At 68.8% G+C, this 57,671-nt stretch carries 44 protein-coding genes and 5 pseudogenes; 22 read left to right on the top strand and 27 right to left on the bottom strand.

The window, feature by feature from the left end; genetic code table 11:
• Nucleotides 1-308 precede the first annotated feature (308 nt).
• Together ACFVV1_RS38185 and ACFVV1_RS38180 are read left to right on the top strand one after the other, a co-directional pair.
• Nucleotides 309-761, top strand: coding sequence for a DUF5707 domain-containing protein (locus tag ACFVV1_RS38185; protein WP_389999476.1), 453 nt, complete (start codon nt 309-311; stop codon nt 759-761).
• 355 nt (nt 762-1,116) lie between these two features.
• Complete coding sequence (locus tag ACFVV1_RS38180) at nt 1,117-1,350, top strand: hypothetical protein (RefSeq protein ID WP_389999474.1); 234 nt, start codon at nt 1,117-1,119, stop codon at nt 1,348-1,350.
• A 51-nt stretch (nt 1,351-1,401) separates the two neighbouring features.
• On the opposite strand, the gene ACFVV1_RS38175 is transcribed toward ACFVV1_RS38180, so the two are convergent.
• Entirely contained in the window at nt 1,402-1,719 is a 318-nt protein-coding gene (locus ACFVV1_RS38175; RefSeq protein ID WP_389999471.1) for a hypothetical protein, read from the bottom strand.
• Between the two features lie 396 nt (nt 1,720-2,115).
• Nucleotides 2,116-2,361, bottom strand: coding sequence for a zinc ribbon domain-containing protein (locus tag ACFVV1_RS38170; protein ID WP_389999468.1), 246 nt, complete (start codon nt 2,359-2,361; stop codon nt 2,116-2,118).
• Nucleotides 2,362-2,753: 392 nt separating this feature from the next.
• Between ACFVV1_RS38170 and ACFVV1_RS38165 the strand changes: the two genes are divergently transcribed.
• Nucleotides 2,754-3,035 carry a hypothetical protein gene (locus ACFVV1_RS38165; RefSeq protein WP_389999465.1) on the top strand — a complete coding sequence of 94 codons (282 nt, stop codon included), beginning with the start codon at nt 2,754-2,756 and terminating at the stop codon, nt 3,033-3,035.
• A gap of 361 nt (nt 3,036-3,396) precedes the next feature.
• Here ACFVV1_RS38165 and ACFVV1_RS38160 read toward each other — a convergent pair.
• Nucleotides 3,397-3,516, bottom strand: a pseudogene (locus ACFVV1_RS38160) (SAM-dependent methyltransferase); the annotation flags it as partial.
• A 128-nt stretch (nt 3,517-3,644) separates the two neighbouring features.
• On the opposite strand from ACFVV1_RS38160, the gene ACFVV1_RS38155 reads away from it, so the two are divergent.
• Nucleotides 3,645-4,079, top strand: a complete 435-nt coding sequence (locus ACFVV1_RS38155; protein WP_389999462.1) for a TauD/TfdA family dioxygenase — start codon at nt 3,645-3,647, stop codon at nt 4,077-4,079.
• A 167-nt stretch (nt 4,080-4,246) separates the two neighbouring features.
• Here ACFVV1_RS38155 and ACFVV1_RS38150 read toward each other — a convergent pair whose 3' ends face one another.
• From ACFVV1_RS38150 to ACFVV1_RS38135, 4 genes are all read right to left on the bottom strand, one after another.
• Nucleotides 4,247-6,814: an FtsX-like permease family protein gene (locus ACFVV1_RS38150; protein ID WP_389999460.1), complete on the bottom strand. Its 2,568-nt coding sequence runs from the start codon at nt 6,812-6,814 to the stop codon at nt 4,247-4,249.
• On the bottom strand, nt 6,814-7,599 hold the full coding sequence (locus ACFVV1_RS38145; protein WP_389999457.1) for an ABC transporter ATP-binding protein: 786 nt from the start codon (nt 7,597-7,599) through the stop codon (nt 6,814-6,816). Before ACFVV1_RS38145 ends, ACFVV1_RS38150 begins: the two co-directional genes overlap by 1 nt.
• Before the next feature lie 160 nt (nt 7,600-7,759).
• Nucleotides 7,760-8,269 (bottom strand): hypothetical protein, encoded by a 510-nt coding sequence (locus ACFVV1_RS38140; protein ID WP_389999454.1) that lies wholly within the window; start codon nt 8,267-8,269, stop codon nt 7,760-7,762.
• Between the two features lie 233 nt (nt 8,270-8,502).
• On the bottom strand, nt 8,503-8,652 hold the full coding sequence (locus ACFVV1_RS38135; protein ID WP_389999451.1) for a hypothetical protein: 150 nt from the start codon (nt 8,650-8,652) through the stop codon (nt 8,503-8,505).
• Between the two features lie 268 nt (nt 8,653-8,920).
• On the opposite strand from ACFVV1_RS38135, the gene ACFVV1_RS38130 reads away from it, so the two are divergent.
• Complete coding sequence (locus ACFVV1_RS38130) at nt 8,921-9,928, top strand: zinc-binding dehydrogenase (RefSeq protein ID WP_389999448.1); 1,008 nt, start codon at nt 8,921-8,923, stop codon at nt 9,926-9,928.
• Nucleotides 9,929-10,113: 185 nt separating this feature from the next.
• Nucleotides 10,114-10,992, top strand: a complete 879-nt coding sequence (locus tag ACFVV1_RS38125) for a GNAT family N-acetyltransferase (RefSeq protein WP_389999445.1) — start codon at nt 10,114-10,116, stop codon at nt 10,990-10,992.
• 366 nt (nt 10,993-11,358) lie between these two features.
• On the opposite strand, the gene ACFVV1_RS38120 is transcribed toward ACFVV1_RS38125, so the two are convergent.
• On the bottom strand, nt 11,359-12,126 hold the full coding sequence (locus tag ACFVV1_RS38120; protein ID WP_389999442.1) for a class I SAM-dependent methyltransferase: 768 nt from the start codon (nt 12,124-12,126) through the stop codon (nt 11,359-11,361).
• A 101-nt stretch (nt 12,127-12,227) separates the two neighbouring features.
• On the opposite strand from ACFVV1_RS38120, the gene ACFVV1_RS38115 reads away from it, so the two are divergent.
• Both ACFVV1_RS38115 and ACFVV1_RS38110 read left to right on the top strand, forming a co-directional pair.
• Nucleotides 12,228-13,427 carry a sensor histidine kinase gene (locus ACFVV1_RS38115; protein ID WP_389999439.1) on the top strand — a complete coding sequence of 400 codons (1,200 nt, stop codon included), beginning with the start codon at nt 12,228-12,230 and terminating at the stop codon, nt 13,425-13,427.
• Nucleotides 13,424-14,080 (top strand): response regulator, encoded by a 657-nt coding sequence (locus ACFVV1_RS38110; protein ID WP_389999436.1) that lies wholly within the window; start codon nt 13,424-13,426, stop codon nt 14,078-14,080. Before ACFVV1_RS38115 ends, ACFVV1_RS38110 begins: the two co-directional genes overlap by 4 nt.
• 228 nt (nt 14,081-14,308) lie before the next feature.
• Here the strand turns inward: ACFVV1_RS38110 and ACFVV1_RS38105 are convergent.
• The 3 genes and pseudogenes from ACFVV1_RS38105 to ACFVV1_RS38095 form a co-directional block, all read right to left on the bottom strand.
• Nucleotides 14,309-14,470: pseudogene (locus tag ACFVV1_RS38105) on the bottom strand (IS630 family transposase); the annotation flags it as partial.
• A gap of 230 nt (nt 14,471-14,700) precedes the next feature.
• Entirely contained in the window at nt 14,701-15,756 is a 1,056-nt protein-coding gene (locus tag ACFVV1_RS38100; protein ID WP_389999433.1) for an NAD(P)H-binding protein, read from the bottom strand.
• Between the two features lie 58 nt (nt 15,757-15,814).
• Nucleotides 15,815-16,129: a tetratricopeptide repeat protein gene (locus ACFVV1_RS38095; RefSeq protein WP_389999494.1), complete on the bottom strand. Its 315-nt coding sequence runs from the start codon at nt 16,127-16,129 to the stop codon at nt 15,815-15,817.
• A gap of 1,457 nt (nt 16,130-17,586) precedes the next feature.
• Here ACFVV1_RS38095 and ACFVV1_RS38090 point away from each other — a divergent pair.
• From ACFVV1_RS38090 to ACFVV1_RS38045, 10 genes are all read left to right on the top strand, one after another.
• Nucleotides 17,587-18,888, top strand: a complete 1,302-nt coding sequence (locus tag ACFVV1_RS38090; RefSeq protein WP_389999430.1) for a sensor histidine kinase — start codon at nt 17,587-17,589, stop codon at nt 18,886-18,888.
• Nucleotides 18,889-18,890: 2 nt separating this feature from the next.
• The gene (locus ACFVV1_RS38085; protein ID WP_389999428.1) at nt 18,891-19,322 is read left to right on the top strand and encodes a roadblock/LC7 domain-containing protein; all 432 of its coding nucleotides are present in this window, start codon (nt 18,891-18,893) and stop codon (nt 19,320-19,322) included.
• Nucleotides 19,319-19,702, top strand: coding sequence for a DUF742 domain-containing protein (locus ACFVV1_RS38080; protein WP_389999425.1), 384 nt, complete (start codon nt 19,319-19,321; stop codon nt 19,700-19,702). The genes ACFVV1_RS38085 and ACFVV1_RS38080 overlap by 4 nt, the downstream gene beginning before the upstream one ends.
• A complete protein-coding gene (locus tag ACFVV1_RS38075) occupies nt 19,674-20,294 on the top strand; it encodes an ATP/GTP-binding protein (RefSeq protein WP_389999423.1) in 621 nt (206 codons plus the stop codon). The genes ACFVV1_RS38080 and ACFVV1_RS38075 overlap by 29 nt, the downstream gene beginning before the upstream one ends.
• Nucleotides 20,291-21,583 carry a cytochrome P450 gene (locus ACFVV1_RS38070; RefSeq protein WP_389999420.1) on the top strand — a complete coding sequence of 431 codons (1,293 nt, stop codon included), beginning with the start codon at nt 20,291-20,293 and terminating at the stop codon, nt 21,581-21,583. Before ACFVV1_RS38075 ends, ACFVV1_RS38070 begins: the two co-directional genes overlap by 4 nt.
• Before the next feature lie 160 nt (nt 21,584-21,743).
• The gene (locus ACFVV1_RS38065) at nt 21,744-22,823 is read left to right on the top strand and encodes a polyprenyl synthetase family protein (protein ID WP_389999418.1); all 1,080 of its coding nucleotides are present in this window, start codon (nt 21,744-21,746) and stop codon (nt 22,821-22,823) included.
• A gap of 47 nt (nt 22,824-22,870) precedes the next feature.
• Nucleotides 22,871-24,424, top strand: a complete 1,554-nt coding sequence (locus tag ACFVV1_RS38060) for a prenyltransferase/squalene oxidase repeat-containing protein (RefSeq protein WP_389999416.1) — start codon at nt 22,871-22,873, stop codon at nt 24,422-24,424.
• Nucleotides 24,425-24,485: 61 nt separating this feature from the next.
• Complete coding sequence (locus tag ACFVV1_RS38055) at nt 24,486-25,850, top strand: cytochrome P450 (protein WP_389999413.1); 1,365 nt, start codon at nt 24,486-24,488, stop codon at nt 25,848-25,850.
• Nucleotides 25,847-26,824 carry a terpene synthase family protein gene (locus tag ACFVV1_RS38050; RefSeq protein WP_389999411.1) on the top strand — a complete coding sequence of 326 codons (978 nt, stop codon included), beginning with the start codon at nt 25,847-25,849 and terminating at the stop codon, nt 26,822-26,824. Before ACFVV1_RS38055 ends, ACFVV1_RS38050 begins: the two co-directional genes overlap by 4 nt.
• 277 nt (nt 26,825-27,101) lie before the next feature.
• Nucleotides 27,102-27,530 carry an RHS repeat-associated core domain-containing protein gene (locus ACFVV1_RS38045; RefSeq protein ID WP_389999408.1) on the top strand — a complete coding sequence of 143 codons (429 nt, stop codon included), beginning with the start codon at nt 27,102-27,104 and terminating at the stop codon, nt 27,528-27,530.
• A gap of 246 nt (nt 27,531-27,776) precedes the next feature.
• Here the strand turns inward: ACFVV1_RS38045 and ACFVV1_RS38040 are convergent, their stop codons facing one another.
• From ACFVV1_RS38040 to ACFVV1_RS38025, 4 genes are all read right to left on the bottom strand, one after another.
• Entirely contained in the window at nt 27,777-28,508 is a 732-nt protein-coding gene (locus ACFVV1_RS38040; RefSeq protein WP_389999406.1) for an SDR family oxidoreductase, read from the bottom strand.
• 92 nt (nt 28,509-28,600) lie between these two features.
• The gene (locus ACFVV1_RS38035) at nt 28,601-29,479 is read right to left on the bottom strand and encodes an ABC transporter substrate-binding protein (RefSeq protein ID WP_389999404.1); all 879 of its coding nucleotides are present in this window, start codon (nt 29,477-29,479) and stop codon (nt 28,601-28,603) included.
• 157 nt (nt 29,480-29,636) lie between these two features.
• Entirely contained in the window at nt 29,637-30,395 is a 759-nt protein-coding gene (locus tag ACFVV1_RS38030) for an SDR family NAD(P)-dependent oxidoreductase (protein ID WP_389999401.1), read from the bottom strand.
• Nucleotides 30,396-30,455: 60 nt separating this feature from the next.
• Nucleotides 30,456-30,671 carry a hypothetical protein gene (locus ACFVV1_RS38025; RefSeq protein ID WP_389999398.1) on the bottom strand — a complete coding sequence of 72 codons (216 nt, stop codon included), beginning with the start codon at nt 30,669-30,671 and terminating at the stop codon, nt 30,456-30,458.
• Nucleotides 30,672-30,785: 114 nt separating this feature from the next.
• Between ACFVV1_RS38025 and ACFVV1_RS38020 the strand changes: the two are divergent.
• Both ACFVV1_RS38020 and ACFVV1_RS38015 read left to right on the top strand, forming a co-directional pair.
• A pseudogene (locus ACFVV1_RS38020) lies at nt 30,786-30,917 on the top strand (IS5/IS1182 family transposase); the annotation flags it as partial.
• A 78-nt stretch (nt 30,918-30,995) separates the two neighbouring features.
• Nucleotides 30,996-32,096 (top strand): hypothetical protein, encoded by a 1,101-nt coding sequence (locus tag ACFVV1_RS38015; RefSeq protein ID WP_389999396.1) that lies wholly within the window; start codon nt 30,996-30,998, stop codon nt 32,094-32,096.
• A 223-nt stretch (nt 32,097-32,319) separates the two neighbouring features.
• Here the strand turns inward: ACFVV1_RS38015 and ACFVV1_RS38010 are convergent.
• The 6 genes and pseudogenes from ACFVV1_RS38010 to ACFVV1_RS37985 form a co-directional block, all read right to left on the bottom strand.
• Nucleotides 32,320-32,436: pseudogene (locus ACFVV1_RS38010) on the bottom strand (IS5/IS1182 family transposase); the annotation flags it as partial.
• A 225-nt stretch (nt 32,437-32,661) separates the two neighbouring features.
• Complete coding sequence (locus ACFVV1_RS38005) at nt 32,662-33,168, bottom strand: CS1 type fimbrial major subunit (protein ID WP_389999393.1); 507 nt, start codon at nt 33,166-33,168, stop codon at nt 32,662-32,664.
• Nucleotides 33,169-33,999: 831 nt separating this feature from the next.
• A complete protein-coding gene (locus tag ACFVV1_RS38000; protein WP_389999491.1) occupies nt 34,000-40,323 on the bottom strand; it encodes an SDR family NAD(P)-dependent oxidoreductase in 6,324 nt (2,107 codons plus the stop codon).
• A gap of 199 nt (nt 40,324-40,522) precedes the next feature.
• Nucleotides 40,523-41,806 carry a beta-ketoacyl synthase N-terminal-like domain-containing protein gene (locus ACFVV1_RS37995; RefSeq protein ID WP_389999488.1) on the bottom strand — a complete coding sequence of 428 codons (1,284 nt, stop codon included), beginning with the start codon at nt 41,804-41,806 and terminating at the stop codon, nt 40,523-40,525.
• Nucleotides 41,807-41,984: 178 nt separating this feature from the next.
• The gene (locus tag ACFVV1_RS37990; protein ID WP_389999390.1) at nt 41,985-42,194 is read right to left on the bottom strand and encodes a DUF5988 family protein; all 210 of its coding nucleotides are present in this window, start codon (nt 42,192-42,194) and stop codon (nt 41,985-41,987) included.
• 186 nt (nt 42,195-42,380) lie between these two features.
• Nucleotides 42,381-43,259 (bottom strand): hypothetical protein, encoded by an 879-nt coding sequence (locus ACFVV1_RS37985; protein ID WP_389999388.1) that lies wholly within the window; start codon nt 43,257-43,259, stop codon nt 42,381-42,383.
• A gap of 941 nt (nt 43,260-44,200) precedes the next feature.
• Between ACFVV1_RS37985 and ACFVV1_RS37980 the strand changes: the two genes are divergently transcribed.
• Entirely contained in the window at nt 44,201-44,785 is a 585-nt protein-coding gene (locus ACFVV1_RS37980; protein ID WP_389999385.1) for an IPT/TIG domain-containing protein, read from the top strand.
• A 1,329-nt stretch (nt 44,786-46,114) separates the two neighbouring features.
• Here ACFVV1_RS37980 and ACFVV1_RS37975 read toward each other — a convergent pair.
• Entirely contained in the window at nt 46,115-46,609 is a 495-nt protein-coding gene (locus ACFVV1_RS37975) for an ATP-binding protein (RefSeq protein WP_389999382.1), read from the bottom strand.
• A gap of 3,075 nt (nt 46,610-49,684) precedes the next feature.
• Between ACFVV1_RS37975 and ACFVV1_RS37970 the strand changes: the two genes are divergently transcribed.
• Nucleotides 49,685-51,205 (top strand): phage/plasmid primase, P4 family, encoded by a 1,521-nt coding sequence (locus ACFVV1_RS37970; protein ID WP_389999380.1) that lies wholly within the window; start codon nt 49,685-49,687, stop codon nt 51,203-51,205.
• Between the two features lie 62 nt (nt 51,206-51,267).
• Here ACFVV1_RS37970 and ACFVV1_RS37965 read toward each other — a convergent pair.
• The 5 genes and pseudogenes from ACFVV1_RS37965 to ACFVV1_RS37945 form a co-directional block, all read right to left on the bottom strand.
• A pseudogene (locus ACFVV1_RS37965) lies at nt 51,268-52,001 on the bottom strand (transposase family protein).
• Between the two features lie 206 nt (nt 52,002-52,207).
• Complete coding sequence (gene tpg, locus ACFVV1_RS37960; protein ID WP_389999377.1) at nt 52,208-52,765, bottom strand: telomere-protecting terminal protein Tpg; 558 nt, start codon at nt 52,763-52,765, stop codon at nt 52,208-52,210.
• Between the two features lie 3 nt (nt 52,766-52,768).
• Nucleotides 52,769-54,856, bottom strand: a complete 2,088-nt coding sequence (gene tap, locus ACFVV1_RS37955) for a telomere-associated protein Tap (RefSeq protein WP_389999374.1) — start codon at nt 54,854-54,856, stop codon at nt 52,769-52,771.
• A 348-nt stretch (nt 54,857-55,204) separates the two neighbouring features.
• Entirely contained in the window at nt 55,205-56,143 is a 939-nt protein-coding gene (locus ACFVV1_RS37950; protein WP_389999372.1) for a sigma-70 family RNA polymerase sigma factor, read from the bottom strand.
• A 10-nt stretch (nt 56,144-56,153) separates the two neighbouring features.
• The gene (locus tag ACFVV1_RS37945) at nt 56,154-57,344 is read right to left on the bottom strand and encodes an NAD(P)/FAD-dependent oxidoreductase (protein ID WP_389999369.1); all 1,191 of its coding nucleotides are present in this window, start codon (nt 57,342-57,344) and stop codon (nt 56,154-56,156) included.
• Nucleotides 57,345-57,671 lie beyond the last annotated feature (327 nt).

Here is a 57,671-nt window from a genome sequence, read left to right as displayed (position 1 = left end):
CCCGAACCGGTGAGCGAGACAATCGCACGCCGAAGCAGCCAAGTTGAACGACAGGGGCGCAAGCGAGTACAACTGGCGCAACAGGGTCTCCTGAACAGATCGGTCGGGCTCAACACCTCCGAACTACCAAGAGGCCCTGTCCTCATGCGCCGATCACCCCGAGACCATCCAATCCATACTCCGTTCGAACCCCACGCTCGAAGACCGGTATGAATACGGCTTCTGAGGTCTGAGCAGTCCTGAGAAGCGATTCCCCCCATGCCTAAAGACACGGGTCCCCTCGCTACCTATCCGATGGAGAACCTCTCATGCCCCGACGTATCGTTCTGTCCGTGGCCGCCGGTGTCGTCGTCCTCAAAGGTGCCGGGGCCTTCTCCCTCGCCTACGCCGGGGAGCAGCCTCCCTCTCTGAGGCACAGCACTGCCCGCTACGCTGCCCCCGACGGCGACCGCGATGGCTCGTTGACCTTCACCACTGACGTCACGGCGTCCTCTGGCGTCAAAGACGTGAAGGTCCTGGCCTGGCCGGCGAACTCGTCCTTCGCCGAGCAAGGGCTGACCACCAAGGACATGGCCGCCGCGGAATCGGCCGTCTGCAAGCCCTTCGGTGAGGACACCGTGCGCTGCACCTACGCGGTCACCGTCACCCGCGCCGAAGCCAAGGCGTCCCCACGCGGTGTCTGGCACGTCGCCGTCCTGGCCGGCGCCGAAGACGGCACCACGACGCTGGACACCAAGGCGGCCGACTTCACCGTTATGTGACCCAACCGCGCATGTGATCGTGGCACGTGTGCCTTGGCACTGAGCGCGCGCATCGCACGGGTCTGCCGCTCAGCCGCCTCCGTGATGGCCGGGGCCGGCCGACGGCCGCATGCGCTATAGTTGATCTTGGAAGTTCGCCGCAACTCACGGCGAATGACTCTGCGTTGGTGGTCCAAGGAAAGACGCCCCGCTTCCTGCGGGGAAATGCAGGTGCAAGGCCTGCCCAGCGCTCGCTCACGAAGCCCTTCCCCCACCGGGGAAGGGCTTCGTCACGTTCCCCGCGCGCCCTGGAGAACTTCCGCGCGGCCTTCACCCACGAAGACCCCACAACAGCGACCGCGAGGCGCGCAGCACCGTGATCTACCAGGTCCGGCGGGCCTGGGTTCACCTCGCCCTCGGCGACATCGCCGCCGCTCTCGATCTGGGTCACCAGGTCATCGACACGATCGGCGGTGTCAACTCCGCCCGCGCCACCAGCGCACGCCGACGATTCCGTCCGGTGCGGGCACCGGGGCAGGTGAGACCACCCCGGTGCCGGCAGCCCACCTCTGCCACGGTGGCGGCGCGTCTCAGCGGACCGTCACGTTGAAAACCGGCGAGGCCGTGGTGCCGCTGACGATGCGCAGGTCGTTCTTGCCCTTCAGCCCGAGCTTGAGCCGAGCGGGTAGGAGCCGTCCCGCGAGATGCTCGTGGACGCGGGCAGTTCGGCCGCTGGGAGGGCCGATCCGGTGGCCGAGGGGGCGAGCTCCGGGGCACTGGCAGGCGTCGGTAGTGAATCCGCGACGTTCGGCAGACCGGTGCCGAAGGGCGGCTTGTCCAGGACGGTGTGGAGCAGAGTGCGAGTCATTGCCGCCAGCGGACAGCTCGTGATCTCGGAGAATGGCTTGATCTCCCAGCCGAGGTCTCCTGCGGCACGCTGCGCGTGCGTCTCGAACTGGTTCACGGCGTGTGTGCTCATGTGGGCCCGCGGAGCCCGCGGGTTCTTCTGAGCGGCTTCTGCCGCCGCACGGGTGGAACGCCACGCAAGGTTGCAGATCTCACCGAGCGCACGGCAAGCCGCAGCCCTGCCGCCCGCATCCTCCAAGCGGTGACGATGGCTGTCTGTGACAGCCGGCAGGTTGATCTCCTCCAGCCGGTACAGGAATTGGCCTCCTCCCCCACATGAATGTGGGGGATTCTCTCCCTGGCGTCCGTGTGTGCGGTGCACCTTGAGGCGGGTTCCTGGTTCCTTCCCACCGATGGGTGGGGGTTGTGCGCGCTGCCGGGACGGGTCCTGGGCTTACGTGCGCTCCGCAGGCGTTTACCTCGTCCGCTGCCGGGCGAGGGCCCCCGGTCCGGGTGTGGGTGGTACAGCTTATTGTGCGGCGCGGATGCGCCGTCCTTCGTGTTTGATGTTCTGGCCCGCGTTGTGGTCCCGGTCGTGCCGTGTGTCGCACCCGCTGCAGGTCCAGGCCCGGATGTGCAGGGGTTTGGGCCCGTCGCGGCGTCCGCAGGCGGAACACGCCCGCGAGGACGGGAAGGCGCGGTCCACCCTGGTCAGAGTGCGCCCGTACCGGGTCGCCTTGTGGGCCACCGGAGGTTCCCGGGGTTCTCGAGTCATGAGGAGGTGCGGGGGTGAGGAGGCGCCGGAAACGCGGCCCCGCCGACTGGGCCACGGCCTGTGGCCAACGCTTCAGTGCCCTGTACCGCTTGAGGAGGGCCGTGATCCTGTCCCGGTCCGCGCTGCCGTTCAGTTCGGTGAGGAGATCACCGGGGCAGAGCTCGTACCGCCCTCGCGTCTCCTGGTACATGTGCCGTCGGTGCAGGGGTTGTGGCTGTGCCGCCCGTGTTCCCTCTGCCACCTCCTGCTGCCTCGGTGGGCGTTTCCCGGTGAGTTCTTGCCACCGCTCACGCTGCGCGTCCAGTTCGGCGAGAGCATTCTTCCGGCGGGGATCGCGCCTCTGATGGGCGCATACCTGGGCCAGGTTCTGGCGGGCTGCGTCCCGGGAGGCAGTGTTCTTCTGTGCGCCGGCGGCCGCCCGGCTTGCCGAGCGGCCCTTCATCCGCGAGAACCCGTACGCGCTGTGGTCGTACCACCTGCACGCCCTGATCCGCTCCACCCTGCACACCGCGGACGACGCCACCGACGACCGCTGGACCGACGCCGACTGGAGGGCCGCCGCCACCCGCGCCCTGGCCGCACCGAAGCCGAGCAGCACGGCAACGCCGGCGAGCAGGCCATCGCCCAGGCCCACCTCGCCCCGGCGGCATGCGGTCGATCAGCGCCGATCCTGACCGGCACAGGGCCGCTACGCCGGACGCGCTGGAGCGGTGGAAGCCGAGCTCCGGCGCCCAGCACCACGGACGGGCTGGAAGGGCGGGTGAAACCAGCCGTCGAGGCCGTCGTCGTAGCCCACGTACGGCTGGCAGCGGTGGCCTTCGGCGCGGGCGCGGGAACGGCGGCGTGAGTAGGCGCTGTGGTCATACCGGTTCAACGAGCGTCGCCCGGCAGCGCCGTACCCCCGAACGCGCGACCGGTGACGGTGCTCCCGGGCCCTGGGCAAGCCACCGCGCGGGAGAGCTTGCCCAGGGTCGCCTTCGGCTTGCCCGGTCAGGTCCGCCGCACGGTCGGCGGCCCGGTCGCCTGGCGGCAGCGTTACGGTCGGGGCTTGTTCGCGAACACCCACCGGTTGCCCGCCAGCGCGTCGTTCTGCTCGGGCAACGGGCCGCGTCCGTGATGGCGGGTGAAGTCGAAGGGGGTCTGGACCGATGTGGACCGCGCGGGGTCCGAACGGGTGTTGCCATGGCGTACCCGGTGCGCCGTGCACGCCGGTTCGAACCAGCTTTCGCCCGAACCGCAGGTTCCGAAGCCACGTCGTGCTGTCGGTCCCCGGGAGGTCGTGGATGCCGTCGGTGGTTGGGCTGTTGGAACAGCGTGAGCCGGGTGCTTACCAGGCGGTGCTCTTCGAGCCGCGGTTCCTGACCGAGCCGCCGCCGTCCTTCGGTGCCCTGGGCAGCGGGACGCCCGCCCACGTGGTGCTGAACGGCGACCCGGAGGACCCCAGTGTGCTGGTGGACGTCTCCGCCACGCGTCCGCTGGACGACGAGGCCCGGCACGCCATGGCGGAGCTGCGGGACGTGTTCGTGGAGACGATGTCGGCGCTGTCGCTGCGTGTCGGCGACCTGGCCGTCGTCGACAACCGCCTCGCGGTGCATGGCCGTATGTCGTTCACTGCGTCCTACGACGGTGCGGACCGCTGGCTGCACCGGGTGTACGCGTACCTGGACCATCGGCGCAGCCGGGTGGACCGGGCGGGCAACGGCGCGGTCCTCGGCTGAGCGGGGCCACGCACGCGACATCCGTGTCCGACAGGAGGCCGAGGGACCGGCCGCCGCACAGGGGGCCGGCCTCTCGGCCGTTCGCGTGCGCCGCGGCGTGCAGCACTCAGGGGCGCACGGGAGCTGAACTCCCGTGCATCCCCGAGGTGTTGATGTGGTGCGTCGGCCTACTGGCGGGCGCTGATGACGTCCGCCGGGCGTCCGCCGAGTGCGATGCGGCCGGGGACCAGCGTCGCCACCGCGGTGAGCACTGCGGCGAAGCCGAGGACCCCGAGGAACATCGGCAGGTCGACGGACGGCTGGGCGGCGCCCGTCATCCCGACGCTGAAGGCGGTGAGCACCGCGAGCGAGATGGCCGTGCCGAGCACCGCGGCGACCAGGACGATCAGGGCGGACTCGATCCTGAGCATCGACATCACCTGACGGCGGGTCGTGCCGACGAGCCGCAGCAGGGCGAACTCGCGGGTGCGGTCCGAGACCGACATGGCCAGGGTGTTGACCACGGCGATCGCGGTGAACGCAATGATCAGGCCCATCGCGAGGTAGTTGACCTCGGCGTTGGACTGCTGCACGTCGGCCTGGAGGTCGTCGGCCTGGGTACGGTCCAGGACGCCGATGCCCGGGAAGCGCTTGAGGGCGCCGGTCAGCTGCTCGCGGCCCGCCTTGCCGTCACCGGCCGTCTTGACGAGGACAAAGGAGGCGAGCGGGTTGTCGACGTGCCGGGCGACGAGGTCGTGCGACATGGTCAGGTCGCCGAATCCCAGACCCCGTTCGTAGACGGCGGCGACCTTCAGCTCGGCCACGGTGGCGTCGCCGAGCGTCACCTTGAGCGTGTCGCCGGGCTTCTTGCCGAGGTGGTCGGCACAGACGTCGCTCATCGCGATGCTCTTGTCCCCGAAGCCCTTGAGGCTGCCCCGGGAGACGTCCGGGTCCCAGTTCGTGGTGAGGCCCTGCGCGGTGATGCCCTGCGTCGGGTACTTGTCGAGGCCGACGCGGACCTGGGTCCGGACGATCTCGGTGACCTGGGTGACGCCCGGTACGGCGCGCAGCGCGTCCGTCGCCTCGGCGGGGACGCCCGGGCCGTTCGAGGCGACCACCCAGTCCGCCTTGTTGCCCGCCTTGGCCTGGGCCGAGGCGGCGTCGTCCATGGTGGTCTGCACGAACAGGACGGTGCAGGCCATGCCGATGAGCAGGACCAGTGGGGTGACCGCAGCGGCCATCCGCTTGGCGTTGGCCCGGGCGTTGGCGGTCGCAAGGTGACCGCCGACGCGCGAGAACTTCAGCGGGATCCCGAGGATCGCGACGGCGATGCGGGCGATGACCGGGCCGAGCAGCGAGACCGCGACGGTGAGGACCACGACGGACAGGAACGTGACGGGCTGCGAGGCCGGTTCGGTGCGCAGGAAGCCCAGCAGGACGACCACACCGATGCCGAGGGCCAGGGCGAGCATCCCCACGCCGAGCCGTCCCCACGCGAAGTGGCGCTGTTCCATGGACGCCTCGGACAGGGCCTCGGCCGGGCGGATGCGGGCGGTGCGGCGTGCGGAGATGCGGGCCGCGACCCACGCCCCGAGCAGGGACGCGCCGACGGCGGCGGTGAACGGCACGAAGCTGAAGGTGAGTTCGAGGGTGTCGGGGATGGCCTTGAAGTCGATGAACTTGCTGTGCAGCCAGTACGCGAGGGGCAGACCCACGACCGAGCCGAGTCCGCCCGCGAGGCCGCCGATGATCAGGGCCTCGCGGCCGATCAGCTGACGGACCTGCTTGGGGGTCGCGGCGATGGCGCGCAGCAGGGCGAGCTCGCGGTAGCGCTGCTGGATGGAGAGCGCGAACGTGCCGACGACGACGAGGATCGCGACGAGCAGCGACGTACCGCCCATGGCGCCGCCCATGGAGACGAGCTTGACCCGGGCCTTGCCCGCGTCGAGGAACTCGATGGGGCCGCGCTCGCCACCGGTGGCGACGGCGTACTTGCGGCCGTCGGCGGCGAGGGCCTTCTTGGCCTGGTCCGCGAGTTCGCTCGCCAGGACGCCGGGCTTGGGCAGCAGGCCGACGGCCGCGACCTGGCCGGCCCGTCCGGAGAGGTTGCGGGCGGTCTCGTCGGAGAAGAACAGCGAGGTCTGCTGGTGCAGGTCGCCGCCCTTGGCCGCCGCGATGCCGCTGACCTTGTACGTCGTCGGGGCGCCGGTCGACTGGACGACGAGGCTGCTGCCGGTCTTGAGGCCGGTGCGGGCGGCGAGTTCCCGGTCGAGGACGACCTCGTCGGCGCCCGCGGGTGCCTTGCCGTCGGTCAGCTCGAACGGGGTCAGTGCGGCGGAGGACCAGGCGTGGCCGTAGGACGGCTTGCCGTCGATGCCCGGCACGATCTGGCCCTGGGGGCCGACCGCGTACGCCGGGAAGTTCGTCTCGGGCACCGCCTTGCGTACACCGGGCAGGCCGGCGAGGGTCTCGGTGGTCCCCGCGGGCAGCCAGACCCGCTCGGCCAGCGGCTTCGCCTTGTGCTTCTCCTTGACGTCGCCTTTCTTCTTCTTGATGGTGGTCTGGTGGACGTTCTGGTCGGCGCCGACGATGACCGGGGCGGCGGCGTAGCGCTCGGTGGCGATGGTGCCGCGCAGGCCGGTCTCCAGGAGGATGCCGCAGGCGGTGACCAGGGCGGCGGCGCAGAACAGGGCGAGGAAGGCGCCGATGAAGCCGCCCTTCCTGGCCTTGAGCGTCTGCAGTGCGTAGCGCAGCATCAGGCCCACGCTCCCAGGTGTGTCATGCGCTCGGCGACGAGGTCGGCGGTCGGGGCGTCCACCTGTCCGGCGATCTTGCCGTCGGCCAGGAAGAGGACGGTGTCGGCGTACGAGGCGGCCACCGGGTCGTGGGTGACCATGACGACGGTCTGGCCGGTCTCGTTCACGCAGGCGCGCAGCAGGGAGAGGATCTCCTTGGCGGTCACGGTGTCGAGGGCGCCGGTCGGCTCGTCGCCGAAGATGACGTCGGGCCGGGTGATGAGGGCGCGGGCGATGGCGACGCGCTGCTGCTGGCCGCCGGAGAGTTCGGCGGGCCGGTGGCCGGCCCGGCCGCCCAGGCCGACGCGGCCGAGGATCTCGTCGAGCCAGTTCTTGTCGAGGCTCTCGCCCGCGAGGCGCAGTGGCAGCTCGACGTTCTGACGGACCGACAGGGACGGGATGAGGTTGAACGCCTGGAAGACGAAGCCGATGCGCCGGCGGCGCAGCTTCGTCAGCTGGGTCTCGTTCATGTCGTTGAGCTGGGTGTCCCCGATGTAGGACTGGCCCGTGGTCGGCTTGTCGAGGCCGGCCGCGCAGTGCAGGAACGTCGACTTGCCGGAGCCCGACGGGCCCATCACCGCGGTGAAGGAGCCGTGCTCGATCCCCACGGAGACCCCGTCCAGGGCGCGGACGGCGCGGCCGTTCTTGCCGTACACCTTGGTCACGTCGGCCAGACGAAGGGCGTGTCCCCGGTCGACCGTGTTGTAGTCGTTGTCGAGGGAAGGGCGGCTCGTCTCGGTCACCATGTTGCGACCTGTCCTCTCCATAGTGCGGTTCGGGGTCTCAGGGGGATGATTTTCGAGCGTATATGGCATCGAGTCGAGCGTGGTCCGTGGTTCTGTATTCGATCTGCTTCGGGGCCGTTTGGGGCAGTTGAGCTGGTGTTCACGGGTGGGCCGAGGCGCGTCAGGGGCGCTGCACCTGGGCCGCGGCGGCGGTGGCCAGGCGGGCCGTGTACGAGGCGGCCGCCCAGGGGGCCGGCGGCCGGCCCGCGGTGGGGCCGTGGACCACGGTGGCGGCCCAGCCGGCGTACGAGGCCGCGTGCAGGATACGGAACGGGCGGATCCGGCGGCGGGTCGCGAAGAGACCGCGCCAGACGCGGGTGACGGCGGCCGGCAGGAAGAGGTAGCAGGCCAGGGTGCCTGGCGCGAGCCGGAAGTCGGCGGCCGTGGTGGGCAGTTTGCGGGTGAGGAGGGCGTCGCCGGGGCCGATGCGGTGGCCCGCGATCTTCACGGTGATGTGCAGGACCAGGAAGCCGATGCCGAGGAGTCCGGCCGCGCGGTGCAGGTGTTGGGCGTACTGGCGGTGGTGGGGGGCGAGGAGGTTGCGGAAGGCGGTGGTGAGGCCGAGGAGCACGGAGCCGGAGAGGGAGACCAGGGCGACGACCCCGGCCATGGCGTCCAGCCACGCCCGCACGGGGCCTTTGGTGAGGGCCGCGGTGGTGCGGACGTGATCGGACTCGGGTGGACGACGCAGTCGGACAGCACCGCGAGCGGGCAGAGGCCGGTCGCGGCGGCCGTGTTGGGCAGTTTGCGGTGCATGGTGACCCGGGCCTTGCTGATGACCGCGGCGCGGATGTCCGGGTGTTCCAAGGTCGCGGGCGGACGCGCGGAGGTCCCCGAGATCCCGAAGCTCGATCCCCGCGCCCCCTACCGTTCGGACCGTGGCACCTTCCGCCCTGTTCCATGTCCGGCCACCTCGTCGGCTACCGGGCGTGCGCCGAAGGCCGCTCCGAGTTGGTCCAGCAATCCGGCCACGGCCGCCTTCGTGTCGGCGTCGTCGCCCGCGTAGAAGGCCACTTGCCGTCCTTCGGCAGGCCGGGGCTCCGCGGCGGATGAACCGCCCTTCACCCGTGGCGTCATCGGTATCCCAGGGGTTCGCGTCTCGTCCCGGCGGTCCAGCGCCGGGGACCGGGGACCAGTCGGGGCGGGGCGCCGCCCGCGGTCTGTGTGAGGGCGGGCGGCTGATGCAGCTGGACGGTGCGCCGGCGGAAAGCACCTGCTGCTGCAGGTTCCCGGATGACGCCCCGGCCAAGCTCCGCACACACCAACGCGCAGGAGGAGAATCATGAACCGTCGTGTCGTCTATACCCGTGGCGGGTTGCCTGCCGACGTCCTGACCGTGATCGAGGAGCCGGGGCCGGCAGCGCCCGAGCGCGGCCAGGTCCTCATCCGCACCACGGCCTTCACGGTGCACCCTGGTGATCTCCAGGCTGTCGAGGCCTATCCGGGGAAGGCTGCACAGCCGGTTCCGGCCGGCCTGGAGGCCACCGGCGTGGTGGAGGCCATCGGTCCGGGAACGCGTGTGGCGCCGGGTGTCAAGGCCGGCGGCCGCGTAACGGTCTTCCCCCAGCCGGGGGCGTGGTCCCAGTGGGTCGTGGCGGACGCCGAGGTGGTCGTCGCCGTACCGGACGAGCTGTCGGACGAGGTCGCCGCGCAGATGCTGGCGAATCCGCTCACCACGGTGATGCTGCGCCGTGAGGCGCAGGAGCACCTGGCCTTCGGTTACGACGGTTGTCTGGTGCAGACCGCCGCGGGCTCGTCGGTCGGGCGGCTGGTGACGGGCGTGTGCCAGTTTCACAACCTGGCGCTCGTCAACGTCGTCCGCAGTGACCGCGGTGCCGCCGAGCTGCGCCGGCGGTTCCCGGACGTGCCGGTCGTGTCGACAGAGCATCCGGGTTGGGCCGACGAGGTCCGCAAGGCAGCTGACGGTCGTCCGGTGAGTGTGGCCTTCGACCCGATCGGCGGGAAGCTGGCGGAGAACCTTCTGGGCCTGTTGACGCCGGGCGGGAAACTGGTCAGTTACGGGCAAATTGCCGAAGAGGCGATCCCGGTGCACGCGTCGGCGCTGCTGGACAAGTCGTTGACGCTGCGGGGCAAGAACATCGGCCGGTGGCTGGCCGAGGCCTCCGCCGAGAGACGGGCGTCCGACGTCGCGACCGCGAAGCAGATCGCGCTGGGGCTCAAGGACCAGTTCGAGGTGGCCGCTACGTACGGCCTCGGCGAGCTGGCCAACGCCTTGGAGCTCGCGGTACGGCCCGGAAAGGTCGGTCTCGTCCTCGTCCGCCCCTGGTAGCCGCAGCAACCTCCTTGAGGCGGCGGCGAGCTGCTGCAGGGTGCGCCTGCGGCCTCAGCCGAAAACTGGGCGACCCAAGCCGCAACTCACCACGCCGCTTACGCTGCTGAACCGACCCACCGCAAGAGCACCCGTTGGTGACGAAACAGCACGCCTACCGCATGAGGAATGAAGAATCATGAAGCATGCGCCCAAATGACTGGCACCTCACCGAAGACGTCGACGTCTTTCTCGCCCGAGCCGGAGACTTCCTGCGCTCGCGCCCCGCTCTGCACACCATGCCGCTGACGGTAACCGAAAGACTGCGAACACGCGGGACGAGCACGTACGGCGCCGAAGCCCCCGTCTTTGGCCGACTGGAGCGAGCGGGGGAGGTCCACGCTGCTTTTTACCGCAACCCGCCCGGCCTCCTGAGCCTCACCCCCGTCACCCGCGAGCAGGCCGACATGCTCGCCGCTCACCTGGCCAGCCTCGGCCACCCGCTCCCTGGTGTCAGCGGGGACCATGACACCGCCACCGCTTTCGCCGAGGCCTGGCAGCGGCACACAGGCACAACGCCGACGCTCCGCGGGCGGCTCCGTCTGTACCGTCTTGGCACGCTCACTCCACCGGAGTCGCTCCCAGAGGGCCGGGGTCGAGTCGTGGGCGAGCAGGACCGTGAGCAACTCATGCTCTGGTGCCGTGAGTTCGCCGCCGCCGTTGGAGAGGTCGCCTCCATAGACGCCGACTCCTGGGCCGACACACGTTTCGCGGACAAACGCTTCTCGTTCTGGGAGACCCCGGACGGCACTGCGGTCTCCATGGCGGGCGTGACTTCGATGGTTGCCGGCCAGATCCAGGTGGACCCCGTCTACACCCCGGCTCACCTCCGGGGTCGTGGCTACGCGGGCGCTGTGACGGTCGAGGTGAGCAGGGCCGCGCTGGCCGCAGGCGCGACGGAGGTCGTGCTCTTCGCGGACCCTGCCAACCCCACCAGCAACGGCCTCTACCAGCGAATCGGGTACGTCCCGGTTACCGACTTCGCCGTGTACGACTTCTCATGTGCCGTGCCGGAACTCAGCTAGGAACTCTGGAGGGACCGCGACGGGCACAGCGAACACCTCTGTGCCCGTCGTGGCGCACCACTCGCGATCTGCACGGTTTTCCTGCCGTGGGTCACCAAGAAGCGAACTGCCCGTCACTTTGGTGGAGTTCACCTCGCCAGCAAGGCCGCACCATCGCCCTCGCGGCCCGCCGGCCCGCCGTCTCGCCGTCTCGCCGTCTCGCCGTCTCGCCGCACTGTGCCCGACAGGAGCGCGGCCGGGCCGGCCCGAGAAGGTCCGCGAGCCCGTCCAGGAGCGGCGTGGCTACCGCGAGACCTCGCTCAAGGAGGTGTGTCCGTCCGACCCGTCCGTCGTGGCGGGCCCGCAATAGATCTACGTCCTCTGTCACTAACCCGGTGAGGCAACGGAGACCTTCAGGGAAACGGATGAGGCGTCTGCGTGGGGGGCGCGCAGGTGCCAGACGCGCGCCGGAGGGAGGTTGCCCCATACGGTGCGGCAGTCGGCGGCGTGGGTCTGTTGGAAGGTGTCGAGCACGTGGGTGACTCCGCTGTGCCGGGCCAGGCTCCGGGAGGTGCCCAGCAGTGCGCGGAGGCGGGCAGTGCCGCGGTAGCCGAAGTACGTCAGGTGGCCGCCGGGCTTGAGTGCGCTCAGGTAGCCGGCGAGTAGATCGGACACCTCGCGGGGGTGGAAGTTGGCGAACGGCAGCCCGGAGACGATCACGTCGTAGCGCGCCTGGGGGTCGAGCTCTGCCACCGGTCCTGCGATCAGTGCGATGCGTTCCCCGTAAACCGCCAGCCGGGGGTCGGCGCGCAGGTCCGCGGCGAGCAGGCGAGCGAAGCGGGGGTTGGCCTCGACGAGGTCCAGGGTGTCCTCGGGACCGAGCAGGTCCGCCAGCACCCGGGAGACCGCGCCGGTTCCGGCACCGACCTCCAGCACGGCGCGCGGCTGCCCGGTGCGGTGCGCCAGCGGCGCGGCGAGCGCCGCGGCGAGGTGACGGCCGCTCGGGGTCACCGCCCCGGTCGTACGGAAGGTCCGGAACGTCTCGGCGAAGAACAGCCGGCGGTCGGCAAGGCGTCGTGCCGGGGACCGCCGGGCGGGGAATGTGCGTGTCGGGGAGAAGACCATGGCATGGACGCTAGGCAGCTGCGGGCGCATCGGAATCTCCTGATGTGTGACGAAGACCCCCGACGAAAGTAGGGGGTCCCGATGGCCGTTCGCCGGGGTCCATAAGGCAGGAGCGTCCCTAGGATGACGAGGTGAAATCCGAGCCGGGGCGCAACGTACCGTTGTGGGTGGAGGTGCCGTCATCGGTGCTGCTCGCCCTGCTGTCCATGCTGGAGGGCTTTCGGTCGGCCGGTGACACCCTGGCCGATCCGGCACCGTGGGTGGCGGCGACCGCCTCGTTCGCGGTGCTCGCCCGCTATAGGATTCCGCAGGCGGTGGCGGGCCTGGCACTGGTCTCGGTCGGCCTGGGCTCCCTGTTCCCATTCCTGGTGACGCTCTATCACTTCGCCTCGCGCGGCCGGTTGCGAGCGGTGTGGGTATGCCTGGGTCTCGCTTTGGCCGCCGGGTTGCCGTGGCTGGCGGTTGCGTTGGCGCTGGGACGCCCCTTGTCCGGGGGTCGGCTGAACACCTGGACCGGCGCCGGTGTCGGCAATGCCGTGCTGGTGGCTCTGGCCTTGGCCCTCGGTATGTGGGCGGGCAGTCGGCGCAGACTGCTGGGTGCACTGACCGACCAGGTGGAACAGCTGCGGGTGGAGCGTGAACTCCGTGCCGAACAGGCACGGTTGGCGGAGCGGGCACGGATCGCCCGCGAGATGCACGATGTGCTCGCACACCGGCTGAGCCTGCTGATGCTGCACGCCGGGGTACTTCAGTTACGTGCTGAGGGAATGTCACCGGCCGTCCTGGAGCGGTTGACCCTGCTGCGCAGCACGGCCGGACAGGCGTTGGACGACCTGCGCGAGGTGCTGGGGGCGCTGCGCTGCGACCGGCCCGCTCGGGCCGATGGGGCGCCTGCTGTCACGGCGCCGGCCCTGCCGGAGCTGGCGGAGCTGCTCACCGAGGCACGGGCCGCCGGCCAGGTGATCGAGTCGGTGGTGTCCGGTGATGTGGAGAGCACGTCCACCAGCCATCGTCTGGCGGTACACCGGCTCGTACGGGAGGCCCTGACCAATGCCCGCAGGCACGCCCATGACGCGCCCGTGACGGTGAGTGTGCACTACGGACCGTCGGCCACCACGGTGGAAGTCGTCAACGGACCGGCCGGACGCGTCGGGGACTCCACGGTCTCCGGAGGTTCCGCGGTACCCGGTGGCTATGGCCTGATCGGTCTGGCGGAGCGAGTCGCGGCGCTGGACGGTCACCTGCACACCGGTACCTGCGGGGGCGGTTGGCGGCTCTCCGCCCGGCTGCCCACCTCCTCACCCGTCCGTCCGTCGGCGTCCGCCTCGTGATCAATATTCTGGTGGTCGACGACGACGCCCTGGTGCGGCTCGGTCTCGTCGACCTGCTGTCCACCGACCCGGAACTGACCGTCGTCGCCGAGGCGGCGGACGGCCTTGCCGCCGTCGAACAGGCGGGCCGGCACCGGGTCGACATTGCCCTGGTCGATGTGCGGATGCCGCGGATGGACGGCATCGCCGCGACCCGCCGGCTGCGCGCGCTCCCGAACCCGCCGCGAGTGATCACCCTGACCACCTTCGACCTGGACGAGTACGTCTACGATGCGCTCGCCGCCGGCGCGGACGGCTTCCTGCTCAAGGACACCGAACCGCGCGAGATCATCCGCGCAGTCCATGTGGTGGCGGACGGCCAGGGCATGCTGCATCCGGCTGCCGCCCGTCGTCTGATCGACCGCTTCCACCGGGCCGCCCGCCCCGAAGTGCTGGAAGCTCGCACCCGGTTCGAGGGTCTGACACCTCGTGAGAAGGACGTCCTGGCACGGCTCACGCTGGGCGATTCCAACGCGGAGATCGCGGCGGCGCTGGGCATGCGCGAAAGTACCGTCAAGGCACACGTCAGCCGGATCCTCGGTGCGCTCGGCGCCGGCAACCGCGTCCAGGCCGCCCTGCTGGCCCGCGACGCGGGGCTGGGCGGCCACGACTGACCGGTTCGCGGCGGGGAGACCGTCCGTCCCCCGTGGCCTGCCGCCGATCGCTCAGCCGCTCAGGCCGTGGTCGCGGGCAGTGGCCTGCCCAGCAGGAAGGCCCGCAGCAGCGCGGTACAGAGGCGCGGCCGGCCGCGGGAGACGGCGTGACCGGACTGGCTCACACGAGGCGTCTTCCTCGGCGCCCGCCCAGCCACCACCACTCGAACAGTCCGCCGGGCTTCTTCGTCCGCCGTGCCGCTCTTGACTCCGGATCAGGGCGTCGTCGCCGACGGAGCAGCAGCCGTGGAAGCAGGTCACGCCGCGGGTGCGGTGACAGGTCGCCGGCAGCCGGTTGGGCTTGCCCTGCTTCGCCCAGCAGGAGCCCTGGGTGGGCCGGATTCCGAGGGGCGCCGTGCCGTACATGTGCGTGAGGTGTCCCGAGCGTGTGGACGAGCTGGACGACTCCTCGGTCTCCTCATCGGCATCGCCGATGGCGAAGGGCGGGCATGGCAGAACCTGGACGGCGGACGCCTCTGCCCGGCCAAGGGCTTGCCGGGTGCCCTCCGCATCGGCATCCGCCTCCAACGGTCACGCCACGGCGCAGGACACGCTGGACAGCGCTCGCAGAGGGAGGGGCTTCAGGGGGTGAAGAGGCTGAGGTTGTCACGGACGTAATCGGCCACCCCTGAAGGAGGGCGCCCGGTGACCTGCTCGACCCCGTCCGCCTTGCGGTCGTATCGATTCTCCGCATGAAGGCGAGCCATGGTGGAGATGTGCTGGAAGACGTGGTCGGGCAGCCCCAGCCGCCTGAGATCGTCGTCGATCCATTCCTGCAGGGGGATGTCGGTGTAGCTGACCGGTCGGCCCAGAACTGTGGAGACCTCCGCCGCCATGGCGGCGATGTCCTCCGAGCGCGGGCCGGTCAGCTCATAGATCCTGCCGGTGTGCGGGGCCGGGTCGGCGAGGATCTCCTCCACGACCGCGGCGACGTCGCCGGCCGCCACAGGGGAGGATTTCGCCTGGCCGAAGGGCAGTCTGATGGTTCCGTACTTCGCGATCGAGGAGAAGCCGGCACGGAACAGCGGGTTTTCCATGAACACGGTGGGCCTGACCTGGACTACGGGCAGGCCCGACCAGTCGAGAACCTGCTCCACCAGCCACTGTTGCCGCTGCTGCACAGACTCGGAGGTGCTGGTGAGGTCCATCTCGGACACAGTCAGCTGCGACATGTTCACGAACGCTTCCAGGCACCCGTACGCACGCGCGACGGCCGCCACCGTCACGGCAGCCTCCAGATACTGCGCCGACACGCCCATGCCGAAGTACATGCGTGCGCAGCCGGCCAGGGCGTCGGCGACGTCGCCTGCGCGCGTCAGGTCTCCGACGACGACCTCGGCGCCGGTCGCGCGCAGCGCCTGCGCCCGCTCGTCGTCGCGACGCACCATGGCCCGGACGGGCAGGTCCCGTTGTCGAAGGCCTTCGACCACGGATCGTCCGACGGCACCGACGCTGCCCGCCGCGCCCGTCACCAGAATGGGCAGCACACTGGCTTCCGGGATGCGGTTCATAGGGGCAGCCTGCGGTGTGCACAGCCAGGGCGCAACTGGAGCCCGGCGAGCCTCGGCGCTGCGACAACGGCCGGCTCGTGTGACGGGATCGGCATACTCAACTGTGGTCGGGTAGCCGGAGACCATTGCTGGTCTCCGGCTACCCGACCACACCGGGACTCGCGGGCTGTTCGGGGCACCGCCTCTACAGGTGCGAACTTGTGGCATGGCGACTCATTACGAGTCTCTGTGCAACGAGCCACTCTTCTGCGCCCCTAGGGGACTCCCCCAACCTGCCGAAGCCACAGCCCATCGTCCTTTTGACCACCACACCGGCGGGCTCCCGGTCCCCCAAGGCGGCCAGCCGGTCCGCGAGCTGCGAACGGGCCCGCAGCGTCTGCGGATGGTCCTCGCCGAGGGTCCGTGCGTACCCCGTGACCGTCTCGTCGAGCAGCGGCACACCCTTGGCGGTCCGCCCGACCTGGCGCAGCACGTCCGCCGGCCCGTGCCGCGCGTGCAGCGTCTCCGTGCCGCGCGTGCAGCGTCTCCGGGGCGTCCGGTCCCAGCGCCCGCTCCGCGTCCGCCACCAGCGACCGGGAGCCCTTCAGTGCCTCTTTGGCCAGGTCCAGTCGGATCAGTGCGGTGATGTGGTTGCTGCACGGCCTGGATCGCCTTGGCCGACACCGGGCCCTCGGCCCGTACGAGTGCGTCCACCGCCCGGGCGCAGACCTCCTCGGTCTCGGCCAACCGCTCCAGGCCGTGCAGCACGCTGGACAACACCGTCAGCGCTGCCCCGGTGGCCGGAGCCCCCAGGGCGCTGGGGCCGCTCCAGCCGGGACACCACGTCCCGCAGCACCTCCTCGGCCTCCACCGGCCGGCCGGCCCTCGACAGCCGGCGTTGTCCGTCCCCGCTCATGGCAGCTGCCCCTTGGTTGTCGCCTGGCCGGGCTTATCGCCGGGGCAACGGGCGGCGTGCCCAGGGATCCCGCCCGCGACGCGGTGTCCGACGGCCCGTCAGGCGTCCGGCTCCGGCCCGGCGTCGGTGAGGCGGGGCACGGGCGGGGCCCCCTCGGCGACGCCCTTCTCGCCCTACGCCTCCCACCCACACCCCTGACCCGTCCCGCAGCCTGGACCGCACAGCTGGCTGCGGTCCGAAGGCGGCCGGGGTGCGGGTGCCTGCCTGCAGCTCGGGGGCTCGGTCGGCCCGGGCCGGCCCGGCCTCCAGGGTCAGCGGCGCAGGACGTAGTGGGTCAGGCGGGAGCGGGCGGCCTGGCGTGCTCAGCCGGCGCGGGGATTCGGCGAGCTGCCGGAGAGGGCCGTTGTCCACGCCGTGTGACCGGCGAGAACCCAGCAGGCAAAGATCGTCCGGTTCGCAACTGCGGGGGCCCACCCACGCTGCGTGTACAGATCAACTCCAGTAAAGTGACCATGCTTTAGGAAGTGGCAAGGCCGCGAGTCGACTGCGTGCGATGGCGGGAAGCACCAGATGTAGCCTGCGTTCGCCGTCCTCAACGGAGCTCTGATGTACTTGTTCATTTGTGTTCAGCGGGCTCCGCCCTGCGACCGTTTCCGGGGCCGGGAGTTGCGCGAGGGCCGGCCGGACGGCCGACGCTGCCGGTGAGGATCGCGCCGTTGGAGCCTTGGCCGGCTCGGGCCATTCACCGGGCCCCGTCTCGGCCTCGCGGTCGTTTGTCTGCGGTGCCACTTCTTCGCCCTGCACGAGCGTTCCACACCGTATTCACGAATTGCCACATTGTTACTCCTGTCCGCCAGTTCTCCGTAGGCCGCACTCACCTCCCTACGGGGGAGTGAACTGCTGCGCCGTCTTCGAAGGCTCGACTCCGACCCCTAGGACCACCCTCCGTGACCTTGTCCTCAAAAATCGCCCTTGCCCTCGGCGTCTTGTCCCTCCTCCTAGCGGTCTGGGCGCTGCTCCTGGCACGCTCGCGCCGCAAACACGTACGACGAGGCAGAGACTTGTCCGCGGAGGCGCAGGCTGCCGATTCCCGTGCGCAGGCTGCCGAGGGCCGCGCCCGAACCGAGGTGCAGAACAGGCAGACCGCAGAGTCCCGCACGAAGGAGGTCAATACCCGCGAGGCGGAGCTTCTCGACGAAGTGCGTCACCTCGTCTCCGAGCGGCTTCCCGCTCTCGCACTGCACCTGATCAGCTCTCATTACCCCGTCCCCGGACTGCTGCACAAGAATCTCGCGGGGTCTGAGGCTGCACAGCTCCTCGACGCCCTGACCGAAACTGTTTCTGACATCGTCCTCAAGGAGAGGCGCCGCATCGACGCCGCTGCCCGGGCTGCCCTGCGCGGCGCGACTCAGGAGTCCCAGGCCCTCTCCTACCGGTTGCAGACGAATATCGTTGGTCTGCAGCACGAGTTCAGCGCGCCGCCCAGTCTGACGCAGAGCCTGCTTGAGTCCGACCACCTCAATGAGCAGAACCTGCGCCTCACGCAGAGATCCGCCATCGTGTGCGGAGGCTGGCCGGGGCACGTCCGCAAGGACACCTACGTGAGCGAGGTCGTCAGTGGCGCCTCCTCCCGACTGCGCGGCTTCGACCGCATCAACATCGTTTCGCGGCTGGGCCTTTCCAACATCGGCGTGGTCGGGCGCGCGGCCGAGCCTGTTGCCGTGGTCTGCGCCGAGCTGATGGCCAACGCGCTGGAGCACTCCCGTGACGACCTCATGGTGGACGTCAGCTTGTTCCAGACCGGCAACGGCAGTGTGTGCATCACGATCGACGACGCCGGCAAGGGCATGACCTCAGAGGCGCTCGCCCGCGGCCGGGGTCTGATATCGGGTGAACAGCAGGAGGTGATGCTCCTCGAGCTCGGTGACCCGCCCTCCATGGGCTTCGCTGCTATCGGCCGCCTCGTCGCCGACTACGGCCTCCACGTCTCCATCGACACTTCCTCTCCCTATGGCGGGGTGCGCGCTGTGGTGTCAGTTCCCGAGAATTTGCTGACCTCGATCGACGAAAACGCCACACCTCCGTCGGTCATGGCTCCCCAACCCGCCGTGGCGCCCCAGGCCCACAAGCGGCCTGCCGCTGCCGGCTCGCCCGCGCACTCGCCCGCGCACTCGCCCGAGCCGACCGCCTCAGCAGAGCTGCCGCAGCGCCGTCGCCGTTTCTCAGCGACAGCCACCAATGATGACGCCGCCGCAGCAGCGCCCCGCCCCTTGGACCCGGAGAACACCGGTGCCATCTGGAGCGATTTCCAAAGTGGCCTCACCAGCGGCCGGTCCGTCACCGATTCGGAGGAAACACTGTGACCATGTCTGAAGCCCGCGAAGAGACCGGCCCGTCCGCGTGGGTCCTGAAGCCCATCACCGAAATCCGTGGTGTCCGGCACGCCCTGACCATGACTCTCGACGGGATGGTCCAGGTCACCTCCGAGAACCTCACCAAGGACGAGGCAGACGGCATCGGTGCGATGACTGCCGCGCTGCACTCCGCCTCTCGCGCCGCCACCAACGCCGTTTTGGGAGCCCCTCCAAGCACTCCGCTCACGACCGTCACCTCACACAACGATCGGGGTACCTACATGGTCATGCCGGTCGGCGAAGGAACCAACACCCTGATCGCGGCAGCGGGCGATGAGGACATGCCCATGGGGGTGGTCGCGGCCACCATGGCCCGCCAGGCAATGAAACTCGGGGAACAGATCATGTCCGTTCCCGCCCGTACCGGCGACGGAGCGTCATGAGCCGCGGCCAGGAACAGCGACGGCTGCTGCCGGCCTACCTTGCGACCGGAACCAGCCCCGGCGCCGGCCTCTCGGGCACCCTCGATTCGCTGGCCGCTCTGCGTGCCAGTGGTCTGCCCCTCGCCAGGTACCACACGGCGGTGCACCAGCGCGTGGTCGAGCTGCTCACCGGCGGATCTCTCAGCGTCGTCGAACTAGCCGGCTATCTCGGCCTCCCGGTCAGCGTGACGTTGGTGCTTGCCGAACAACTTGTCAATGACGGTCAGTTAAAAGCCAGCGTTCCGATTCCGGACGCTCTGCGCGCGTCGAACGATGGCCGACCGTCGAAAGAAGTCCTGGAAGAGGTTCTGAGTGGACTCCACGCTCTCCTTGCCGCCTAGCTCGCCTCCCGTCTACCTGCCCGAGGGAGAACACCGAAGGATCAAGATCCTCGTTGCCGGCCCGCTCGGTATCGGCAAGACGACCGTAGTCAAGTCGCTGTCGCAGATTCCGACACTGCACACCGACGAGGTCATGACGAACGCGGCGGTCGCTACCGATGACCTCAGCCACGATGTCCTGCGTGACAAATCCACCACCACGGTCGCCATCGACTTCGGCCGTCTGACCCTGCCGGGCGACAAGATCGTTCTGTACCTGTACGGAACTCCCGGGCAGCGCCGCTTCCTTCCTCTGTGGGAAGGCATCGCGTTCGGAGCACTCGGTGCCCTCGTCCTGGTCGACACCCGGCGGCTCAAAGACTCCTGGGAGGTGATGGAACTCATCGAGGAGCGCGGTTTGCCGTACGCCGTCGCTGTCAATGTCTTCCCCGACTCACCCGCATACGACTTGGAGCTCATCCGTTCGAAGCTCGACCTCGCCCCGGAGACCCCGCTGGTCACCTGTGACGCACGGGAGAAGAACAGCGGCCTCAACGCCCTCATCCAACTGACCGCCCATTCCATATCCGTTGCCGGAGTCGAAGCCTCGTGACGCTCACACCAGCCGAAGCACCCGTGTCCCTGCATGGGGCCGAACACGCCGCGAACCCGCAGCGCAGCTATGAACTGCTGCGCCGGCAGGGGCCGGTCGGCGTAGCCGAGGTGGCCCCCGGTGTCGTGGTCCACCTGGTCACCGACTACCGGGCCGCCCTCGACCTCCTCCAGGACACCGATACGTGGACCAAGGACACCCGGAGCTGGCTGCCGCAGGTACCGGAGGACAGCCCGATCCGGCCCCTGGTGGAGTGGCGGCCGAGTCTGTTCTACGCCGACGGCGAGGAACACGCGCACCTGCGACGGGTGATCACGGACAGCTTCGGTCTCCTGGATCCCCATGACGTACGCGTCCTGACATTCCGCTACGCCGACACGCTGCTCCAGGAATTCGCTGATACCGGGACGGTCGACCTCGTCCGCCAGTACGCGCAGCAGCTGCCCCTGATGCTCTTCAATGCGCTGTTCGGTATGCCGGACGAGGAGGGCCCGCGGCTTGTGTGGGCGCTCGGGGCGATGATGGACAGCGATCCGGAGACACAGGCAGCGGGCGGGCAGTCGTTCGGCGCCTACCTCGAAACCCTCTACGGGACCAAGGCGGCGAAGCGCGGCCACGATTTGACCTCCTGGTTCATCGATCATCCCAATGGGCTGAGCCAGGAAGAGGCCGTCCACCAGATCCTCATCACCCTCGGGGCCGGGAACGAGCCACTGTGCAACCTCATCGCCAACACGCTCGTCCGCATGCTCAGCGACGACCGCTATTTCGGCACCCTGACCACCGGGAGCCTGCCCATCCAGCACGCCATCGATGACGCGCTGTGGCACGACGCGCCGCTGGCCAACTACAGCGTCCACCTCCCCAAGAAGGACGTGACCTTCCACGGCGCTCACCTGCCCGCAGGCTCGCCCGTCATGGTGTCGTACGCCGCCGCCAACGCCTGCCCCCACTCGGGCGTGCCGACGGACGGCTATCGCTCCGGGAACAAGGCGCACCTGGCCTTCGCTGCGGGGCCCCATGCGTGCCCCGCCCGTGACGTCGCCACGCTGATCGCCACCGCCGCGATCGAGAGGCTCCTGACCTACCTGCCGGACATCGAACTGGACGTTCCCGCCGACGAGCTGACCTACCGCCCCGGGGCTGTCTACCGGACGCTCACCGCGCTCCCGGCCCGGTTCACCCCGCTGACCCCCGACGCCGACGGGGCCACCCCCTGGAGCCGGAGCCCCTCCGGCCCCGGGCGGGACGCGCCACTGTCCCCGGCGTCAGGCAGCACCAAGGCGTAGAAGCCGTATCACCTGCGCTCGATCGTCGCGTCGTGGTGGTGCCGCCCGGGAACCGGCCGGCCCCACGACAGCCCAGGGAGGAGAGGCGTGTCCGTGGCCCCGCCCTCTGCAACAACGGAACCGCGACAACGGTTCTCGAACGAAAGAGGATCAACCGCCGGTGACACAAACCCTTCCCACCGCACTGCCCGACCTCTCTTCCCTACGACAGAAGGTGGGCGCGGCTCTGACCGGATTCCTGGACACCAAGGAAAGTGCCGCGCCAGGAACCGAGCTGCTCTACCTGACCACCGCCCTGCGCGGACTCCTGACCGGCGGAAAACGACTGCGGTCCCTGCTGTGCCTGTACGGATGGCAAGCCGCCGGAGCAACAGGCGACATGACCGCTGCCGTTCGTGCCGCCGCCAGCCTCGAACTTTTCCAGGTGTTCGCCCTGGTACACGACGACGTGATGGATGACAGCGACATCCGCCGCGGCCGGCCGTCCGCCCACCGTGCACTGGCCACCGCGTATACCGACAGCGGCGGCCCGGGCAGCAGGGCCCAGGCGCACGGTCTGGGCGCGGCCGTCCTCCTCGGAGACCTGGCCCTGGTGTGGTCCGATGAACTCCTGCGCACAGCGGACCTCGGCCCGGGGCGGCTGGCACAGGTGCTGCCCCTGGTCGCCGACATGCGCAGCGAGGTCATGTACGGGCAGCTCCTGGACCTGCAGACCACCGGCCGCCTGGCCGGCGACGTGGATACGGCACTGCACGTCATTCGATACAAGACGGCTAAATACACCATAGAACGGCCCCTGCACATAGGGGCGGCAGTGGCCGGAGCGACCCCGCCCGTACTCGATGCCTGCACCGCCTTCGGCATACCGCTGGGAGAAGCGTTTCAGCTGCGGGACGACCTGCTCGGGGTTTTCGGTGATCCCGCCAAGACAGGCAAACCAGTACTGGACGACCTGCGCGAGGGCAAGGCCACCGTCCTGATGGCGCTCGCGGTCCAGCGAGCCTCCACGGCCGAACTGAAAACACTGCGCGAGCTCGTCGGCCGAAGCGACCTCAACGAGGAACACGCCGCCGCGGTCCGCACGATCCTGAACTCCACCGGTGCCCGACAGACCGTGGAGGAAATGATCACTGCACGACGGGCGGCCGCTCTCACCGCCCTGGACAACGCCCCCTTCCCGGGAAGTGCCACAGCCTCCCTGCGCCGGCTCGCCCTGGACGCAACGGCCAGGCAGACATAAGGCATCGCCGCACACCGCAATCACAACCCCGAGGAGGAAGTCACCCCGTGAGCATCAGCACCCCCATCGGCACGTCCTACACCGAACGAGCCACCAGCCTGGTGGCCAGGGCCGACCAGGACACATGGGGAAGCGTCGGCCCCTCCCTGTACGAGACGGCCCGTGTCCTGTCGGCAGCGCCGTGGCTGCCCGGGGAGCCACGGCGGATCACGTACCTGCTGGAACAGCAGGCCCCCGACGGCAGTTGGGGGGAGGGACCGCTGCCCTACCGGCTCCTGCCGACACTCAGCGCGGTGGAGGCCGCGCTGGCGGTCCTGCGAAGGGGCACCGCGCCGGCAGAAGTCACCGGCCGGCTCACGACCGCGGCGAACAGGGGCCTGGACGCACTGCGCGCACTGCCACCGGTATGCCCGTGGCCGGACACGGCTGCAGCGGAAATACTCGTACCCAGCCTGGTAGCCGGCATCAACGAGAATCTGGGCTCCCTGACCACCAGCGAGGACATGCCGGGTATCAGTGGCCCCCGGCTGCCGGTTCCGGGCGGCTTCCACGCCTCGGCACCTGCTTCCGTGGCCGGACGGTACGAGCCGGCCGGCAGCCTGCCCGTCAAGTTCCACCACACGTTCGAAGGCATAGCCGGCTACATACCGCCGTCTCTCGTCCCTGACACCGAAGGCCTGCTGGGCAGCTCGCCGGCCGCCACCGCGGCACGGGCAACGCGATCACCTTCCACCACCGCTCAGGCCATCACCGAACTCACCGCAGTGGCGCAGCGCTACGACGGTCTCTTCCCCGAGGCCGCACCCCTGCGCGTGGTCGAACGGCTATGGCTCGCCGCCGCACTGGCGCGCGCCCATCTGCCCACTGCCGCTCTTCCCACCATCCGCAGGTGGGCGAAGGAGATCTACGATCCTCAAGGCGTGCGCGGCGCGCCCGGCCTCATGACCGATGCCGACGACAGCGCCATGGCGGTGCTGGTCTCCTCGCTCACCGGCCTGCCCCACGACCCGGCACCGCTGGACCTGTTCCACAACGGCAGCCACTACGACTGCTACCTCGGCGAGGACACCGGATCGGTCACCGCGAACGCCCACGCCCTCCAGGCCCTCGTGAGCTACCTGCGGCACTGCCCGGCAGCACAGCACACATACGGCCCCCGAGCGGCGAAGCTGTGCGACTGGCTGATCGGCCAGCAGCAGCCCGAAGGCCACTGGACCGACAAATGGCATGCCTCCCCCTACTACGCCACCGGGCGGTGCGTCACCGCGCTCGCCCAGTACGGCAGCCACCACGCATCCAAGGCCCTCCAGAACGCCGCCGCGTGGACCACGGACACTCAGCGCGCCGACGGCTCCTGGGGCGTATGGGACAGCACCGTCGAAGAGACCGCATACGCCGTCAAAATCCTGCTGAGCGCCCCCACACTGCAGCCACAGCACACCCGGGCCCTGGACCTCGCCGAGACATACCTGCGCGCCGCCTCGCACCCCAGCCACCAGCACCCCGCCCTGTGGCACGACAAAACCCTGTACGCACCCACCGCAGTGATCGAAGCGGAGGTACTCGCTGCGCAGGAGATGCTGCGCACCCGCTACAGCTGAACAGAGCGCCATCACACCCAGGGACCGCACAAACCACACGCGAGAAAAAAGAGACGGGCACATGACTGCCGACCTACGTACTGCGCCGATCGCCCCCGGGCGGATACCGCTCATCGGACACGCCTTGCCTCTGCTCACAGACCGCCTGGCCTACGTCCAGCGCCTGCGCACCTACGGGCCCATCGTGCAACTCGTCATCGGCCCGAAAAAGACCATCACGGTGATCAACTCGTTCGAGCTGCTCCAGGAGATGCTCACCCGCAAATCCGACCACTTCAGCAAGGGACTGCTCTTCGACAAACTCAAAATCTTCGGCGGAGACCCCCTGCCGGTCGCAGAAGGCAAACCCCACCTGAAACGGCGCCGCCTGATGCAACCCGCCCTGCATCGAGAACACGTCAAGGGCTACATCGAGACCATGCGGGCCACAGCACAACCCTCCGTCTCGGCCTGGCGCGACCAGGAAATCCTCCACGTGTGCAACGAAATGCAGCTCATGGCCCAGGGAGTCGTCATGGCCGCACTCTTCTCCTCGAACCCGGAACGCGGGCCTGCACAGACCATCCTCGACAGCGTCGACACCGTCTTCAAAGCTGCCCTCACCCACGCCATGGTGCCCATCCCCGCACTGGAGCGACTGCCCACCCGCGGCAACCGCAGAGCCCGGACCGCCAACACCGTCCTGCACGAAACCATCGCCGGCATCATCGCCGACCACCGGGCCGGCCCCGACACGTACGACGACCTCGTCTCCCTCCTGATGACCGTCCAGGACGAAACGGGCGAAAACCTGAGCGACGAAGAGATCACCGCGGAGATCACCGCCCTGCTCGCCGCCGGCTCCGAAACCACCGCAGTCACCCTCGCATGGCTGTTCCACGAAATCGCCCGCAACCCGGAACTGGAACGCAGACTCCACGAAGAAGTCGACACCGTCCTCGCCGGAAACGAACTCACCGCCGAACACATTCCCCAGCTCACCTTCACCCGCAGACTCATCGACGAAACCCTGCGCCTGCACAACCCCGCCTGGATCCTGACCCGACGGACCACCGCACCCGTCCAGCTCGGCCAGTTCAACCTGCCCGCAGGGACAGACGTGATGTGGAGCCCGTACGCAATGCACAGAGACCCCCACCTCTACCCCGACCCGCTGCGATTCGACCCCGACCGCTGGCTGCCCGAACGCCCCCAACCACCCAGAGGAGCATTCATCCCATTCGGAGTCGGCAAACGAATGTGCATCGGCGACCAGTTCTCCCTCATGGAAACCACCGTCATCACCGCACTCATCGCATCACACTGGCGACTGAAACCAGTACCCGGCACAACCACCCGACCCGTACCAGAAATCACCGTGCACCCCTCAACCCTCGACATGATCGCCGAACCCAGAAAACGCACAGCCACGAAAGCCACCACATGAACAACACCCCCCACACCACATTCCCTTCACCCACAACCCCCCTCCCCACGCCAGACCTCCAAGGTTCCTTTCCCGGCCCCTTCGCAATCAGCCCCCATGCCGAAGCCATCGAGCAGCACACCGCCCTCTGGCTCCACAGCTTCCCCCTGGTCAGCTCACCGAACGAACTGAAGACCCTCTGCAACATCACCGCCCAGGGAGTAGCCCGCGTCCTGCCGGCGGCCGACCAGGACGGCGTCTTCCTCTGCGCTGATCTCTTCCTGTGGCTCACCGCGTTCGACGACACACACGGCGAGACCGAAGGAGCCCGTGACACCGCCCGCCTGGCCCGCCGCATCAGTCAATGCGTCCACGTCCTCGCCGGCCATGACCAGCCTGCAAGCGAAACCAACGCCTACACCGCCGCACTGCAAGACCTCCTCCACCGATTCCGGGAACAGGCCACACCCACGCAATACCTACGACTCACCGCGCACCTGCGGGACAACCTCTTCGGCATCCTCTGGGAAGCCCACCACCTCGACAGGCCCGACCAGGTCACCCTGAACGACTATCGCGCGATGCGCCCGCACACCGTCTTCGTCCGGACCGTTATGGCAACCGCGGAAGTCGTCCTCAAGTACGAACTCACCGAGAACCAGCGAGCCTCGACGGCAGTACGGGAACTGGAGAACGCCGTTGCCGACCTGGCCGGGTGGATCAACGACCTCGCCTCATACGCAAAAGAAGCAGAACGCGGTGGCCCGAACCCTCTGAGCCTGCCCACACTGCTCATCCAACACCACGCATGCGACCTCGAAGAGGCATTCCGCCAGGCCTCGCGCATGTGTGAAGACCAAGCCTCCACCGCACGCCTTCGAATCACCGAACTCTCCGTCAACGGCAAGAACTCACTGGCGGATCACGCTCGCGCCGTGGAAGCCGTCGCAGCCTCCTACGTGTGGCACATAGGGCACGCCCGCTACGAGCGTTAGCCATGCCCCCTATGCCCTGAGAAGCCGTAACCTATCGATCACGAGGAGGTTCCGTTCGAACGGGTGCGGCAGTGAAACGGTCACGGTGACCTGCGCGGTCTGCAGGGCAGCACAGCGCAGGTCCACAGTCGCCGCAATTCCGGCGTGTCGAGCCCGGCCGAGTTGAATGAGTCGACGACTGGGTCGCTGAGGCGGGGCCCCGGAGGCACGGTCAGACCTTGGGTCAGCTGCCACCGTTGGCCCCTGCCCGCCATCGGGCGGCGTCGTAGCACCTGCGGTGAACCATCCGGCCGCTGTCGCAGTACGAACGCCGGCCGCCCGGAGACACGAGGTCGGCGCCCGCTTCTTCGCCGTCGTCACCGACCTGGTGGGCACGCCCACCGAACTCGTCTCCCCACACGGGGAGACGGCTCCGCGCAGCCGCTCCACGTGCTGGGGCACCACCGGTTGGAACACCTCGGCCACTGCCTGCACGCCCCTGCGATTCCCCGGGCAGTACGCCGGCCCCGAAACCGGCCTGCGCTACAACTACTTCCGCTATTACGCCCCCGGCACCGCCCGTTTCACCAGCACGGACCCATGGGGCTCGCGCCGGCGCCCCATCCCTCCACCTACGTCGTCAGCCCGTGGGTGTGGACGGGTCCCCTCGGCTCGCGCCGAAGCGTTGCAGGATGGACGCCATGACGGGGACGGATCCATCCGGTAAGGACGCCTGGATCATCTGGGGCGGCCGACCGGTGTGTACGCGTGTCTGCGCCCCGAGATCACCGACGCGAAGAAGGGGACGGAGGCGGGCAAGCTCAATCCACCGGGCTGTCCTGGCCAACTGCCCCGGACTCGGCGCCCTTACCGGCCACGTCCGCTCCTTCGCCCGCATGCTCACCGGGCGCCAGGGCGTTCCGATCCGTCCTGTCCGCCCCTCACTCGGTGGTTTTGCTGAAGGGGGGCTGATTCAGGAGAGCCAGTCGGTGTAGTGGGTGGGGGCGATGCGGGCATCGTTTCGGGCGGTGAGGACGTCGCCGTGGACGGCGGCGAACATGCCGGCGGTGCCATCGGTGACGACAGAGCGCCCGTCGCTCTTGGCGGTCAGGGTGAGCCGGCCGAGTTCGTCGAGGGGGTAGACGTCGGGACCTGCGATGCTGACGACGCCGTTCAAAGGGCTGCCTGCGGCGACTTCGGCGACAATGCCGGAGACATCCGCGGCGGCGATCGGCTGGATCGGCGTGCGTGGCAGGCGGACGGTGTCGCCGTCGGTGGTCATGGACAGGGTCGCGTCCATGAACTCCATGAACTGCGTGGCGCGGACGATGGAATATGGGATCGGCCCGGCCTTGAGGATGTCTTCCTGAAGCACCTTCGCCCGGTAGTAATCCAGATCGGGCACTTGGTCCGCTCCGACGATCGAGAGGATGACGAAGTGCCCGACCCCGGCGTTCTCGCTCGCGGCAAGAAGGTTGTCCATCGAAGTCTGGAAGAAGGCGAGCGAGGCGTCGTCGAAGGTCGGGGAATTGGTCAGGTTGATGACGACGTCAGCACCCGCCACGGCCGCCTCCACCCCCTGGCCGGTGATGATGTCCACGCCTGTGGACAGGGAGTGCGGTACGGCTTGGTGCCCGGCCGCGTTCAGATTCTCCACGACCCGTGACCCGATCAGCCCGGTTCCGCCGATGACTGCGAACTTCATGGCATGCGCCTTCTTTCGATGATTGACGCCCCATATACACCTCATGAGGCTCTGATTGCCTGGATAACGGTGGCGCCGGCGTCGCCGGGCTCCTAGGGCGTGGTGGTTGCGGTGCGGTAGAACTCGGCTGCGGTGACGGTGGCGGGGACGCCCAGTTCGGCGGCGACCGCGGTGATCGCGGTGGCGCCGACGGCGAGGTCGGCTTGGCCGTCGGTGGTGAAATACGGTGCGATGAACGTCTCGTAGTGGGCTCGGGCTTCGTCTGCGGTGTGCCGGCCGAGGAACGTCTGGATGTGCCGCACCGTGGTGTCGGGTTCGTTGTGGATCACCTGCAGGGCGCGCCGGTGGGCTTGTACGACGGCCTGGACCGCGGGGTCGTCCGGGTGGATACGGGTGGGGTCGACGGCCACGCCCACGGTGGGGATCTGGAAGTGGTCGCCGACCCAGGCCAGCACCTGCCAGCCGTGCTCGGCGGCTATCGCCTCCGGTGCCATGGTGCTGCCGACCAGGGCGGCGTCGATCCTGCCGTCGTGCAGCCGGCGCAGGTCCATGCCGTAGTCGCCGGGCGGGCGGACGATGGTGTCGATGTCGCGGTCCGGGTCGAGGCCGGCCTGGCGCAGCACGATCCGGGCGAAGCATCCGGGTGCGGTGTGGGGGGCGTGTACCGCCAGCCGTCGGCCGGCCAGGTCGGCCAGGGAGGTCAGGCCGGGGCGGGCGAGGAACCAGAACAGCGGGCGGTGGGTGTTGACATGGAGTGCGATCCAGGGGATGCCATCGGCCAGTCGGGACAGCAGTGCCCGGCCGAGCCCGATGGTGGCGCCGTGGCGCAGCCGTTCCTCGTCCCAGGAGCAGCCGTCGCGCAGCGCGACGTGGACGCCCTCGTCGGCGTAGTAGCCCTTCTGGTCGGCGATGTGGGCGACCAGTTCTTCGTGCAGGCCCCGCCCGACGTAGGCGAGATCGATCGTGTACATGAAGGTTTCTCCTTGATCGTGTCGCCGCTATGCGCCCGTGCATGGCGCGGGCCCGGCCGCTGCGGCCCATGGTGCTGAGGTCACGGTGTGCCGGATGCGGTCCAGCCATCGGCGGGACCGGGACGGCATGGCCCCGTGTGCACAGGACAGCGGGGCATCAGTACATGGACATCCCGCCGTTGACCGCGGCCGTGGTGCCGGTCATGAAGGCGTTGTCCTCGCCGGTGTAGAAGGCGACCGCTTGAGCGACGTCGTCCGGGTGTGCCAGGCGGCCCAGGGGGGTAGCGGCCACCTGCCGCTGCTTGTGCTCGTCGTCGAACACATCCGCCGCCATGGGGGTGTCGTCCACCGGGCCGGGCTCGACGACGTTGACCGTGATGCCCAGCGGGCCCAGTTCCTGGGCGAGGTACCGGGCGAACTGCGTCAGTGCGGCCTTGGCCGTGCCCAGTGCGATCATGCCCTCCCGGGGCTGGCGGCTGAGGCCGGTGCCGAGATAGATGATGCGTCCCCAGCCCTGTTCGGTCATGGCGGGCAGGACGGCTTTGGTGACCGTGAACGCCGCACGCATCTCGTCGTCGATCTTGCCGCCCAGTTCTTCCCACGTCATGTCCTGGAACGGCTTGATCACATACGGGGTGAGCGCGTTGTTCACGAGCACGTCGATGCCGCCCCATGCCGCCTGGACCTGCTCGATCATGCTCTCGACCGCCGCTGCCTGGCGCACGTCGGCCTGCACGGTCATGGCCTGGCCGCCTGCGGCCTCGATGTCGGCCACGACCTCGTCGGCTGCCGTGCCGCTGCGGAGGTGGTTGACCACCACGCGCATCCCTCGCGCGGCCAGAAGGCGCGCGGTGGCCGCACCGATTCCGCTGCTGGCCCCTGTCACCAATGCCACCCTGCCGGTTTCCCCAGTCACGGGCCCCTCTCCTGCTCATCATCGCGGGCCGTCGGCTTGGCCGCCCGGAGTTGTTCATCGTCAATGCCGGGGTGTGCTGGGCGGATCGCCCGGCTCCAGCACGCTCGTGCCGGGCGGCGGCTTCTTCCGCTTCGAGGGCATCGGGGAGGACAGCGCCTTGGCCACCGTGTTCCACGACACCTTGTACCGCTGGGCCAACGCCCGCCCCGACACCGACGGATCCAACTGACGATCCCGGCGGATCCGCTCGAAGACCCACTCACGTGACCTGTACACCCACGGACTCCTGACACGACCGTGATCAACGCACCCAGACTGACCCGCCCAAACGGATCAAAGCTCCTATTACGCCATCAGCGGCATGTCACGCACCATCAGACGGGATGACTGATCCGCTGCCTCGGTGAGCAGGCCATGGCCACCCCGAAGGGCTGACGCCTCCTGCGGAAGCTCCGCTGCAGCACCAACCGCATCACCGCGATCGCCCAGGCCGTTCTCGTCCTTCATCACGCGTCAACGTGAGGTTGGAAAAGGGTCAGTCACCCTCACGTGGGCGCGTGCACGTGAATGATCGAATCTCGAACGGGGAAAAGACGGAAAGTGAGCACGCGTAGAAGATTCCTCGGCGCCGCCACCGCAGTCGGTGCCATGGCGTTTCTCGGCAGCACTGAGGCCGCATCCGCAGACGAGAGCAATCCGGGACCGGACTCGGCGGCCCTGGAGCTCCAGGCCCGCAACGCAATCTTCGCGGTCGATACCGGCACGCAGAAGCATTACGACGTGCTCCGGGCCGAGTTGATCAAGCGTCTCAGCCCGGTCATCGTCGTTCAGAATGACGACCGGGGTGGCCTGTACACCCTCGTCCACAACGGAGAGCAGGAGTCGTTGCACCCTGTCTCCGAGATCTTCGAGCTGGCCAAGTCGATCGCCCATGCTCCGCTGGGAATCTACTCGATCACCGCGCCGTACCTGAGCCACCGGATCCCGGACCTCCCCAGCTCCGCCCGTCTCGACGAGCACGACGTGGACATGGTGGCATTCAAGGGGCCCGGAACGAGCGACTGGGTCAGCCCACTTCAGGCGTTCGGCACCGCCCTGACCACCGCCCGACAGCAGCTCGACAACGCGCACCTGCCGCAGGAGCTGGAAGCGTCGAGTACGCAGATCCTCGACGTCGCGCTCACGTTCATCAACGAGTCCGTGCAGCGCGGTTCCTTCGACGTGAAGTCGTTCGAGAACTTCACGGGGGGCTTGAACGACGCTGTCGGTACCAACATGAGGTACGCGGCGCAGGCGCAGATCGATGGCGTGGAAGACCTCATGAAGCGGTGGCGGGGCAAGGTCGGCAAGGAGGACTGGCCCGGCCTGTACATCGTCGTTCTGTCGATCTGGACGACGTCCGCCCTGAACCAGAACTCGGTTATCGTCAAGCAGTTCATGGACCCCGCGAAGGCGGACTCGCACCTGATCGACCTGCCGACGGCCCAACTGCCCGCCGACCCGGTCTTCGTCGCGCTCGACAACGTGGCCCGGATCGTGCAGGACAACGTCGCGGCGGAGATGGTGTTCCCCGCTGACCGGAAGCTGGCGGACGCGCTGAAGGGGCCCGAGGATCTGCTGGCGCAGGAGATCCTGCACCAGCTCGCCTGCCCCTACCAGAGCAAGACCGCGACGAAGAAGGCCATAGGCGCAGCCCCGTAGAAAGGGCCCGGCCACGCCGGCCTGAACGCCGGTCACAGACCGCATGCCAACTGCTTCCTCGTCATCTCGGCCGAGGAAGCCGTTGCCGTTCCAGCACATCCACGGGCTCGCACTGCCTGGCCGCCTGCCCTGGCCGTTCGGCGCCCGGACCGGTGACGATGCCCAGAAGCTGGACGAGTCCGAGGCGGCTGGTCCGGGCGACGCCGAGTCCGAGCGGCGCAGCGGGCACCTGGTGCCACGTGTACCCCGGCGTTTCCACGAACACGATCGCCGCCAGCACTTCCTGGTCACGGCGCCGCCGGCCATCACTCTGAAGCCGCGACGGCGCCTCCGGCACCACCGGACGTGGATCCCGTCCTACGTGAAGGGCCCGGACGGGGCTCCGATCTGGTGAGCCGCCTGCTGTCGTGACCAGGGGTTTTGCTACCTACGCCGTCTGCCGCGCGCGTGGCGGACGCATTCACCACGGGGTGCTGTTGACGCCCTCGCGTGGTGGGGCCGGCGGGAACGTATCGTCCCGCGCCGGCCCGCGTGGAACGCCGTCGTGTGGGATCTGGTTTCTGGCTTACCCGCGGGGAACGGCGTCGAAGATGAGTGTGTAATTGGCCGTGTAGAGCCCGTTTTGGGTGGCGGTCGGTTTGGCGGCAGCGATCACCATGTCGGCTTGCGTTCCGGGGGTGGACTCTGCGTCGTTCACGACCTCTTGAGGTGTTGCTGTCAATGCCACGTGGTTGAAGGCGTTGGTCAACGCGATGGCGTCCGACCCGTTGTAGAGGGAGGCGGGGCCCCCTTCGATGCAGGCGTGGACGCTGTCCTCTGTGTTCTTGACGTCGTATGTGGTTCTGAGCGAGGAGAGTTCACCCGAGAGGGGGTTGTAGGACATGACCTCGTCCTTGCCGAAGTCGGGGTCCCTGGGTTGGACATGGAACTGCTTGCTCGGGATGGCCGCGGAGACGTGGACCGGGGCGGGAACGTCGTCGGATTGGGGCGCGGCGACGGCGCCGGAGGCTGAGGCGGCGGCCGTTGCGACGGCGAGGGCTGCCACGGCGAAGAGGCGGGGTGTACTCGTCATGCCAGGTCAACTTGGCCCGTGGCGCAAAGTCACGCGCATGTGAATCTCTGTGGCAGATGGACCATTCAAACTTCAATCGCACACAGTTGCGTCCGTCAAAATTCGATGGCGCCTACGCAGCCTTCGCTGTCACCGGATGCATGTCCTGTGACAGCGAACCTTCACCGATTGATATGCGGTGGCGCCGGACGGCGTGCAGGAAGTCGCGAACGCCGTCCGTGTCCGGCGCGAGGCGCCCGGTGATCTGCTCGCGCAGAAGCGTGTACTGGTGGACGACGTTGTAGGCGGGCTCGGCGGTCCGCCCGGTCCACTGCGTCAGCGACCGCTCGTCGCGTACGGGAACCGGAAGTTCGGTCAGCGTGCCGTTGCTTCCCCGGGCGCCGCCGCAGATGCCCCGACCACCACTGAGCCTGATCGGCCTTGACGGCGAGATCGCCCTCCGTGCCGTTGATCTCCCAGTGAAACCGGGTAGCACGGGACGTTTGGCGGCGGGCGTCGGCCGCAGGTCGGCGAGCCCTGGTATCCCGAGTCACATGCTCAACACGCGGAACGTGGCAGGGAACGCGCCGCCGACGTCGACGCCGTGCCCAACACGCGCACCGAGGTCGACCGGGGGCAGCTGCGCGCGGTCTTGAAAGGCCGGCGCTCCCCCGCTCGCCTCCCTTCGTCCGGCACCAAAAGCGGCACCGGCGTAGGCGTGGGCGGGACAGGACGGCGTTTCCACCGCCTCTTCCCAGTCACGCTCGTGCGACGGCGTCTTCTGCGAGCCTGGGCCTGCCCGATCGGCTTGGCCGGGCCCATGGGGGCCTTCTCAGGGGTCCGGTTGCGTCGTCACCTGCTCGGGGTCGAGCGGTCGGTGCTCTGCAGTTCCAGGCCCATGCGCTCGGCGAGGCCTTCGGCGAGTGCTGAGAGCGTCGGATGCTGCCAGACGAAGTTGCCGGCGAGTTCGACCCCGAGGTCGGATTCCAGACGGACCCGTAATTCCATGGACAGCAGTGAATCGAAACCCAGCGCTTTCAGAGGGGTCTGCGGGTCAAGGGTGGTGCTGCCCAGCCGGAGAATTCCGCGAATGTGCTCGGCGAGGTAGGTCTCGAGGGTCTCGCGCCGGCCGATGCCTGGCGCAAGGCCCTCGAGGTGGCGCCGGATGTCTCGGGAGTCCTGCGGCACGTCTGGCGGGTGTTCGTTGTCAGGGGCGAGGAGGCTGAAGAATGAGGACTGTCGTGCGGTGAGGGGGATCCAGGTGCTCGGCTCCCCGGGAATCACCCCGGTCTGGACGCGTCCGTGTGCCAGGAGCGAGTGGAGGGCCAGCAGTCCCTTGTCGGTCGGGATCGTCTCGTAGCCCCGGCTGCTGAAGTCGGTTGCGACACCGGTCTCGCCCCATGGCCCCCAGTTGACGGCGAGCGTGGGCAGGCCTTTGCTGGTCCGCCAGGCGGCGAAGGCGTCGAGCCAGGAGTTGGCGGCTGCGTACACGCCCTGTCCGGGGTTGCCCAGCAGTGAGGCCATGGAGGAGAAGACGACAAACCAGTCCAGTGTGTGCGCTGTGGTGGCGTTGTGCAGTTTCCATGCGCCGGTGACCTTGGGGTTCCATACGTGCTTCAGCTGGGGGTCTTGGATGTTGGTGATCGCGGCGTCCTCGAGGACCATGGCGCAGTGCATGATGCCGCGCAGGGGTGTCCGGTCTTCGGTGGCGGTGGCCACGAGGCGTTCGGCGGTGCCGGGTTTGGCGATGTCGCTCAGTACGACAGTGATCCGGGTGCCGCCGGCGGACAGCTCCCTGATCGCGCGCGCGGCGGCAAGGGAAGGATGTGTGCGGCCGTTGAGGACGATGTGACTGGCGCCCTGCCCGGCCAGCCAGTGTGCGGTTGCCAGGCCGAGGCCGCGCAGGCCGCCGGTGACGATGTAGGCGCCGTCGGTGTGAACGACGGGCGGCCCTTCGGGGAGGACCGCAGTGGTCTGCCCTTGGTTCGGGATGGTCAGGACCAGCTTGCCGATGTGGCGGGCGCCGGCCATCTGGCGGAAGGCGTCGGTGGCTTCGGCGAGCGGATACGTGGTGCAGAGCAGCGGCTTGAGCCGGCCTTCGGTGAACTCGGTGAGGACCTCACGCAGCACGGTCGCGAACATGTCGGGGCGGGTCCGCTGGAGTTCGATGAGGTCAACGGTGCTCAGGGTGATGTTGTGCCGGAACGGGGCCAGGCCGACGGGGGCGTCGGCCAGGATGTCGCGCACTCCCAGTTCGACGAAGCGGCCGAAGGGGCGAAGCGTCTCCAGTCCTGCGCGCACTGCCGCACCGGAGAGCGAGTTGAGGACGACATCGACGCCTTGGCCGTGGGTGGCGTTGCGGGTCTGCTCGGCGAAGTCCAGGGACCGGGAGTCCATCACCCGGCTGATCCCGCGGCCTCGTAGGTATCGTCGCTTGTCTTCGTTGCCGGCTGTTGCCAGTACCTCGGCGCCGAGCAGCTTGGCGACGGCGACCGCCGCCAGGCCGGTGCCCCCGCTGGCCGAGTGGATCAGGACGCGTTCGCCCGCGCGCAGCCGGGCGACGTGGCGCAATGCGTACCAGGCGGTGAGGAAGGCCGTGGGTACTCCTGCCGCGGAGACAAGGTCGAGCCCGGCCGGAATCGGTGCGGCCACCATCGCGGGCACGGTGATGAACGAGGCGAAGGCGCCGCCTTCGAGGTGAACGGCGAGCGCCGGGTCGCCGACACTCAGGTGCTCGACGCCGGGTCCGACTTCGGTCACCACGCCTGCGCACTCGAAGCCGATGCGGTATTGGATGTCCTGCTCGCCGGGCAGGAGCCCCATGGCTGTGAGTACGTCGCGGAAGTTGAGGCCGGCGGCCCTGACGCACAGCTCCACCTCGCCCGGTCCTGGAGTCCGCCGTCCGGTCGCGGCGAGTTCCAGGCTGCCGAGGTCTCCGAGCCGCCCGGTCCGCAGGCGGAATCCGTCCACCCCGTAGCGCATGGTGCGGGTAGCGGCCGTGGCCTGTTCGCAGGCGGCGAGCGGGGCTCGGTCGAGCCGGGCGATGTAGCGGGTGGCACCTCGTAGGGCGATCTCGTCCTCGTGGCCGTCGGCGAGCAGTTCCTGGGCCAGGCTGCGCAGGCCCAGGTCGCCGTGGTCTGTGTCCACCAGGGTGGCGCGCATGTGCGGGTGTTCGAACGTCAGGACGCGGATCACGCCGCGCAGGGCACTTTGCTCGAGATCCACGGTCTCGCCGGGCGCTACCGCACGGGCGGCCCGGGTGACTGCGTACAGGCGAGGAGGGGTGGAACTGCGGGCGGCTGCCTGGGCGGTGCCGAGGATGCGTCGGGCACGCCGCTGGGCGCCCACGGTGGGATCGTTGGTGGTGGTGGGCGATGTGCCGCACAGCATCACCACGGCGCGCGCGGGGGACGCGATGGCCTGCAGGTGTGTGCTGACGGATTCGCCGAACGGTCCGAGCCGCTCGTCTCCCAGCGGGGTGTCCCATACCTCGGCCCGGGCCCCGGCCTCGCGCAGGATGGCGGCCAGTGCCTCGGCGTCTTTGTGGCCCTCCCCGATGACGAGCCAGTTTCCGGGCGGGGGCTGCGAGGTGGTCTGCGGGCGTGGGGCCGGGTGCCAGCCGGCCTCGAGGAACCACTGGTCGGCCTGGTTGTCCCTGTCGGCGCTGTGCGGGCTTCGGCGTGCGAACTTCACTCCGTCGACGGCCATAACCGGTTTGCCCGCTTCGTTCAGCAGACGGGCGTGTCCCGTGGCGCTGTCGGCGGTGGTCTGGGCGATCCGCGCGTGGCAGTACACAGCGGTCGCCAGATCGCCCAGAATCCGTACCGCCTGGATCTGGACGGGGAGAATCAGCCCCTGGCCGGCGTCTTCGACGGGCCCTGCGACCAGGAGTTGCAGGCAGAGGTCGACGAGGACGGGGTGAACCCGCAAGGAGTGGTCTGCGGTCCGCGCGGGCTCAGGGACCTCCACACGGGCCCAGAAACTCTTCCGGTTGCGGGAGGCGTGCAGATCCGTGATGCCGGCGAACGCCGGACCGTGTTCCAGTCCCCGGGAGCGAAGTCGTGTGTAGAGAGCTGCGGGGTCGTTGGGGACCGGGTGCCTTTGGGCCAAGGTGGCGACGGACACGGTGCGGGTGCGCGAGGGCAGGGAGAGGCGGCGCAGCACGGCACAGGCGTACGTCACCCACTGGCCGTCGTCGCCGCGTCCGAAGATCTCGCATGTGGCGTGGTTCGGGGCGGTCATGGTGAGGGTCGTGCTGAGGTCGGTGTGCTCGCTCAGGCGCAGCATCTCCCGGAATGTGATGTCGGTGACCTCTACGTCGGCGGGGGCGGCGTCGAACACCTCGCAGGCGGTGGTCAGTGCGAGGGCGTAGTGGGCGGCGCCGGGCAGTACCGGGGTGCCGTGCACTTGGTGGTCGGTCAGCCAGGGCAGCCTTGTGGTTCCGGCGTCCCCCTGCCAGCAGTGGCGCACTTGTTCGCCGGGTACCTCGGTGTGGTTGCCCGGCAGGGCGGCGACGGGTGGGCGGGCGGTGTGCTGCTTCGCGGGGGTGGCCGGGGCGGGGTCCGCCCAGTGGCGTTTGCGGTCGAAGGTGATGGTGGGGACGTCGGCGAGGCGGTCTTGCGCGTACAGCGGCGACCAGTTGACGTTCGCGCCCGCGCAGTGCAGGGCGGCGAGCTGGGTGCGGAACGTGGTGGGTTCGTCCTCTGTGCGGCGTAGCGTGGGCAGCACGACCGGTTCGCCGGCCAGGTCTTTGAGGCTCTTTGTGACGGCGTGCGTGACCACCGGGTGCGGGGAGAGTTCGATGTACACCAGGTTGCGGTCGGCGGCGGCTGCGGCCACCGCCGGGAAGAAGCGGACCGGGTTGCGCAGGTTGGCGCACCAGTAGGCGGCGTCGAAGGCCGGCACGTCGTGCGGGTCCTTCAGCACGGTGGAGTAGAAGGGGATCCTGGGGGGCTGGGGAGTCAGGTCGCTGAGGGTGGCGAGGAGTTCGGCCAGCAGTGGGTCCACTTGCGGGCTGTGGGAGGCGACGTCCACCGCGATGGTCAGTGCCGGGATGTTGCGGTCCTGCCAGCCGGCGACGAGCCTTGCCACCTGGGTGGGGTCGCCGGCCACGACGGTGGAGTTCGGTGCGGCAAGGACCGCGACGGAGACGGACTCGGCATGGTTCGCGGCGAGTTCGGCCTCGACTGCGGCCCGGTCCAGTCCTACGGTTGCCATGGCGCCGGCTCCGGCGATCCGGGTGAGCAGCGCGGAGCGCCTGCAGATCACCCTGGCGCCGTCCTTCAGTGACAGGGCCCCGGCTGTGACGGCGGCCGCGATTTCTCCCATGGAGTGGCCGATGACACCGGCGGGCTCGACTCCGTGGGCGCGCCAGGTGGCGGCCAGCGCGATCTGCAGGGCGAACAGTACGGGCTGTACTTTGGAACATTTTGTCACCGGTTCACCGGCGCGTACTACGTCCAGTACGGAGAATGCGGCCTCGGTGCGGATGTGGGCGTCGGCTTCGGTCAGGGCCGCTGCGAAGGCCGGTTCCTGCTGCAGGAGGCCGCGTCCCATGCCTGGCCACTGCGAGCCCTGCCCGGAGAATACCCATACCGGCTTTCGGGAGACGGTGACGCTTGTGGGCCCCGTCACTACGGCCGGGTGGGCCCGGCCTGCTGCGAACGATCTCAGTGCGCCGACCGCGTCGGGCGTTGAACGGGCCACGACTGCGAGGCGTCCGCGCCCGGGGCTGCGTCGCAGGGCCTGGGTGTGCGCGACGTCGCGCAGCGGTACGTTCGCGCCGTCGCCCTCCAGCCAGTCGGCCAGACGCAGTGCCGCGGTGGGCAGTACGGCGGGGGATCCGGCCGGGACCAGGATCACTTCGGGTGCGGCGGGAGGGGTCTGTCGCTGGCGTGGCAGGGGGGTTCGGCTGTCCTGTGGTGGTTGTTCCAGGATGACGTGGGCGTTGGTGCCGGAGAATCCGAAGGAGGAGACCGCGGCCAGTCTCGTGGGTGTCTGTACGGGCCACTGGGTCAGTTCGGTGGGTACGAAGAAGCGTGTCTTGTCGGCGGCGATGGCCGGATTCCAGCGGGTGAAGTTCACGTTGGGGGGGATGAGGCCGTGTTGGAGGCACAGGACGGTTTTGATCAGTGCGGTGATGCCGGCGGCGGGTTCCAGGTGGCCGAGGTTGGTCTTGACGGATCCCAGGGCGCACCGGCCGTGTCCGGTGCCGTACACGTGTGCCAGGCTGGCGAACTCGATCGGGTCACCGAGTGGGGTTCCCGTTCCGTGGGTTTCGATCATCCCCATGTTCTGGGGGTCGGTCTTGGAGTTGGTGAGTGCCTGTTGGTACAGGGCTTGCTGGGCGGTGGGAGAGGGGGCGGCCAGGCCGTCGGACCGGCCGTCCTGGTTCACGGCGGAACCGCGGACGACGGCGAGGATGCGGTCGCCGTCGCGTTCGGCGTCGGTCAGGCGTTTGAGTACGACGGCGCCGCAGCCTTCGCTGCGGACGAAGCCGTCGGCGGCGGCGTCGAAGGTGTGGCAGCGTCCGGTGGGTGAGAGCATTCCCATCCGGGCGAAGGACAGGGTTGTCCTGGGGCGGAGCATGAGCGTGACGCCGGCGGCGAGGGCGAGATCGCATTCGTTGTGAAGCAGTGCCCGGCAGGCCAGGTGGAATGCGACGAGCGAGGACGAGCAGGCCGTGTCGAGGGCGATGCAGGGGCCGTGCAGGCCCAGGAGGTAGGAGATACGGCCTGCGGCGACGCAGTGCCCGTTCGTCAGGATGGAGCCTTCGAGTTCCTGGGGGTGTCCGGCGAGCTGGTCCATGTAGTCGTTGTAGCTGAGGCCGGTGAAGACCCCGGTCGGCGAGCCGGTCAATCGGTTTGGTGGGAGTCCGGCGTGTTCCAGTGCCTCCCAGGCCACTTCCAGCAGCAGCCGGTGCTGGGGATCGAGTACGTCCGCCTCGCGGCCGGAGACGCCGAAGAAGTCCGCGTCGAATCCTGACACGTTGCTCAGGTACCCGCCTCGTTGAGTGGGCGTGGGCGCGTCGGGGGTTGGTTCGGTGCCGTCCTGTGGCCGGGGTGTCTCGCGTCCCGGCGGTGGGTTCCCGATTGCCTCTTGCCCCTTTGCGAGCAGCTGCCACAGGGCTGCGGGAGAGTCGATGTCGCCAGGAAGCCTGCAGCCCATGCCGATCACGGCGAGAGATTCCGTCGCGTTGTCGCAGGGGTGCCTGTGTCGGCCCACGGGAGTTCTCCTTGTCGATCGGCTGTGCAGGGGGCGGGGAGCCCCCGGGCTCTGTTGGCGGCTCGCCGTCAAGGTGGCGGCGCACATGCGTTGCGGAATCGGTCGGGTCGGGCGGGGTTTTGTCAAGGGCCGGGGGTTGGCGGGGCGGGTCTCAGGCGTCGGGGCTTGCCAGGAGGATCGCGCTCTTCACTCCGCCGACCTGGTAGTTGAAACTCAGCGCGTGGTCGAAGTCGAGAGGCCGGGTGTGTACGCCGGGAACGGGGTCGAAGGTGAGGTTGTTGGCCGGCTGCTCGCAGTTCGCGGTGGGACATACCTGTCCGTGTTCCATCATGAGCAGGGTCAGAGCGACGCCGAGGCAGCCCGCGGGCGCGCCGTTGTGGCCGAAGCAGCCTTCCTGGGACGTCATCAGCAGGTCCTGTGCGGCGGATCCGTACAGTTCCTTGATCGCGTTCGCCTCGAAGGCGGTGACCACCACGTTGCCGTCGCTGCCGCCGTGGACGTAGGGCACCTGGCTGATCTCGCAGCGGTCTGCGAGACATCGGCGGACGGCGGTGACCAGTTCGCGGCCCGTCTCGTCGGAGGCCAGAGGGTTGGTCAGCCCGTCGCGGGTCGTGGCCTGGGCGAGCACCTGGCCGTACAGGTGGGCCCCGCGCCGGGTGGCGTGTTCGCGGCTTTCCATGATGACGGTCGCTGCTCCCTCGCCGTGGTTGATGCAGTCGGCACGCCGGTCGTAGGGGCGCATGAGGGAGTCGAAGGACGGCAGGAGCGCGGGCATGTCGTTGGACCGGATGATTTCGTATGTCTTCTGCGCGCCCTGCAGCAGGCGCTGGATGTTGCGGATCAGTGTGACGCTGAAGACGTCGACGCCGGTCACGACGGCGATGTCGACTTCGCCGTCGGCGATCAGGCGTCGGGCGTTGCCGATCTGCACCGCGGATGACGCGCAGCCGCACGACACGGTGAAGTTGGGGCCTTTCGACCGGGACAGTGCGCCTTGGACGAGGGCGACGTCGGAGGGGGTGACGGCTTGTTCTGCGGCGACGAACAGTTCCATCGCTTCCGTGACGCGAATGGTCTCGGGGTCGGCTCGCAGCACGGCGAGGTAGCTGTCGATGTTCGCGTCGATGCCGCCGCGTCCGGCCAGGATCGCTGCGTCGGCCAGGTCGCCGGAGAGGGGATCCAGTTCGGTGTCCGAGCAGGCCTGCGCCATGGACACCAGGCCGAACCGGTGCGCTGCGGTGTAGTGGCGTGAGAAGAACGGGGCGATATCGGGGAGGCGTTCGTCGAACATGGTGTCCGAGAGGTCCACGGAGCCGTAGTAGGCGTTGCTCTGCTTGAGGCAGGAGGCTCCTTGGGAGGCGATGTTCCACAGGTCGTCCGCGGTGAAGACGGGTCGCCCGTCACCGGGAAGGCAGAAACCGATACCGGTGACCATGGCATCGCGCGCGTGCCGGCCGCCTCCCGGGTGGGGGGCCGTCCCGCTCACGACACACCTACGTGCAACAGAGAAGTCGTCATGGTGATCCCCTCCGGATCAGTTGGTGGCAGCCGCACGTAGTCGGCTGTGTGCTGCTGAGTAGGAGATTTCGCAGCGGCCGGGTTCGAGCAGGGATCTATTCGGCAATGTATGTGCGGTAGATCCAGTGGTAGACCGGCAGTAGTTCACCGTCGAGTTCGGCATATTGATCCGCGAACTCAAAATGCTCATAACCGTTCCGGTGGGGAACCGTCACTCTTGTTTCACTTTCCAGTGATTTCACTTCCCAGGTCGGCGGAGAGCCCTCCGGTCCCCCGCTGAGCATTACGTGAATCGATTGAGGCATAGCGCTCTCCAGTCGGGAGAATCAGCGCTGAGTTATCAGCTGGGGCGTCGGATCGATTGCTTTCCGTAACGTCGCCCCGAGTGCTTTCCGTAACGTCGCCCCGAGTGCGGCCGGAAATGTTTCCACCACAGAACGGTGAGTGTCACGAAGCCGCGCAACTGGTCCAGGAATCCCATGCGCGGCGCGTCACTCTCCGGCGTACGGGAGCCGGTTCGCAGGCGGTGCAAACGGTGTCGGTGGCCGGCCTCGCGTACGAAACGACGTGAACGCCACGGTGTCGGAGCCGGCCGTGTGCGCCGTCGTGACCGCATCGACCAGCGCGGCCTCACGAAGCAGCGCGCTCTCAGGGGGCAGCGCGCTCTCAGGGAGCAGCGCGGCCTCACGAAGCAGCGCGCTCTCAGGGGGCAGCGCGCTCTCAGGGAGCAGCGCGGTCTCAGGGAGCAGCGCGGCCTCGGGGAGCAGCGCGCTCTCGGGGGGCGGCGCGCTCTCGGGGGGCAGCGCGGCCTCAGGGAGCAGCGCGGCCTCAGGGAGCAGCGCGGCCTCAGGGAGCAGCGCGGCCTCAGGGAGCAGCGCGGTCTCAGAGGGCAGCGCAGCCTCAGGGAGCAGCGCGGCCTCGGGGAGCAGCGCGCTCTCGGGGAGCAGCGCGCTCTCGGGGAGCAGCGCGGCCTCGGGGAGCAGCGCGCTCTCGGGGGGCGGCGCGGCCTCGGGGAGCAGCGCGCTCTCAGGGGGCGGCGCGGTCTCAGGGGGCAGCGCGACCTCAGGGGGCAGCGCGACCTCAGGGGGCGGCGCGGTCTCGGGGGGCGGCGCGGTCTCAGGGGGCAGCGCGGTCTCAAGGGGCGGCGCGGTCTCGGGGGGCGGCGCGGTCTCAGGGAGCAGCGCGGTCTCAAGGGGCAGCGCGCTCTCGGGGGGCGGCGCGGTCTCAGGGAGCAGCGCGGTCTCGGGGGGCGGCGCGGTCTCGGGGGGCGGCGCGGGGGTTCGGGCGTGGACGGCCGTCGGGATCAGGACCGGTCCTGATGGTGGGAGACAGACCCCGATGACGGATCGGACAGCACAGGGAACTCGCATGGCGCCCCTTTGACGAGGTGATGCGAGCCGCCTCTTCCTTGCCGAGGGGCGCTCACTGCGACGAACGATCTCGACGCTGCTCACAGCTGGCTGGCCAGTTCTGCGGCGGATCGTCGGTTGCCGCGCTCCCCGGAGAGGAGGGCAGCCCACCGGTTAGATTCGAAACGGTTATCCCACGGGGCTGAATAGTCTCGCAATGAGGCCGCTGACAGTTCACCCGTATGGCGCAATATGCTGAACGGTGGATTCCTTCTTCTTGGCGGGCTCCGTAAATCCGGTCCCGCCGGGTCACGAAGTCGCATTCGTGATGGTTTGCCGCCGGGGTGTCGCGACCGAAAGGAAATGGCACGCGCTTGGGCAATTATCCGGCAGTGGCCGGTTGCGGTGAAAAGATCTTGGCGTGATTTCTGCTGTCGTGGCGGTGGCCGGCAGCCGGCCATCACTCTCGGAGCAAATTTCGGACTGGGCCGATCGGGTGACTGATGGGCGCAGGGGTTGATGGCGGTTCATTCATTGGAGTTACTGAAGTCGTTGAACCGGTGGGCCGCCCATCCCTCTCCGGGGAGCTGGGCAATCGGTCCGCCCGTTTCGGCCCTTCCTGCCGGCAGGGCTTTTGCGAGCAGAGCCACTGCACGGCCGCTCCGCGGAGCCACCGGCCGGTGGGGCTCTGGACATCGGCTGGTGAAGCGTCTCGCCGTACTTGAGACCGGGCAGTGGTGCGCACGTCGCGGCTGATGTCCGTCGGCCCCCCGGTCGCCGTCCAGTCCGCCCCCGTCCCGAGCGGACTCACCACCGCAAGCCACTGCCCGGTCGCCGTTCCCGGAACCGAGAGCCGTTCTTCCTCTCACCCCTGCCCCCGCCGGGCATGAGGGAAGCCTGCCGTCGCTCTCGGCCGGTCCCGTGCGGACCGCAACGGTCCGCCTGTCGCAGGAGGACCTGTCATGTCCACGAACGCAACCTCGTCCGGCCAGTCACGGCCGGTCGCCCAACTGCCTTTCCCCTTCGGTCCGCTGCTCCTGGCGGTCCTGCCCAACTCCGGACCCGTCGCCGGCGGCAACACGGTCCAGCTCCTTGGCGTGGGCCTCAGCGGTGCCACCAGCGTCCTGTTCGGTACCACACCGGCCACCATCGTCTCCCAGGACGTGCTGGGGCTCACTGTCACGATCGTGGTCCCGGCGAACGCCGCGGGCACAGTGCCGGTCACCGTGACCACTGGTGGTGGTACCAGCAACCCGGTGTCCTACACCTACGTGGATCCGTCCACGCCTGCTCCTCCCACCGCCATCAGCATCACCCCGGCCTCGGGCCCGGCCGCCGGCGCTACCCCGTTCGCGATCGCCGGCACCAACCTGAACGGTGGCACTGTCACCGTCAACGGAGTTGCGGCCACCGTGCTGGGCGGCGACCCGGCCGGGATCCTGCTGTTCGGGATCACCCCGGCCGGCGCCACCGCGGGCAACGTCCCGGTCGTGGTCACGACCGCGGCCGGCACCGCCACTGTCCCCGGCGGGTACACCTACAACTGACCACCCCCTCACGGCCTCTCCTGCCACGTCGCCACGCCGACCGGCCAGGGCTGTGAAAGCGCCGGCCTGCGAGTTCCTCGCGCAGGCCGGCGCTGTTCGGCACCAGGGACGGTTCCGCCGCGACCGGCCCACCCGGCGGTGACGGACCCGGAACGCGAGGGCTGAGGACACGTAGCGAAGCGTGTGCGCGGGCTGCGCCCGGCCAGGCTGCGCCGCCGGGGCATCGGCAGTCCGGATACGATCCGCCGCCCGCGCCGGCCCCACGCCGGCCCCCGGCCGGCAGACGCAAGCGGTCTGCAACCGTTCACCACCGGTTCGGTATGTCCGGGCCGCTTTCAGCCCGGCTCGCCGGCCCCCGGCCGCCAGACGCAAGCGGTCTGCAACCGTTCACCACCGGTTCGGTATGTCCGGGCCGCTTTCGGCCCGGCCTCTCCCCCGCACCTCCCGGCAACCCGCCAGGACGCGGCCGGGCCGGGATCTCACAGGACACCGTTCCTGTCCCCCTCGTACGACGAGCCCGGGACCCCGGCGACGGCCAGAGCCGCCTCTTCAGATACTTTCCAAGCGGCCGATCGCCCGGCCCGGGACGTCCTGCAGGCGCGTTGCGCACCATCTCTTTTGATCAGCACTGCTGAGCGTCCGAGCCCGTGGTCAGGACTTCGCCCTCTGCGGGCGGCCCTGCCAACGGGCCGGTATCTCCTGGAACGTTCCCTCCTGGCCCGACCGGACCCGCGGTTCGAAAGAACGGCAAAAAGGCCCGGGCCGCTCGCGCCTCCAGCCGTGCGGGACCCTCGTGCCCTACGGGCTCCGGCCTCGGTGAGGAGCTGGAACGGTTCGAGACCGACGGGGCGCCCTTGTACGGGCCCGGGTGAAACCGGCGGACGGCACAGACCGCAGGGGACGCAGAGCTCTGGACCGGCCACGGTCCTGGTTCAGTTGGCCGTGTGGGACCTGAAGCGGTCCCCCACCGGTGTCTGCTTCAGCCGGGCCATGCGGGGCTCCTCCAGCGGCACGAGGACGACCTGCTCTCAGGCACTTCATGTTTCCGCAAATACGGCACCTGAGCGAGACCCACCGCACGACCGGGCGCGAGATCGAGCGCCCGACCGGCGAGATGAACCGGCGTCGCGGGCGCTGATCACCGGGCCGGGGCGGTGAGCTGGTGACGTGCCGGACGTGCCGCTGCGCCCCGGTGCCGCAACAGACGGTCTCTGGCCGCTTCCTCTGTCCTCGTCCCGTGGAAAAGCCGCGGCGGACCCGGGTGCCGTGTTGTGTTCATGCGGGGCCCGGCGGACGGGATCTCGGCCGCGGCAGAAATCCGGCAGGATTTCACCCGGCCAGTGAGATCCGTGCCCAGAACGTGCGGCCGCCGTCGGTCTCCTGCCGCGTTCCCAGTGCCTGGGCGGACTGCGCGACCACCACCAGGCCCCGACCGTGCTCGCCGGCGTTGCCGGCACGGTGCGGGACCGACGATGTCCCACCCTCGTCCTGGACCTCCACGAGAAGCCAGTCACCGTCCCTCTGCAGGCGGCCGGTGACCGAGAGGCTGCTGGTGTGGACAATGGCGTTGGTCATCAGCTCAGAGATCACGAGTAACGCCGCACACCGGGCACCCTCGTCCGCTATGTCCTCAAAGTCCATCCACAGCCGGGCCAGTTGGCGGCAGACCGGCACCGCTCGCTCCAGTGCCGGCACGCGGAAGGACGCCGGCCCTCTCGCAGAGCAACCGCCGGCCAGGGCCCGGGCCGACGCCGTATCCGGCCATTGTTCGATCTCTTGGGGGGACAGTGCGATCTGCGCCCCCGGCCAAGCAGTCGGCAGCATGGTTCTTCCTCTCTCGTCCCGGGCCCTGCCCAGCGGGCGGGGCGGCCGGTTGGCGCTTGCGGACACAACGCGCCACAAACCGCCGGCTGCGGATTCCTGCCGTAGCGATGCACTCGCCGGGCGGGGACAACCGTGCCCGGATCCCAGTGGGCGGTTTTGTGACAGGAAGCGGGGCACACCCGCCCCTCGCCGGCACGGCAGGCAGGCAGGCAGGCACAGGAGGTGAGCCAGGCCGCCCGCAGTCCCGCATCCGCGGCGGTGCCGATCCAGCCCGGATCTGCTGCCCACCCGGAGGGGGCGGTGCCCGGACCGGTGCCGTTTTGAGGCTGTTCGTGCTGTCCCTGGCGGCAGCACAGAAGAGAGATGAGCAAGGAGAGCGAGGGAAGCGCCGGGAAGGACGGGAGCGAGGGGGCGAGGGGGGCGCCGGGAGCGAGGGGAGCACCGGGAAGGACGGGAAGGACGGGAGCGAAGGGGGGAGGGGAGCGCCGGGAAGGACGGGAAGGACGGGAGCGAGGGGGGCGAGGGGAACGCCGGGAAGGACGGGAAGGACGGGAGCGAGGGGGGCGAGGGAAGCGCCGGGAAGGACGGGAGCGCCGGGAAGGACGGCGCCGGGCCCCTGGATCCACGGAAAGCGGCCACGCTCACACGGACAGCGCCGATACCCGGTGGTGATACGGCCGTCCAGGCAGGACCGGCACCCCGGACGCCGGTCACCGAACGGGGTCTGGACGATGCCGGTCCTGGGCCCTGAAGGTGACTCGGCGCCATGGGGAGGCGGCAGACCTCCGTGCTCCGGCAAAGCCCCCACGCCGTGCGCGACGGTGAGCGGATCGGCCGAGCACTGCGTGAGAGCGACAGGTATCTCTGCCGATCGGCGTTCCGCCGCATCGACCTGAGCGGTCCCACTGCACAACTCAGGAGTCCGGGGCCGGGCGCCGGACGCCAAAGAAGTCGCCAAGGAAGCTCGCATGGTGCCCCCAAAGAGGTCACATGGGCCGCCGCGCCAGCCGGCGCCACCGGCACCGGCTGACGGATCCAAACCCCTCCCACGGGGGTGCCCATTGCGGCAGTCCCACCCGGCAGATCCCCAGGCTTTCACCACACCTGGACAGCTGCGAGAGAAATGAGCAGCCGCTCCCCCGGAGAGGGTGGGCAGCCCACCGGTTTGGATAGTGACAGTTATCCTCTCGGGCACATATGACAGCAACAAAGCCGACAGGATGTCACCCGAATGGCGTAGTTACGGCAATAACATCACCCCCGCACCAGACCGCTCGAAGACTCCCCGGGCAGGCCGCCATCAACCATCTGGATGAAGTGGTTAACGCGCGCCGACAGCCCGCGATGTCACGGAATCAGCACCACACGGCGCAACGATTCAGCTTGACGAATCGCTTCTTCTGACTCCCTTTCACAAACGCCTGCCGTGACAGCTCTTGGCATGATCCGCTCGACCTGATCCCCTGAGCGAATTCGATGACCGGTAACGCCCTGCGGCAGAACCATAAAGCGTCACGACATCGCACCCCTCACCCTGCGGAGCCATGTGCACTTCGACGCCGCAGCCCGCACCCATCACCCGGCTGAAAGCCGCCCCGTCACAGACCAGACCGCCCCCGCCACCGCGAACCACCCGGCCCACGAACGACGTGAGACACACCTACCAGCTGCCGCGAGCAGGCACGTCGACGCATTCCGCACAGCCGGCCACCGACTCGGACCACGGCACCGCAGTGATCGTTTGACGCCGAGTCACGAAATAGTGCAGCCTCGGTTCGGCAGCATATGAAACCGCATACCGACGAGGAACTCAGCCATGGAACTGACGCCCGAGCGACAGACTTCCAACGACGCCCTCACGACGGGCGAGCGAGATCAGGCGACACCCACCAGCCACACCTGTATAACAATCAGCTGTTTTTGCACCGCATCACCCGGAACCCCCAAAACCCCCGGAGAAAACACTTGTGCGGAAAGTGAAATTCCTTCCACACATAAGCGGATCAAACGTGGATCTCACAGATGGGAGAAGCAAGAGACGGATCCCTGTCACCACCGCAACGATTCAGCCAGACAGTTCCTCGATTCAATACTGCCCCGCACAGCCGGATGAACGTAAGGGCAACAGAAGCTGGACGGACCTCCTGCACCCCCAGGCGTTCCGCCCTATCCACGCTCCACCAATTTGCAATTTGAGTCGCTTCAGTCGCTGAAAGGAGTACACATGGTTCCTGATCTGCACCTATATGACAGCAACACAGGCCAGACGTAGCGTCTCAACCAGCACCTGCGATGCCTGACATCCCACCGACCGCGCTGCGACACGCCCGGCCGGCCGGCCGGCCGACGCAAGACACCCCCACCCATTGCCACGACCACCGAAACCCGGGCCACAGCCACCGCGAACACCCAGGCCTCAGAACCAGCCACCGATACCACCCCTTGAACACCTCAACGACCCCTACCCGGCACATCCGGACCCGCAGACACACCAGCCCGAGTCCAAAACAGGTGCCGCAAACGCACACGCCCCTCCAGCCACCACCGCCACCGCCACCGATACCCACAAGACATCACCACCCGAACAGAACCAGCCGCCACCCGACATCACAAACGCCCCACCGACATCACCCCACAGCCTCCAGCACCCATCCCCCCTCACACACACCCCACACCACCCCACACCACCCCACACCACCACAGAACGCAAACAACCCGACCCATGACATACCGACACCACGAGTGCGCACCCACCCCGGAGAACCGCACACCCCACACACCGCAGAGCCGAAACACACCCGCCAGTGCCCGCCAGGCCCAAGTCCAGGCCGGGCACCGGCCCAGCACCTGACGGCACCCGCCCACACCAGCCACACCCTCGCACCCGGAACAAGAACACCAGCCACAACACACCAGGCCCTCCAGCCCGCACACCACCCCGCAGCCACCACCCCACCACCTCAAAACAACCCACCCCCACCAGCCACCGACCACTGCCACCCACCCCGCAGGACCACACCACACCCTGCCCAACCTTGCCGGCAGCCGCCTCCCGCACGATCTGGGAGACCGTAAATGAATCACGCACCCAGCCACGACGACAGGCCGTTCGACCCCCAAAACGCCGCACGTCAAATTCTGCCCGGCTCCCCCGCCGGCACCGCCCCGGCACAGACCGCCAAGACAGCCACGCCGACGGCGCTGCGGGCAACCGAACACGGCCTGCTCCCCGACACTCTCAGCGACCGCGGCAACGCCAAACTGTTCGTCACCCTGTACGGACGGCACTTCAGGTATGTGCCCGGCCAGGGCTGGTACCGGTGGTCGGGCTACCGGTGGGAGACCGACGAAGCCGACACCGTGCTGTGGGCAGCCGGCGAGATGGCCGAAAAACTGGCAGAGACCGACCCGCACGGACAGCACAACAAAGCAGAGCTGCGCCGGCACCGCCAACGAGCCCTGACCACATCCGGAATGACAGCCATACTGACACAGGCCAAGGCCGCCCCCGGAATGACTCTCAACGCATCACTGCTGAACGCAGACCCCTACGCACTGTGCACGCCGGACGGAGTCATCGACCTCTACACCGGCCTCATCACCACACCGGATCCCGACAGACACTGCCACTCACACGCCACAAGCGTCGCAGCCCGGCCGATGAAAACACCCCGCTGGCAGCAATTCCTCACCGACACATTCGGCGACGACGCCGACGGCCGCCAGATGATCAGCTTCCTCCACGAACTGCTGGGCTACTCAATCACCGGAGACGTCGGCGCACAGATCATGCCATTCCTGTACGGACAGGGAAAAAACGGCAAGAGCGTCTTTCTGAACGTCATCGTCAGACTCCTCGGAGACTACGCAGACGCCGCCCCGCCCAATTTCCTGATAGCCCGGCCTCACACAGCCCACCCCACCGATCTCGCCGAGCTCCACGGCCGGCGCATCATCGTCTGCTCCGAACCCAAGCCCGGCGACCGCTTCGACGAATCCCGCGTCAAGCTACTGACCGGCGGAGACCGGATCAAGGCCCGCAGAATGCGACAGGACTTCTTCAGTTTCACCCCCACCCACACACTCTGGCTGCTCGGCAACCAGCACCCCGAAGTCAGCACCGGCGGCTACGCGTTCTGGCGCCGGATGAGACTGATCCCATGCGAACGGATCGTCACAGACGACCAAAAGGTCGACAACCTCGCCGACGCCCTGGTCGCCGAAGAAGGACCCGGCATCCTGCACTGGCTCGTCACCGGCGCACACCGCTACCTCAACGGCCCCCGCGACCTGACCGGCCCCCCGCACGTACGCACCGCCACCCATACCTACGCGCGGGCCAAAGACCCCGCAACCCGGTTCCTGACCGAACGCTGCACCCCGGACCCCACCAAGCGCACGGAACAAACCCAGCTCTACACCAGCTACCGCAACTGGTGCCAGCACCAGGACACCACCCCGATCTCCTCACGAGCATTCGCCGCACGCGTACGCGAAACCATCGGCATCACCACACCCAAAGAAATGATCCTCTCCAACCAACGCAAGTACTACCCCGGCATCACACTAAATCCCGAACCAGAACAAAAAACATAAACACCGGGCCTTGAGGTGACCCCCGGAGTGTGGACACAGGGGTTCATGAGTCCTTTCCAACCTCACGTTGATGCGCGGTGAAGGACGTGGACGGCCTTGACGAAGTCGGTGATGCGGTTGGTGCTGCAGCGGAGCTTTCGCAGGACTCGCCAGCCCTTGAGGGTGGCCATGGCCTGTTCGCCGCGGCAGCGGATCTCGGCGTGGTGCTGTTGTGCCGGCGCTTCCACCGCTTGAGCCGGCAGCCTCGGAAGGGTACTCGGATCGAGCGGCCGGCACCCTGGTACGCCTTGTCGGCCCAGCACTTGAGTTCCATACCAACGAGCACGTCGATGATGCCATGGGTTCGGGCAGCGGTCAGGTCGTGGGTCGCCCCGGGGAGTGCGGGCGAGGCCCACAGCAGCCACCCGAACGGGTCGGTGAGGACTTGGATATTCATGCCGTGGCGCTGGTGTCTGCCGGAGTAGTACGGAGTGTCGGCGGCGATCCGGCCGATGGGCAGCAGGGTTCCGTCGAGGATCACGAACGCCGACCGGCTTGCGGTCTGCATCGCCTCTGCCAAGCTCGGTGCGAGCGCGGCCAGGACCTCTATCGCCTCGCGCACATAGCGGTAGACCGTCCCGATCCCGATGCCGAACCCGGCGGCGAGCTGAGCTCAGGTGTCCCCGCAGCGCAGGCGGGCCAGGACCAGCAGAGCCTGCCGGCCCGGCGTGAGCCGCCGCCAACGCGTGCCGGTCCCGTGCCGGTGTGCGGACAGCTCGCGCGAGAGGTGCCGCAGGCTCGCGGTGGACAGATCGATCGGATGGGGTCTCCCCTGCTCGAACGGAGTTGAGAGCTTGGGGAAGGGTAGACAAGCAGACGAAGCTCCTGGCAGACGCGGGTGATCTTGGTCGAGAACTCGTCCACCAGGAGCTTCACCAGTTCGTACAGCCCGCCAACTGCCCACCAGCACCATCAGGTTGGAAAGGGCTCAGTATTTGATGCTCGCCACGCGTGTGCTCCTATTCAGAAATCCAGGTCGAGGTAGTCGATGTCGTTGATGGCCACGTCGCTGATTCCCATGGCGCGGTTTCCGTTGTCCTGGAAATACACCTCCTTGAATCCTTCGGCGATGATGTCGCGCATCTGCTGGTCACTCGCGCCCTGATCGCGGGCGTCGAACAGCCGCTGCGCGTATGCCGGGGGGAGGTGGACGGTCAGGCGCCGCATGCGGCCGTCGTCGGTGGTGCCGATCGGTGCGGTGTAGCCGAACCGGGCGCGGGTCTCCACGGTGATCCCGATACTGGTGGCGGCCTGCTTCCTGCGGCGCTTGCGCACCTGGGGCTGCCAGCGGGCGCGGACTTCGTTGCTGATGCGGTCGGCGATGTCCTTCGGCGGGTTCTTCCGCTCGCCTGTGCGGTAACGCTCCACCGAGCGCTGGGTGACCCCGAGCGCCTCGGCCACGGCCTTGGTCGTCTTGAGCTTGCCAACCAGGAAATTCACGCGGGCCTGGAGACCCTTGGGCGGCTCACGGGTGAAAACCTCGCGTTCCGCGCGCTCCAGGGCGTCGTCGATGTCCCCCACGGCCTACTCCCCTTCGTCCAGGACGGCGTCGCGGCCCTTAATGTGGCGGGCCGGGTTGAGGCCCTTCTCCATCAGGTCCACGGCCCACGCCATCTCCTGCACGCCTTCGACCTTGGCCAGGCCCGGGGTGGGGCCGAGACGGAAGCTACCGGGCAGCGGCTTGCCGGACGTGGTGTAGGGCAGGAAATCCAGCGGGCTCGGGCCGGCCGAGGCGTAGACGACGCAGTCGGACAGCACTCCGAGGGGGTACTGACCGGTCGCCTTGGCGACGTTGGCCATCTTGCGGTGCATGTTCACGCGGGCCTTGGAGATGACCGCGGCCCTGATGTCGGGGCGCCAGGTGGGGCGTTCCAGGGCCGGCCACCGCTCGCCGTCGCGGTAGTGGCGTCCCTGCGGGCGCTCGCGCAGCTTGCCCACGCCGCCCTTGATGGTGGCCTTGATCGCCGCGAGGACAGCCACCATGCCGGAGTCGGTCTGCTTGTGCTGCTCCATGGCCGCCAGGAACTGATGGTCGTCCAGGTCCTTACTGACTCCGAGGTCGGCCATGGTGTCGACGTAGGCGTCTTTGAGACGGTCGTGCCACGGGTCCAGGTACGCACCGGTCTCGCGACGCAGGAACGCCTCGATCGGCTGGACGTTGCAGCCGAGCTCGACGGCGTAGGCGACGGTGTGGGTCTGGTACCAGGCCGGGCCTTCGGGGCGCAGGCCGGACGGCGTGAACGGCGAGGGGAGGCGTTGGTCCAGCTCGATGCCGGACAGGTCGACGTACCAGGATCCGGGGATCTTCTTGTCAAACACCGGGCGCTGGACGTATTCGGGGCCGGACAGCCCGACGACGAGGCGGGCCGCGGCGGCAAGGAAGGCGGTGTTGATGTCCAGGCCGATCGCGAAGGGCCGCAGGCACTCCTCATCGGAGAGCAGCTGTGGGTTGCGGACCCACTGGTAGGCCTCTTCATCGAGGAAGCCGCCCGTCCAGCCCTGCGCGACCGGGTGCTCGGTGGGTGCCTCCGGCGGCGCCGGGTCGACCGGGTCCGTGCCCAGGGAGCCGGGGTTGTAGCCGGATACCCACTCGCTGGTCGCCTCGTTCTTCATGGCACGGGTCGGCGGGCGCAGCGCGGTCATCAGTTCCAGGCCGGAGACGGCGGTGGAGCCGCGCGGCGTGATCACCCTCTGGGCGTAGACGCCCAGGACGCGGGCGAGTTCCGACGGCGGAAGCTGGTCGGCGTCGGGCCAAGCCCGGGAGTCGAGCGCGTCCCAGGGCAGGATCGCGAGCTGCACGCACTGGCGCTGACCCGACTTTGCCGGGCGGTAGATCCGCGCCCACGGGCCGAACCCGCGTTGTGTCAGCTTCCACTTCGCCTTGGTGACCTGTCTGACGACCGGGTGGTCCTCGGGCAGGCGCAGCGAGCGGCGGGCTTCGTGACCGTCCAGGCGCTCGGGCAGTCCGAGCCGGACGGCGGCCGACGCGGTCAGCACGATCAGCGGGTCGGATTCCTTGCCGTTGCGGTGCAACCTGGCGGCGCCGATCCCGGACTCCTTGAGGGTCCAGTCGACCAGTTGCGGAATGGTCGTCGCCGGGCACTCCAGCACGATCCCGTCGACGCCGTAGGCGCTGCCGTCACCGTCCAGCACAGCCAACGGCCCGTGCTGGTAGGGGGAAGCGGCGATGTTCGGCACCGCTCGCAGCCGCGCGGGACGGCGCGACGGCGGTCTGGTCCCGGTCTCCGGAGCGGCGACCGGGACAGACGCGGGCGCGATGACGGGAAGGGCCGGGGCTGCCTTCTCCACGGCATTGGTGTTCGCATCCGGGGCCGACGGCGCCGACTCGGGCACGGCAGCAGGCTTCGGGAACTTCGTCGCCCAGCCTTCCAGTAGCCGCTGGTATGCCGACAGGCGCGGCTCACGCGGCTCGGAGCGCCCGTTCTCCCAGTTCTTCACGGTCTGCAGCGTCGTCTTCATCGCCTTCGCCAGACGGGCCTGGGTGATACCGGCGGCCTCCCGCAGCCGGGCGCGCTCTGCCGGGGTCGGCAGCTGGGGCTCTTCCTCCAGCAGTGCATCTACCGCACTGAACAGTTCTTCCTCGGTCGGCACTTACTCCACCTCCAACCCCGGACACTACACTCTTTAACCCCAGCTCACCGTTGGATTTAACCTTTTCATTTAACCCTTTCGAATTAACCGTGCAGCAAGTGAGAGTCGGCATTGTGACTTCGAGCGATAGGTGGCCAGGGGCGCTCGGATCCGCCCTGGTCAGCCCTCCGTGACGATTCGTAGTTGGCCACTGTGTCGACCGATAGTTGGCCATCGGGGATCCGAACTGCATGGCCGAGTTGATTCGGGAGACCGGCGTGCTTCGGCCCCCGTGCTGCTGTGCAGCGCTGGGGTCGAAGGGGTGCCGTCCTCGCTCCGACTCAGGTCGTTGGATTCCGGTGGCTCTGGTCACCATGCGTTGATGACCGGCGCGGTGGGTTCGTGCTGCCGCCAGGCCTCGTTGAGGCGCGCGAGCCGGTCCGCGGCGGCGATGCCGCGCAGGGACGCGACCTTGCCGTCGCTGACTTCGAACACCACGGCGCCCACGACCCGGTCGTCGACCACGGCGAGGACGGCCGGGGAGCCGTTGACCAGCACGATATGGATCGCGGGTGAGCCGCCAGCCAGCCGCCGCTTCGCCGGCGTGGGCTTGAAGCCGGCCCGCACGTAGGAGGCGACCCGCTCGCGTGTCTTGTACCGCAACAGCCGCTTGCCCAGCCCGGCGCCGTCCGAGAGCGCCGTCACGTCGTCGGTGAGCAGCGCCACCAGCCGTTCGGTGCGCCCCGACGTGGCGGCGGCGAGGAACTCCTCGACGACCCGGCGCGCGGACGCGGGGTCGGCCTCGCCGCCACGCCGGCGCTCGGCGGCGACCCGGATCCGGGCCCGGTGGACATGCTGCTGGCTCGCGGACTCGGTGATGTCGAGGATCCCGGCGATCTCGGCATGGCTGTACGAGAAGGCCTCACGCAGGACGTAGACGGCCCGCTCGACCGGCGAGAGGCGCTCCATGAGGGTCAGTACGGCCAAGGACACCGATTCGCGCTGCTCGAAGGTGTCGGCAGGGCCGAGCATCGGGTCGCCCTCGAGGAGCGGCTCGGGCAACCAGGCACCGGCCGCTCGCTCGTGGCGCGCCTGCGCCGAGCGGAGCTGGTCGAGGCAGAGATTGGTGACGACCTTGGTCAGCCACGCCTCCGGCACCTCGATACGTTCCCGGTCCGCGGCCTGCCAGCGCAGGAACGCGTCCTGCACGGCGTCCTCGGCGTCGGTCGCCGAGCCGAGCAGACGGTACGCGAGCGAGGCCAGCCGGTTCCGGCTGGCCTCGAAGCGATCGATGGCTGCGCTGTCCATGCGGAACAGCCTATGCGGCGCCCCTTACACCGGCCCGGTCAGGCGGGGTGGCCAGGCGACGCTTGCGCTTCGGCATGCCGAAGGTCGGATGGGCGATGCCCCACCCGGCCCCCTTGAGCACGCCCGACTTGAGCCGCGCGGCGGTCCGGCCGCCCAGGTACCAGGACTTCGACCGGACGTCCCCGTCCACCATCTGGAAGATCGCGTCCCGCCGCCCGAGGCTGATGTGGTTGCCGTGGTACTTCAGCCCGGTGGTCGGGACCTCGCTGCCCGTCAGACGCGCGATGATCGCGGCGGTCGCCTGCATGTTGGTGAAGCCGGCCGAGGCGCAGGACATCGGCAGCGGCCAGCCGTTCTCGCCGATCGCGTAGGCGCAGTCACCGGCGGCGTAGACGTCCGGGTGCGAGACCGAGCGCATGGTGCGGTCGACGACGATCTGGCCGGTCTCGGCGACCTCCAGGCCGCTGGCGGCCGCGATGGGGTGCACGGCGAACCCGGCCGACCACACGGTCACGTCGGCCGGGATGGACGTACCGTCGGCGGCGATCGCCCGTGTCGGCTCGACGGCTTCGATGCCGGTGTGCTCGTGGACGGTGATGCCGAGCCGGTCGAAGGCATGGCGCAGGTGACGGCGGGCCTTCGGGGAGAGCCAGGCGCCCAGCTCGCCGCGGGCGGCGAGCGCGACCGAGAGGTCGGGCCGGGACTCGGCGAACTCGGTGGCGGTCTCGATGCCCGTCAGCCCCTCACCGACGACCAGCACGGCGCCGCCCTCGCCCAGTCCGGCCAGGCGCTCGCGCAGACGCAGCGCCGAGGACCGGCCGGTCACATCGAAGGCGTACTCGGCCGCGCCGGGGACGCCATGGTGGGCTACGGAGCTGCCGAGCGCGTAGAGAAGCGTGTCGTACGCGAGCTCACCATCGCCGTCCTCGCCGGTCACGGCGACGGTCCTGCGCTCGGGGTCGACGCCGGTGACGCGCGCCAGGCGCAGCCGCACCCCGGTGCCCGCGAATACGTCGGCGAGCTTGCGGAACGCGAGGTCCTGACCGATCGCGAGCTGGTGGAGCCGCATCCGCTCAACGAAGTCGGGCACGGCGTTGACGACGGTGATCTCGGTGTCGGCGGGGGAGAGCCGGCGGGCCAGGTTTCCGGCGGCGAAGGCCCCGGCATATCCGGCGCCGAGTACGACGATGCGGTGCTTCATGGCGTTACTCCTGTCTCGTTCGCGTGCCCTTTGGACGAGACGGCGCCCCGATCACTGACAGGAGACGGGTGTGACGTGCGTCACAGAACCGAGACGAGCGGCTGAGCCTCCGACAGACGCTTGGGCCTGTCTAGGGCAGTCGAAACGGGGCGATGGCCAACTACGGATCGAGATGGCCAACTACCGGTCGGCGTCACAGGCATGGTGGTGAAGTCGGCCCGGGGCGCGGTTCTGAAGTTCCCCCCTGATCTTGGACAGCGGGTGTTTACGCTGCGGGGGTGAAGTCGTGCTGCAGCCTGGCTCGGGTTTCGAGTGGGGTGAGGTACC

This window comes from Streptomyces sp. NPDC058092, assembly GCF_042884935.1.
In the GTDB taxonomy this organism is placed as follows: Bacteria; Actinomycetota; Actinomycetes; order Streptomycetales; family Streptomycetaceae; genus Streptomyces.
Note: the sequence above shows the minus strand (reverse complement) of the source record. Positions and strands in the feature narration are given on the sequence as shown.

Coding starts and splice junctions, on each gene's coding strand:
- ACFVV1_RS37945 (WP_389999369.1), bottom strand. CDS start 57,344: ATGAAGCACCGCATCGTCGTACTCGGCGCCGGATATGCCGGGGCCTTC.
- ACFVV1_RS37995 (WP_389999488.1), bottom strand. CDS start 41,806: ATGGTCACCGGTATCGGTTTCTGCCTTCCCGGTGACGGGCGACCCGTC.
- ACFVV1_RS38040 (WP_389999406.1), bottom strand. CDS start 28,508: ATGAAGTTCGCAGTCATCGGCGGAACCGGGCTGATCGGGTCACGGGTC.
- ACFVV1_RS38050 (WP_389999411.1), top strand. CDS start 25,847: ATGAACAACACCCCCCACACCACATTCCCTTCACCCACAACCCCCCTC.
- ACFVV1_RS38035 (WP_389999404.1), bottom strand. CDS start 29,479: ATGTACACGATCGATCTCGCCTACGTCGGGCGGGGCCTGCACGAAGAA.
- ACFVV1_RS37950 (WP_389999372.1), bottom strand. CDS start 56,143: ATGGACAGCGCAGCCATCGATCGCTTCGAGGCCAGCCGGAACCGGCTG.
- ACFVV1_RS38175 (WP_389999471.1), bottom strand. CDS start 1,719: ATGAGCACACACGCCGTGAACCAGTTCGAGACGCACGCGCAGCGTGCC.
- ACFVV1_RS38055 (WP_389999413.1), top strand. CDS start 24,486: ATGACTGCCGACCTACGTACTGCGCCGATCGCCCCCGGGCGGATACCG.
- ACFVV1_RS38150 (WP_389999460.1), bottom strand. CDS start 6,814: ATGCTGCGCTACGCACTGCAGACGCTCAAGGCCAGGAAGGGCGGCTTC.
- ACFVV1_RS38120 (WP_389999442.1), bottom strand. CDS start 12,126: ATGCGCCCGCAGCTGCCTAGCGTCCATGCCATGGTCTTCTCCCCGACA.
- ACFVV1_RS38125 (WP_389999445.1), top strand. CDS start 10,114: ATGCGCCCAAATGACTGGCACCTCACCGAAGACGTCGACGTCTTTCTC.
- ACFVV1_RS37975 (WP_389999382.1), bottom strand. CDS start 46,609: ATGCTGCCGACTGCTTGGCCGGGGGCGCAGATCGCACTGTCCCCCCAA.
- ACFVV1_RS38100 (WP_389999433.1), bottom strand. CDS start 15,756: ATGGTCTCCGGCTACCCGACCACAGTTGAGTATGCCGATCCCGTCACA.
- ACFVV1_RS38005 (WP_389999393.1), bottom strand. CDS start 33,168: ATGACGAGTACACCCCGCCTCTTCGCCGTGGCAGCCCTCGCCGTCGCA.
- ACFVV1_RS38130 (WP_389999448.1), top strand. CDS start 8,921: ATGAACCGTCGTGTCGTCTATACCCGTGGCGGGTTGCCTGCCGACGTC.
- ACFVV1_RS38145 (WP_389999457.1), bottom strand. CDS start 7,599: ATGGTGACCGAGACGAGCCGCCCTTCCCTCGACAACGACTACAACACG.
- ACFVV1_RS38080 (WP_389999425.1), top strand. CDS start 19,319: ATGAGCCGCGGCCAGGAACAGCGACGGCTGCTGCCGGCCTACCTTGCG.
- ACFVV1_RS38170 (WP_389999468.1), bottom strand. CDS start 2,361: ATGACTCGAGAACCCCGGGAACCTCCGGTGGCCCACAAGGCGACCCGG.
- ACFVV1_RS38155 (WP_389999462.1), top strand. CDS start 3,645: ATGCCGTCGGTGGTTGGGCTGTTGGAACAGCGTGAGCCGGGTGCTTAC.
- ACFVV1_RS37990 (WP_389999390.1), bottom strand. CDS start 42,194: ATGCCTCAATCGATTCACGTAATGCTCAGCGGGGGACCGGAGGGCTCT.
- ACFVV1_RS37970 (WP_389999380.1), top strand. CDS start 49,685: ATGAATCACGCACCCAGCCACGACGACAGGCCGTTCGACCCCCAAAAC.
- ACFVV1_RS37985 (WP_389999388.1), bottom strand. CDS start 43,259: ATGCGAGTTCCCTGTGCTGTCCGATCCGTCATCGGGGTCTGTCTCCCA.
- ACFVV1_RS37980 (WP_389999385.1), top strand. CDS start 44,201: ATGTCCACGAACGCAACCTCGTCCGGCCAGTCACGGCCGGTCGCCCAA.
- ACFVV1_RS38085 (WP_389999428.1), top strand. CDS start 18,891: ATGTCTGAAGCCCGCGAAGAGACCGGCCCGTCCGCGTGGGTCCTGAAG.
- ACFVV1_RS38185 (WP_389999476.1), top strand. CDS start 309: ATGCCCCGACGTATCGTTCTGTCCGTGGCCGCCGGTGTCGTCGTCCTC.